General features: G+C 65.1%; 59 protein-coding genes (2 of these 59 running past the window's edge). 50 read left to right on the top strand and 9 right to left on the bottom strand.

Annotation, left to right across the window (positions count from 1 at the left end):
• The 18 genes from AAHB16_RS32725 to AAHB16_RS01520 form a co-directional block, all read left to right on the top strand.
• Window positions 1-7: the 3' portion of a phage tail assembly chaperone gene (locus tag AAHB16_RS32725; protein ID WP_446718056.1), read on the top strand. It extends 335 nt beyond the left edge of the window; the window shows 7 of its 342 coding nt (coding positions 336-342); the start codon falls outside the window, past its left edge; it ends in the stop codon at window positions 5-7.
• A 3-nt stretch (window positions 8-10) separates the two neighbouring features.
• Window positions 11-2,875 carry a phage tail tape measure protein gene (locus tag AAHB16_RS01600; RefSeq protein WP_342049873.1) on the top strand — a complete coding sequence of 955 codons (2,865 nt, stop codon included), beginning with the start codon at window positions 11-13 and terminating at the stop codon, window positions 2,873-2,875.
• 3 nt (window positions 2,876-2,878) lie between these two features.
• Window positions 2,879-3,472, top strand: a complete 594-nt coding sequence (locus AAHB16_RS01595) for a hypothetical protein (protein WP_342049872.1) — start codon at window positions 2,879-2,881, stop codon at window positions 3,470-3,472.
• Window positions 3,469-4,020, top strand: a complete 552-nt coding sequence (locus AAHB16_RS01590) for a hypothetical protein (RefSeq protein ID WP_342049871.1) — start codon at window positions 3,469-3,471, stop codon at window positions 4,018-4,020. The genes AAHB16_RS01595 and AAHB16_RS01590 overlap by 4 nt, the downstream gene beginning before the upstream one ends.
• Window positions 4,008-4,421 (top strand): DUF6950 family protein, encoded by a 414-nt coding sequence (locus AAHB16_RS01585; RefSeq protein WP_342049870.1) that lies wholly within the window; start codon window positions 4,008-4,010, stop codon window positions 4,419-4,421. The genes AAHB16_RS01590 and AAHB16_RS01585 overlap by 13 nt, the downstream gene beginning before the upstream one ends.
• A 10-nt stretch (window positions 4,422-4,431) precedes the next feature.
• Window positions 4,432-7,611 carry a phage tail protein gene (locus AAHB16_RS01580; RefSeq protein WP_342049869.1) on the top strand — a complete coding sequence of 1,060 codons (3,180 nt, stop codon included), beginning with the start codon at window positions 4,432-4,434 and terminating at the stop codon, window positions 7,609-7,611.
• A gap of 15 nt (window positions 7,612-7,626) precedes the next feature.
• Window positions 7,627-8,319 (top strand): phage tail protein, encoded by a 693-nt coding sequence (locus tag AAHB16_RS01575; RefSeq protein WP_342049868.1) that lies wholly within the window; start codon window positions 7,627-7,629, stop codon window positions 8,317-8,319.
• A 10-nt stretch (window positions 8,320-8,329) separates the two neighbouring features.
• Window positions 8,330-8,932, top strand: a complete 603-nt coding sequence (locus tag AAHB16_RS01570; protein WP_342049867.1) for a tail fiber assembly protein — start codon at window positions 8,330-8,332, stop codon at window positions 8,930-8,932.
• Between the two features lie 57 nt (window positions 8,933-8,989).
• Complete coding sequence (locus tag AAHB16_RS01565) at window positions 8,990-9,310, top strand: hypothetical protein (RefSeq protein WP_342049866.1); 321 nt, start codon at window positions 8,990-8,992, stop codon at window positions 9,308-9,310.
• 526 nt (window positions 9,311-9,836) lie between these two features.
• Window positions 9,837-11,204, top strand: coding sequence for an SGNH/GDSL hydrolase family protein (locus tag AAHB16_RS01560; RefSeq protein ID WP_342049865.1), 1,368 nt, complete (start codon window positions 9,837-9,839; stop codon window positions 11,202-11,204).
• A gap of 60 nt (window positions 11,205-11,264) precedes the next feature.
• Entirely contained in the window at window positions 11,265-11,798 is a 534-nt protein-coding gene (locus AAHB16_RS01555) for a glycoside hydrolase family 19 protein (RefSeq protein ID WP_446718051.1), read from the top strand.
• Window positions 11,798-12,031: a DUF7940 domain-containing protein gene (locus AAHB16_RS01550; protein WP_342049864.1), complete on the top strand. Its 234-nt coding sequence runs from the start codon at window positions 11,798-11,800 to the stop codon at window positions 12,029-12,031. Before AAHB16_RS01555 ends, AAHB16_RS01550 begins: the two co-directional genes overlap by 1 nt.
• Window positions 12,028-12,405: a hypothetical protein gene (locus AAHB16_RS01545; protein ID WP_342049863.1), complete on the top strand. Its 378-nt coding sequence runs from the start codon at window positions 12,028-12,030 to the stop codon at window positions 12,403-12,405. The genes AAHB16_RS01550 and AAHB16_RS01545 overlap by 4 nt, the downstream gene beginning before the upstream one ends.
• Window positions 12,389-12,826: a hypothetical protein gene (locus tag AAHB16_RS01540; protein WP_342049862.1), complete on the top strand. Its 438-nt coding sequence runs from the start codon at window positions 12,389-12,391 to the stop codon at window positions 12,824-12,826. The genes AAHB16_RS01545 and AAHB16_RS01540 overlap by 17 nt, the downstream gene beginning before the upstream one ends.
• Window positions 12,823-13,008 (top strand): hypothetical protein, encoded by a 186-nt coding sequence (locus tag AAHB16_RS01535; protein WP_342049861.1) that lies wholly within the window; start codon window positions 12,823-12,825, stop codon window positions 13,006-13,008. Before AAHB16_RS01540 ends, AAHB16_RS01535 begins: the two co-directional genes overlap by 4 nt.
• Window positions 13,005-13,535 carry a DUF2514 family protein gene (locus AAHB16_RS01530; RefSeq protein ID WP_342049860.1) on the top strand — a complete coding sequence of 177 codons (531 nt, stop codon included), beginning with the start codon at window positions 13,005-13,007 and terminating at the stop codon, window positions 13,533-13,535. Before AAHB16_RS01535 ends, AAHB16_RS01530 begins: the two co-directional genes overlap by 4 nt.
• Before the next feature lie 379 nt (window positions 13,536-13,914).
• Entirely contained in the window at window positions 13,915-14,100 is a 186-nt protein-coding gene (locus AAHB16_RS01525) for a hypothetical protein (RefSeq protein ID WP_342049859.1), read from the top strand.
• A 60-nt stretch (window positions 14,101-14,160) separates the two neighbouring features.
• The gene (locus AAHB16_RS01520; RefSeq protein WP_342049858.1) at window positions 14,161-14,346 is read left to right on the top strand and encodes a hypothetical protein; all 186 of its coding nucleotides are present in this window, start codon (window positions 14,161-14,163) and stop codon (window positions 14,344-14,346) included.
• Window positions 14,347-14,569: 223 nt separating this feature from the next.
• Here AAHB16_RS01520 and AAHB16_RS01515 read toward each other — a convergent pair whose 3' ends face one another.
• The gene (locus AAHB16_RS01515) at window positions 14,570-15,025 is read right to left on the bottom strand and encodes a hypothetical protein (RefSeq protein ID WP_342049857.1); all 456 of its coding nucleotides are present in this window, start codon (window positions 15,023-15,025) and stop codon (window positions 14,570-14,572) included.
• A gap of 481 nt (window positions 15,026-15,506) precedes the next feature.
• Here AAHB16_RS01515 and AAHB16_RS01510 point away from each other — a divergent pair, with 481 nt between their 5' ends.
• On the top strand, window positions 15,507-15,665 hold the full coding sequence (locus AAHB16_RS01510; protein WP_342049856.1) for a hypothetical protein: 159 nt from the start codon (window positions 15,507-15,509) through the stop codon (window positions 15,663-15,665).
• Window positions 15,666-15,836: 171 nt separating this feature from the next.
• Here the strand turns inward: AAHB16_RS01510 and AAHB16_RS01505 are convergent, their stop codons facing one another.
• On the bottom strand, window positions 15,837-16,061 hold the full coding sequence (locus AAHB16_RS01505; protein ID WP_342049855.1) for a DUF2188 domain-containing protein: 225 nt from the start codon (window positions 16,059-16,061) through the stop codon (window positions 15,837-15,839).
• A gap of 218 nt (window positions 16,062-16,279) precedes the next feature.
• On the opposite strand from AAHB16_RS01505, the gene AAHB16_RS01500 reads away from it, so the two are divergent.
• Complete coding sequence (locus tag AAHB16_RS01500; protein ID WP_342049854.1) at window positions 16,280-17,011, top strand: hypothetical protein; 732 nt, start codon at window positions 16,280-16,282, stop codon at window positions 17,009-17,011.
• Window positions 17,012-17,267: 256 nt separating this feature from the next.
• Here the strand turns inward: AAHB16_RS01500 and AAHB16_RS01495 are convergent, their stop codons facing one another.
• Both AAHB16_RS01495 and lexA read right to left on the bottom strand, forming a co-directional pair.
• The gene (locus tag AAHB16_RS01495) at window positions 17,268-17,441 is read right to left on the bottom strand and encodes a hypothetical protein (RefSeq protein ID WP_191002218.1); all 174 of its coding nucleotides are present in this window, start codon (window positions 17,439-17,441) and stop codon (window positions 17,268-17,270) included.
• A 117-nt stretch (window positions 17,442-17,558) separates the two neighbouring features.
• Window positions 17,559-18,215 carry a transcriptional repressor LexA gene (gene lexA, locus AAHB16_RS01490; protein ID WP_150372061.1) on the bottom strand — a complete coding sequence of 219 codons (657 nt, stop codon included), beginning with the start codon at window positions 18,213-18,215 and terminating at the stop codon, window positions 17,559-17,561.
• 196 nt (window positions 18,216-18,411) lie between these two features.
• On the opposite strand from lexA, the gene AAHB16_RS01485 reads away from it, so the two are divergent.
• From AAHB16_RS01485 to AAHB16_RS01450, 8 genes are all read left to right on the top strand, one after another.
• On the top strand, window positions 18,412-19,410 hold the full coding sequence (locus tag AAHB16_RS01485; protein ID WP_342049853.1) for an asparaginase: 999 nt from the start codon (window positions 18,412-18,414) through the stop codon (window positions 19,408-19,410).
• Between the two features lie 103 nt (window positions 19,411-19,513).
• Window positions 19,514-19,888 (top strand): 30S ribosomal protein S6, encoded by a 375-nt coding sequence (rpsF, locus tag AAHB16_RS01480; RefSeq protein WP_150372059.1) that lies wholly within the window; start codon window positions 19,514-19,516, stop codon window positions 19,886-19,888.
• Window positions 19,889-19,923: 35 nt separating this feature from the next.
• Complete coding sequence (gene priB, locus AAHB16_RS01475; protein ID WP_150372058.1) at window positions 19,924-20,238, top strand: primosomal replication protein N; 315 nt, start codon at window positions 19,924-19,926, stop codon at window positions 20,236-20,238.
• Between the two features lie 3 nt (window positions 20,239-20,241).
• Window positions 20,242-20,520: a 30S ribosomal protein S18 gene (gene rpsR, locus AAHB16_RS01470; protein WP_006163606.1), complete on the top strand. Its 279-nt coding sequence runs from the start codon at window positions 20,242-20,244 to the stop codon at window positions 20,518-20,520.
• 31 nt (window positions 20,521-20,551) lie between these two features.
• A complete protein-coding gene (gene rplI, locus AAHB16_RS01465) occupies window positions 20,552-21,004 on the top strand; it encodes a 50S ribosomal protein L9 (RefSeq protein ID WP_150372057.1) in 453 nt (150 codons plus the stop codon).
• Between the two features lie 126 nt (window positions 21,005-21,130).
• Complete coding sequence (locus tag AAHB16_RS01460) at window positions 21,131-22,522, top strand: replicative DNA helicase (RefSeq protein ID WP_150372056.1); 1,392 nt, start codon at window positions 21,131-21,133, stop codon at window positions 22,520-22,522.
• Between the two features lie 95 nt (window positions 22,523-22,617).
• Window positions 22,618-23,244 (top strand): DUF47 domain-containing protein, encoded by a 627-nt coding sequence (locus tag AAHB16_RS01455; RefSeq protein ID WP_150372055.1) that lies wholly within the window; start codon window positions 22,618-22,620, stop codon window positions 23,242-23,244.
• A gap of 13 nt (window positions 23,245-23,257) precedes the next feature.
• Complete coding sequence (locus tag AAHB16_RS01450; RefSeq protein ID WP_342049852.1) at window positions 23,258-24,268, top strand: inorganic phosphate transporter; 1,011 nt, start codon at window positions 23,258-23,260, stop codon at window positions 24,266-24,268.
• Window positions 24,269-24,334: 66 nt separating this feature from the next.
• Here the strand turns inward: AAHB16_RS01450 and AAHB16_RS01445 are convergent, their stop codons facing one another.
• From AAHB16_RS01445 to AAHB16_RS01425, 5 genes are all read right to left on the bottom strand, one after another.
• Entirely contained in the window at window positions 24,335-25,027 is a 693-nt protein-coding gene (locus AAHB16_RS01445) for a C40 family peptidase (RefSeq protein ID WP_446718050.1), read from the bottom strand.
• Between the two features lie 52 nt (window positions 25,028-25,079).
• Window positions 25,080-25,562 (bottom strand): hypothetical protein, encoded by a 483-nt coding sequence (locus AAHB16_RS01440; protein WP_342049851.1) that lies wholly within the window; start codon window positions 25,560-25,562, stop codon window positions 25,080-25,082.
• Between the two features lie 105 nt (window positions 25,563-25,667).
• Window positions 25,668-27,398, bottom strand: a complete 1,731-nt coding sequence (locus tag AAHB16_RS01435; RefSeq protein WP_150372051.1) for a PhoH family protein — start codon at window positions 27,396-27,398, stop codon at window positions 25,668-25,670.
• A gap of 310 nt (window positions 27,399-27,708) precedes the next feature.
• Entirely contained in the window at window positions 27,709-28,170 is a 462-nt protein-coding gene (locus AAHB16_RS01430; protein ID WP_342049850.1) for a peroxiredoxin, read from the bottom strand.
• A 136-nt stretch (window positions 28,171-28,306) separates the two neighbouring features.
• Entirely contained in the window at window positions 28,307-28,690 is a 384-nt protein-coding gene (locus AAHB16_RS01425) for an Mth938-like domain-containing protein (RefSeq protein ID WP_150372049.1), read from the bottom strand.
• Window positions 28,691-28,861: 171 nt separating this feature from the next.
• Between AAHB16_RS01425 and AAHB16_RS01420 the strand changes: the two genes are divergently transcribed.
• The 22 genes from AAHB16_RS01420 to cysW all read left to right on the top strand — a co-directional run.
• Window positions 28,862-30,091, top strand: coding sequence for a pyridoxal phosphate-dependent aminotransferase (locus AAHB16_RS01420; RefSeq protein ID WP_150372048.1), 1,230 nt, complete (start codon window positions 28,862-28,864; stop codon window positions 30,089-30,091).
• 67 nt (window positions 30,092-30,158) lie between these two features.
• Complete coding sequence (locus AAHB16_RS01415; protein WP_150372047.1) at window positions 30,159-31,469, top strand: homoserine dehydrogenase; 1,311 nt, start codon at window positions 30,159-30,161, stop codon at window positions 31,467-31,469.
• Window positions 31,470-31,489: 20 nt separating this feature from the next.
• The gene (gene thrC, locus AAHB16_RS01410; protein ID WP_150372046.1) at window positions 31,490-32,935 is read left to right on the top strand and encodes a threonine synthase; all 1,446 of its coding nucleotides are present in this window, start codon (window positions 31,490-31,492) and stop codon (window positions 32,933-32,935) included.
• Between the two features lie 83 nt (window positions 32,936-33,018).
• The gene (locus AAHB16_RS01405; protein ID WP_342050016.1) at window positions 33,019-34,212 is read left to right on the top strand and encodes a molybdopterin molybdotransferase MoeA; all 1,194 of its coding nucleotides are present in this window, start codon (window positions 33,019-33,021) and stop codon (window positions 34,210-34,212) included.
• A 5-nt stretch (window positions 34,213-34,217) separates the two neighbouring features.
• Complete coding sequence (moaD, locus tag AAHB16_RS01400) at window positions 34,218-34,475, top strand: molybdopterin converting factor subunit 1 (RefSeq protein ID WP_150372044.1); 258 nt, start codon at window positions 34,218-34,220, stop codon at window positions 34,473-34,475.
• 2 nt (window positions 34,476-34,477) lie between these two features.
• Window positions 34,478-34,954, top strand: coding sequence for a molybdopterin synthase catalytic subunit MoaE (gene moaE, locus AAHB16_RS01395; protein ID WP_150372043.1), 477 nt, complete (start codon window positions 34,478-34,480; stop codon window positions 34,952-34,954).
• Window positions 34,955-34,963: 9 nt separating this feature from the next.
• Window positions 34,964-35,344, top strand: coding sequence for a fluoride efflux transporter CrcB (crcB, locus tag AAHB16_RS01390; RefSeq protein WP_342049849.1), 381 nt, complete (start codon window positions 34,964-34,966; stop codon window positions 35,342-35,344).
• 107 nt (window positions 35,345-35,451) lie between these two features.
• Window positions 35,452-37,590 carry a 3-hydroxybutyrate oligomer hydrolase family protein gene (locus AAHB16_RS01385; RefSeq protein ID WP_342049848.1) on the top strand — a complete coding sequence of 713 codons (2,139 nt, stop codon included), beginning with the start codon at window positions 35,452-35,454 and terminating at the stop codon, window positions 37,588-37,590.
• 201 nt (window positions 37,591-37,791) lie between these two features.
• Window positions 37,792-40,380, top strand: coding sequence for an ATP-dependent chaperone ClpB (clpB, locus tag AAHB16_RS01380; protein WP_150372040.1), 2,589 nt, complete (start codon window positions 37,792-37,794; stop codon window positions 40,378-40,380).
• Between the two features lie 228 nt (window positions 40,381-40,608).
• A complete protein-coding gene (locus tag AAHB16_RS01375; RefSeq protein WP_150372039.1) occupies window positions 40,609-42,846 on the top strand; it encodes an NADP-dependent isocitrate dehydrogenase in 2,238 nt (745 codons plus the stop codon).
• Between the two features lie 508 nt (window positions 42,847-43,354).
• Complete coding sequence (locus AAHB16_RS01370) at window positions 43,355-45,298, top strand: gamma-glutamyltransferase family protein (RefSeq protein WP_411859829.1); 1,944 nt, start codon at window positions 43,355-43,357, stop codon at window positions 45,296-45,298.
• Window positions 45,299-45,562: 264 nt separating this feature from the next.
• Entirely contained in the window at window positions 45,563-46,921 is a 1,359-nt protein-coding gene (locus tag AAHB16_RS01365) for a hypothetical protein (protein WP_342049847.1), read from the top strand.
• A 10-nt stretch (window positions 46,922-46,931) separates the two neighbouring features.
• Window positions 46,932-48,320 carry a hypothetical protein gene (locus tag AAHB16_RS01360; protein WP_342049846.1) on the top strand — a complete coding sequence of 463 codons (1,389 nt, stop codon included), beginning with the start codon at window positions 46,932-46,934 and terminating at the stop codon, window positions 48,318-48,320.
• 365 nt (window positions 48,321-48,685) lie between these two features.
• Window positions 48,686-49,693: a sulfate ABC transporter substrate-binding protein gene (locus tag AAHB16_RS01355; RefSeq protein WP_150372036.1), complete on the top strand. Its 1,008-nt coding sequence runs from the start codon at window positions 48,686-48,688 to the stop codon at window positions 49,691-49,693.
• A gap of 229 nt (window positions 49,694-49,922) precedes the next feature.
• A complete protein-coding gene (gene ssuD / locus AAHB16_RS01350) occupies window positions 49,923-51,089 on the top strand; it encodes an FMNH2-dependent alkanesulfonate monooxygenase (RefSeq protein WP_150372035.1) in 1,167 nt (388 codons plus the stop codon).
• A gap of 11 nt (window positions 51,090-51,100) precedes the next feature.
• Window positions 51,101-51,922, top strand: a complete 822-nt coding sequence (gene ssuC, locus AAHB16_RS01345) for an aliphatic sulfonate ABC transporter permease SsuC (RefSeq protein ID WP_223851461.1) — start codon at window positions 51,101-51,103, stop codon at window positions 51,920-51,922.
• A gap of 14 nt (window positions 51,923-51,936) precedes the next feature.
• Window positions 51,937-52,854, top strand: coding sequence for an ATP-binding cassette domain-containing protein (locus AAHB16_RS01340; protein WP_150372034.1), 918 nt, complete (start codon window positions 51,937-51,939; stop codon window positions 52,852-52,854).
• A 48-nt stretch (window positions 52,855-52,902) separates the two neighbouring features.
• Window positions 52,903-53,118 carry a TOBE domain-containing protein gene (locus AAHB16_RS01335; protein WP_109581308.1) on the top strand — a complete coding sequence of 72 codons (216 nt, stop codon included), beginning with the start codon at window positions 52,903-52,905 and terminating at the stop codon, window positions 53,116-53,118.
• 11 nt (window positions 53,119-53,129) lie between these two features.
• Window positions 53,130-53,975 carry an EAL domain-containing protein gene (locus AAHB16_RS01330; protein WP_150372033.1) on the top strand — a complete coding sequence of 282 codons (846 nt, stop codon included), beginning with the start codon at window positions 53,130-53,132 and terminating at the stop codon, window positions 53,973-53,975.
• Window positions 53,972-54,664: an RBBP9/YdeN family alpha/beta hydrolase gene (locus AAHB16_RS01325; RefSeq protein WP_342049845.1), complete on the top strand. Its 693-nt coding sequence runs from the start codon at window positions 53,972-53,974 to the stop codon at window positions 54,662-54,664. Before AAHB16_RS01330 ends, AAHB16_RS01325 begins: the two co-directional genes overlap by 4 nt.
• A gap of 106 nt (window positions 54,665-54,770) precedes the next feature.
• The gene (gene cysT / locus AAHB16_RS01320; protein ID WP_150372031.1) at window positions 54,771-55,703 is read left to right on the top strand and encodes a sulfate ABC transporter permease subunit CysT; all 933 of its coding nucleotides are present in this window, start codon (window positions 54,771-54,773) and stop codon (window positions 55,701-55,703) included.
• A gap of 3 nt (window positions 55,704-55,706) precedes the next feature.
• On the top strand, window positions 55,707-56,110 hold the 5' end (the start) of the coding sequence (cysW, locus tag AAHB16_RS01315; protein WP_342049844.1) for a sulfate ABC transporter permease subunit CysW. The gene runs 622 nt beyond the window's last position; 404 of the gene's 1,026 nt are visible here — the first part of the coding sequence; its start codon is at window positions 55,707-55,709; the stop codon falls past the right edge of the window.

Here is a 56,110-nt window from a genome sequence, read left to right as displayed (position 1 = left end):
GGACTGAGAGATGGACATCGCAGCGCTCGGCATCGCAATGGACACCGCTGGCCTCAAGCGCGGGGAAGATGCGCTTAACCGGGCTCAGCAGTCTGCCAACCGCACGGCAGACGCGATGGACAAGGTGGGCGCCAGCGGCGACAAGGCGTCTGCGTCGATCGGCGGTACCGGCGCGGCGGCCACGAGCGCCAGCACGTCCCTGGACAAGTTCGACCAGTCCGCGCGGCAGGCGCAGCGCTCGGTCAGCGACCTCGACCGGCAGAGTCGGTCGTTCGGCGACGCGTTCAAGGACTTCGCAATCGGCGCAACCGCCGTGAGCGCGGTGACGGCGTCGGTGCACGGCCTGGTCTCGGCGCTGCTGGAGATCCCGCGCGCCACGCTCGACGGCATTCGCGGGCTCGCGGAGCTGCAGGCTCAGGTGGACAAGACGAACATTGGCCTGGCCTTCGCGGCCGGCGGCAATGCGGCGGCCGGCTCGCGCGACCTCGACTTTCTGCGGGTGCAGGTCAGCCGGCTGGGCCTCGACCTCGGCACCGCTTCAAACGCGTTCGTGAAGCTGTCGGCCGCAGCGCGCGAGACCACGCTGGAAGGCCGTGGCGCGCGCGACATTTTCCTCGCGATCAGCGAAGCGGCGACGGTGATGCACCTCTCATCGGCGGAAGCCGAGGGCGCGTTCCTGGCGATCAGCCAGATGATCAGCAAGGGCACGGTGCAGGCGGAAGAACTGCGCGGCCAGCTCGGTGAGCGCCTGCCCGGCGCATTCCAGACCGCCGCACGCGCGCTGGGCGTCACGACCGCCGAACTCGGCAAGATGCTCGAGCAGGGCCAGGTGCTCAGCTCCGACTTCCTGCCGAAGTTCGCGGCGCAGCTCCGCAAAGAGCTTGCCGGGTCGGTCGAGGAAGCGGCGAACAGCACCCAGGCATCTATCGGTCGGATGGATACGGCGTGGACGGACTTCAAGCGCACGGTCACGGATTCCGGGCTCGGCAAGGAGGCCAAGGGACAACTCGACGTGCTCACCGATGGCATCAACGGTGTCACGGAGGCTATCCGCCAAGCGAAGCAGGAAGGCTCGGGCTTCTGGGGCCAGTTTGGCGCGGGCCTGAGTGCGGCGGGCGGCTTCCTGAATCCCTTGAACGCGTTCAGCTATCGCGCGCGCTCGCTGCAGGGTATGCAGCAGCAGCGCGATCAACTGACGCAGCAGTTGAAGGACCCGTCGCTGGACAAGTTCGACCGCGCGCAGCGCGCGTACGACCTGCAGCAGTTGAACGACCGCATCCTCGCGGCCCAGCGCGCGGCACAGTCGCCGGGTGGCCAGTCGCAGATCCGGAATGTGGATGACGACATCTCTCGCAATGCCGAGCGAGTCCGCGCGGAGGCGGAGGCGCGCACGCGCAAGTTCCTGTCCGATGGCAAGAATCTCACGAAGTCGGAGAATCGTGACAAGGACCTCAAGGAGATCGACGACGAGTTCAAGGCCGCGACGTCCGGCATCGAGAAGGGCAGCTCGCTGTACGACAAGGCGCTGGCGGTCGCGACGGCTCGGAAGCAGGAGGTCTGGGACAAGTTCAACAAGGCCGGCATCACCGCGGGCGCCAGCGCGCGCCAGAACGAACTGGGCGGCGAAATCGCTCAGTTGGAAGGCTATGCCAGGCAAGCCAAGGCTATCGAGCGGTCGAGCCAGCTTGATCTGGATCAGCAGCGCACGCAGGGCCTCATCTCCGAGCGCGAGTATCTGCGAAAGTCGGCGGACCTGCGAGAGGACTCCTTGACCGACCAGCTCGCGATCGCCGAACTGGAGGCCCAGGCGGCGTCCGGCAAGAAGTCTCTGGCCGAGCGCGAGCGCTACGCCGCCAAGGTACAGGAGCTGGAAGAGCAGATCGTGAACGTGCGCAAGGAGGGCGCCAACGCCGTCGCCGCGTACGACAAGCGCTCGGCCGACTCGCTGAAGGCGTACACGGACGCGCTCGACAACGCGATGAAGCTGCGCCAGCAGGAGATCTCGCAGAACATCGCGGGCCTCGGCATGGGTGACACCGCGCGCGACCAGCTCGCGCGCATCCAGCAGGCGAACCGCGACTTCGACCAGAAGTTCTACGACCTGAGCCGCTCGCGGCGGGAAGGCCGGATCGGTGAGGACGAGTACCAGGCCCAACTCGAGGCGCTGCGCAAATACCAGACCGATCGGGTGGCGCTGGAGTACTCGGCCACCCAACAGATGTTGGATGCGCAATCGAGCTGGGAGACCGGTGCGATCAGGGCTGTCGCGAACTATGGCGACTCAGCGCGCAACGTGTTCTCGCAGACCGAGAACTTGTTCAATCGCGCCTTCAGCTCGATGGAAGACGCGGTCGTGAATTTCGCGATGACCGGGAAGCTGAACTTCAGCGACTTCGCAAGATCGGTGATCTCGGATCTGATCCGCATCCAGGCGCGGTCGGCAGTATCCGGCATCTTCAGCGTGCTCGGCGGGTCGGGCGGTCTCTTGGGCGCGGCCGGGGATGCCACGGGCACGTCGATCGGTGGGGTGTATGGACCGCAGACGCAGGCCGGGCTCGACAACCTGATCAACACGCTCGGCACCCGCGCGGCGGGGGGTGACGTGCAGGCGGGCAAGGCATATTTGGTGGGCGAATCGGGGCGGCCCGAGAAGTTCGTCCCCGAGGTCGATGGGCGCATCCTGCCGGATACGGCTCTGAAGCCGGCTGCTCAGGCAGCGTCTGCGCCGACCATCGAGTTTCACAACACGTGGAACATCGACAGCCGTACCGATCGCCAGGACATCATCGCGATGGTTCAGGCGAGCCAGCAGCAGACGAAGTCGCAGATCCTCGACAGCATCAACCGGGGCGGCCAGTTCTCGCAAAGACGGTGAAGCATGCCAACACTGACGTTTCCTGAAGACATCCTGCCGGCGACGGCGATGTTCGGCCTGCAATCCAACACCGAGAGCTTTGTCTCGCCGCTGAATCGGTCAACGCAGACGGTTGAGCGGCCGGGCGCGCGGTGGAAGGCGCGCCTGACCTTCTCCACTATGAGCCTGCAGCAGCAGCGTCGGCTCAAGGCGTTCCTCGCCTACCTGAACGGGATGGCGGGGCGCGTCTATCTCTGGCCCCACGACAACCCGGGCAGCAGTCTCTACAGTCCGCTCGTGAACGGGACGATGGTGGACCGCCGCGTGCTGCCAACGAAGAACTGGCCGGCGAGCACGCTGGTGATGCGCGCGGGCGACTACCTGAGCGCGGGCGGCGAGTTGAAGATGGTCTTTGCGGACGTGACCAGCGATGCATCGGGGACCGCGCTGGTTACGGTGTCGCCGCCGTTTCGCGCCGCGCCGGCGAACAACGCGGCGATCACGCTCGACAAGCCGAAGGCACTGATGATGCTCGCGAGCGATGTCTGGGAGTTCGTCAGCACGCCGGCCTATCGGCACGAGGCGTTCTCGGTTGACTTCATCGAGGCTTTCTCATGACCCGCCAGATCGATGGGAACGTCGCCACCGCGGTCAAGGCGGGCCATGTCCCGTACATGTTCTTCGTGAAGATGGACTTCGACGCGCCGCTGTACGTGTGCAGCGCTGGATACGACATCGTGTGGGAGGGCAACACCTGGCTGGGTCTGGGCGCCCTTGGCAGCATCGACGCAATCGAAGAGCAGGCGGGGCTGGAAGCGATCGGACTGAGGTTCACCCTGACGGGCGTGCCCACGGAAATGATCGCGATCACGCTCGGACAGCAGTATCAGGGGCGCCCGTGTCAGGTCTGGTTTGCGCCGCTGACCGAAGACCTGCAACTCGCCTATCAACCCATCAGGCTGTCCTATGCGCGGATGGACACCATGGACACCGAGGTCGGGGATACAGCAACCATCACGGTGTCCGCCGAGTCGCGCATGGTGGCGTGGGAGCGCGCCAAGACACGCCGCTACAACAACGAAGACCAGCAGGCCAAGTATCCCGGCGATCGCGGCTTCGAGTTCGTGGCGCAGATGGTGGAGAAGAACCTGCAATGGGGACGCTGATGCAACGTATGCCCGACTGGCCGACGCGGCTAGCCGATTTCATTGAAGCCCGCCGAGAGCGGGCTTTTTGTTGGGCGGAAAGCGACTGCTGCCTGTTCGTCTGCGACGCGGTGGAGAGCTTCACCGGCGTCGATCCGGCAGCCCGCTGGCGCGGCCTATACGCGAGCGAGAAGGGCGCGAGGCGATTGATCCGTGACAACGATGGCGTGGCTGGTTTAGCCACTCTCGCTTTCGGCCCGGCTGTTCCGGCCGCGCTCGCGGGCCGCGGGGATGTCGTGCTGATCGACACGCCCACGGGGGAAGCGCTGGCCATCTGCATCGGTGGCGTGATCGCCGCGCAGGCGGCGGCAGGAATCGAGTTCCACCCGATCACAGCGGCCAAGGCCGCATGGAAAATCTAGGAGACATTCGATGCCAGCAGCAGTCGCAGCAGCAATCGCCGCCGCGGCGACCGCCGCCGGTGCGTCAGCCGCTGTTGCAGCCGTCGCGTATGCCATCACCTATGCAGTGGTCAGCCTGGCAATCTCGTACGCCGTAGGCTCGATCATGGGCGCGATCTTCAAGCCGAAGGCCGCGAATGGCTTCTCTGCCGAGGCCCAAGGGCGGACGCAGGTGGTGCGCTCGAACGTCCAGCCGCGCAACTCGATCTACGGGCGCGCGATGACGTCCGGGCCGCTGATTTTCGCTGCGAGCACCGACGGCCCGGCGAAGAAGAACCAGTTCATGCATCTTGTGATCGCGCTCGCCGACCACGAGTGCGACGAGATCGAGGAAGTCTATCTAGGCGAGGACGCGGCGAACGTGCCTGTTGGCCAGATTCATCCGGTCGGCGGCCGCTTCAAAAAGGAGTGGGGCGAGTCTGTCCAGGACAAGTTCTACGTGACCGGCAGCACGACCTACTCGTTCACGCTCTCGGATACGGTGGTGAAGATCACGTCGATCGTCGCCACGCGGCCACCCACTGTGGAAAGCGATGGGCAGTGGATCGACGATGCCGTCACCGACTACTCGCTCAGTGGCAGGGTCATCACGGTACGCGGCGTGTCGCCCGACGCGGTCAGCATCGCCGTCCAGTTCGAGGCGTACCGCTCTCAGGTGTTCGTCCGCGTCAAGCGGCATCTGGGTAGCCCCGATCAGACAGCGGACCCGGATCTTGTGGCCGAGGTGCCAGGCTGGACGTGGGACCATCGACTGAGGGGTGTCTGCTACCTCTACGTGCGCCTCGACTACGACTCCGACATCTTCCCCAATGGACTGCCCAACATCAAGGCGTTGGTCCGCGGCAAGAGGCTCTACGACCCGCGCTACAACGCTACGTACTGGTCGGATAACTGGGGCCTCTGCATCTACGACTACCTGCGCGATCCGGGTGGTTTCGGGTGCACGGACGCAGACATCGACGTCGCGTCGGTGATGACGGCCATCAATGTCAGCGAGGAAACGGTCGATCTCGGTAATGGCACGGCGCAGTATCGATATCGCTGCAACGGCATCGTCATGTCGGACAAGTCGCCGCGCGATAGCCTCGCGGAGATGGTGACGGCCGGCGGCGGCGTGGTGACGATCACCGGCGGGCTCTTTCGCGTGTTTGCAGGCGCCTATGACATCCCGACGGTGACGCTCACCGAGGCTGACTTGCGCGGCCCCGTGAAGGTTCGCGCGCGCACCTCGCGCAAGGACCTGTTCAACCGGGTGAAGGGGACGTTCGTCAGTCCGGCGAACTCGTGGCAGCCGAGCGATTTGCCGGTGGTCGGCAACCCGACCTATGCCGCGCAGGACGGCGAGGTAATCGACCGCGACATCGAGCTGCCTTTCACCACAGACGTGGTGATGGCTCAGCGACTGGGCAAGATCATCCTCGAGCGATCGCGGCAGGGCATCGTGGTGGAGTGGCCCGGAAAGATCTCGTGCTTCCAACTCACGGCCTACAGCACGGTCAAGATCACGCTGGCCAAGTTCGGGTGGACCGACAAGGTCTTCCGGGTGATGAACTGGAAGATGTCCGACAGCGGTGGCGTTGATCTCATCCTGAATGAAGAAGCTGCGGCAGTCTACGACTGGAATGCGGGCAACGCCACGGTCATCGATCCGGCGCCGGATACGAACCTGCCGAACCCGTATCTGGTCGAGAACATGGGGCAAATCAATCTCGACTCCGGCGAAGATCAGCTCGTGCTGTCGCAGACGGGGGTGGTGACGTCGCGCATCCTTGTCATGTGGCCACAGGCGCAGGAATCAGCGCTGCTGCAGTCCGGGCAGGTCGAGATCCAGTACAAGCCGGCGTCCGCGGCAGACTGGATTCCCTTGGGCGCGCTGTCGGGCGACTCGACGCGCGCCTATATATCACCGGTCGTGGACGGTGGGCTGTATCAGGTGCGTGGCAGGTTCGTGTCGGCCCTGCGCGTTCGGAGCCCGCAGTGGTCGTACTCGCCCGTGCATACGGTCGTCGGCAAACTGGCGCCGCCGAGCAACCTGACGGGCCTGTCGCTGACGGTATTCAACGGCTTCGCCAATCTGACGTGGGACAAGGCGGTCGATCTCGACGTGCGCAACGGCGGTCAGGCGCGCATTCGGCATACGACCGACACCGTGCAGCCGAGTTGGGGCAGCGCCATCGACATCGGCGGCTATGTCGCTGGCTCCGCCAACTCGGTGCAACTGCCGCTGCTCGAGGGCGTCTATCTCGCGAAGTGGATCGACTCCACGGGCCATGAATCGCCGCAGGCGACGATGGTGATCACGACAGCCCCGTCGCTGAACTCGATGAATGCGGTGGCGATCATTACCGAGCATCCGTTGTTCGCCGGCGCGAAGACGAACGTGGTGCGCGATCCGGCGCTGAATGGCATCAAGCTGATAGGCGCTGGTCTGATCGACAGTCAAGGGCTGAGCGATGCCACCGGCCTTTGGGATGACCAGGGGCTGGTGAACGGACTCGGCCTGATCGACACGGTGGTGGGCTCGGGCGGGTGGGGGTTGATCGATTCGCTCGGCGGCATCGTGGCGGCCGGCAGCTACCAGTTCGCGAACACATTCGACCTTGGCGTGGTCGAGACGTCGCGGCTCACGGCGACCATCGACGCGGTCTCGTTCGATACGGGAGATCAGATCGATTTCCGCTTCGACCTGATCGACAGTTGGCTGTCCATCGATGGCGATCGCATCAACGATACGGTGGTCGCGCTGTTTGTGCGTACGACGAACGACAACCCGGCGGGCTCGCCGATCTGGTCCCCGTGGCAGCGGTTCTCGATGGGCGACTACGAGGCGCGCGCCTTCCAGTGGAAGGTCGATCTGGAGAGCGAGTCGAGCACACACAACGTGCTCGTCACGGGCCTGACTGTAGGCATTGACATGCCCGATCGACGCGAATCAGGTCGCGACGTTGTCTCCAGCGCGGGCCCCACGGCGATCACGTTCAGCAAGGCGTTCCGCGTGTTGCCGAATCTCGGCATCACCGCGCAAAACATGGCGCAGGGCGACTACTTCGTCATCACGTCGAAGACAGAGACCGGATTCACCATCACTTTCTACAACGCAGCCAGCATTCCCGTGTCGCGGAGGTTCGACTGGGATGCACAGGCGTACTAACGCGAGAGGATAAGCATGTCTCAACATGACATGGACATCGCCAATCAGGCTGGTGCGCCATTTCGCGCAGATCTGAATCTGGCGCTGCAGGCGCTGGCAAGTCTGAGTAGCGGGTCGGCCGCGCCCGCAACGACCTTCCCGTTCCAGTTGTGGGCGGATACGGCAAACAGCTGGCTATGGCAACGCAATGCCGCGAACACGGCGTGGATCTCGATCGGGCAGCTCGGTGTCCCGAACCTCGGTCTCATCATGCCAGGAACGGTGATCTACTACGCCAGCAGCACCGTACCGGTCGGGTACCTGAAGTGCAACGGCGGAGCGGTGTCGCGCACTACGTATCAGGGTCTCTACTCAGCAATCGGCAACACGTTCGGCGCAGGTGACGGCTCTACGACGTTCAACCTTCCTGAGCTTCGGGGCGAATTCATCCGTGGTTGGGATGATTCGCGCGGCGTCAATGCCGGGCGCTCGTTCGGTAGCTTCGAGGCGGAAGCGTTAAAGACTCACCGACACAACATCGGTACGGACCCCACCAGCGGTGGCTACCAGGGCGGTAGCGGAAATGGCGGGGGCTTGTTCAACAACACCAGCATCTTGCAATACCTTGGCAGCGACTCTGCGTCGTTCTTCCAGTTGTATGCCAAGGATGCTGGTGGCACTGAAACGCGCCCGCGCAACGTCGCGATGTTGCCGTGTATCAAGTTCTGAGGGAAATCACATGGAAATCTTCAACTACCACCCCGCGACAGGGGAGTTCCTCGGGGTCGGCCTGGCTGACGATAGCCCGCTCGATCCAGAAAACCCCATCGTGCCCGGCTATGCGACGCCCACGGCGGTACCGGAATCGGTCGCAGGTCGTGTGGCGGTGTATCGGAACGAAAACGGGGGCGTGCCTCAGAACTGGCAGGACGGTGCATGGACGTTCGTTCCCGATTATCGTGCGGTCCCTTTGTTCCGCACTGCCGATGGCTCTTCCTTTGAACTTGGTGCCGAGTATGGTGGTCTGGGCGATCTGCCGCCATTCCTGACGGACGAGCCGCGCCCATCGCCTGCGTACGACTGGATCGCCGACGAGTGGGTGCTGAACCCGGCCAAGGAAACGCAACTGCTGACGGACGCGGCGCTGGTCACGCGCGCGAATCTTCTGGCAGAGGCCGACGCGCTCGTCGCGCCGCTCATGGACGGCTTCGTGCTCGGCGAGCTCACCGAAGAGGACGAGGCGCGCCTGAAGGCGCTGAGCCAGTACCGCAAGGCGCTCCGCGCGGTGACGGCGCAGGCCGGATTCCCTCGCACCATCGATTGGCCGGTGAAGCCGGCGTAGTGCGCCAGCCGCTCCAACACCGGCCGCCATAGCGCGGCCTTTTTTATTGGTGCCACGATGACGACAGATTTCAAGCGCGGGCAGACGTTCGCATATGCCGGGCAGGTTCGGAATAACGGCCAGACCATGGACTTCACCGGCTGGTCGATCTCGTCGCAGCTTCGGACCGCGAAGAGTTCATATCTCGTGGAGGACCTTAGTGCCGCGTTTGTCGATGCTGCGACTGGCGCTGTCTCGCTATCAGCCACTGCGGCGCAGACCTCGCTGTGGCCGCTGCAGCCGCTGGTGCTGGACATCCGGCTCCAAGATCCCGCAGGGCAGGTGGTTATCTCCGAGACCGTGACGATCAACGTGGTGGAGCGCGTTACCTATGCCTGATCTGACGCCATACAAGCTGTCGCTGGTGCTGGCCGACGCAGCGAACACCTCGCTTTCAATTTCGTTCTCGGCGTTCTTCAAAGGCGATCCGGGGGGCGCGGGCTCGGGCGGCGGCGAAGGAGGACAGGGCCAGGTAGGACCCACTGGCCCCACGGGCGCTACCGGCGCGACGGGTGCTACCGGTTCGGCCGGCCCGACGGGGTCCCCTGGCGCAAACGGGGCGACCGGCGCGACGGGACCGACCGGTGCAACGGGTAGCGATGGGCAGCCCGGCGCGCGAGGCGCCACGGGACCTGATGGCAACCCCGGCGCCACCGGGGCCACTGGCCCCGCGGGACCAACCGGCCCAACCGGGAGTACTGGCCCGACTGGTCCAACCGGTCCTACGGGGAACCCCGGCGCGGCTGGAGCGACGGGGCCTACGGGTGCCACCGGGAATGCCGGGCCCACAGGCTCGACTGGACCGACAGGTGCCACCGGCGCTGACGGCAACAAGGGCGCCAGCGGCGACGCGGCGCTAGGCTTCGTGCTGCCGAGCCAGATCAACCTGCGCAAGGCGCAGGCGGTGACTGCCAGCACGCTGTCCACCACCAACAATGCCGCGCTGACGCGGTTCTGGCCGGCCATCGAAACGGACCGCTCCGTTGCGCAGGGCGCATCCATCGTCACCGGCCCGTACTTCACGTACACCCGCGCGGGCGCGCCGTCCGTGAAAGGCACGGCGGACTGGGACCATCTGTTCGTCACGTGGAAGAACGTCAGCTACGGTGCTACGAAGACGAGCAACGGGTACTGCGTGGCCTTCCTATTCGATGGAGACATGCTGTCGTTCGACGTGCAAGGCATCGGTGGTGGCTCGGTCATGTGGCGCGTTGACGACCAGTTCGTGAGCCTGACGCCGACCGCCGTGCCAGGCAACGGAGCCGAGAACTACGCGTTTCTCAACTTCGGCTCGCGCGCGCTGCGTCGCGTGGAACTATGGGGATCGTCGGCGCCGTTCTCCGGTGTCTACACGAGGCCCACCGACTCGATCGTGCCGGCGCCGATTCGTGGCCCGCGCACGCTCTTCCTCGGAGATTCCTTCACGGAAGGCGCAGGCGCTAATGGCGGCCTCAACGACTATGTCGCCAACTTCGCGTCCGCCCTGAATTGGGACGATGTGTGGGGCTCGGGGGTGGGTGGCACCGGCTATCTGGCAGTCAACGGCACGTCGCAGAAGTACCGCGACCGGATCGCGACAGACGTTATCCCGTTCGCGCCGCAACTGATCTTCATCACGGGCGGGTACAACGACAGTGCTTCGACTGCGGCCGCGATCGCGACTGAGGCTCAGGCGCTGGTGACGGCGCTGAAAAGCGCGCTGCCGGCGGCCAAGATCGTCATGGTCGCCCCGTACTGGACCGGCGGCCCGGGCACGATGAGCAAGCTGATCCTCGATCAGACGGCCGCGCTGAAAGGCGTTGCCGATGCCAACGGCCTCTACTGGATCAGCCTTACCGAGCTGCCGCTGCGGAACGGCGTCGCACCGATGGCCACCACGCTCGGCGCGGCCTCCGCGGCAAATGCGACCTCGCTCACCGTGAGCGGTCGGGTAGGTGTGAACCAGACGTTCAAGTTCCCCGACGGCACCAAGTTCCAGGTGAAGGCCGTCACGGGCGCCGGTCCCTTCACGGTGACGACCGACGCCCCGATCCAGACCGCGCAGGCAAACGATGCGGCTATCGCCGAGGTCGGCCCGAGCCTGTGGCAGGGGACTGGTGCGATCGGCGCAACGTCGGGGTGGGGCAACTGCGATCTGATCGTCAGCAGTGACCACGTTCACCCGTCGGCCGCTGGACACACGCTGATGGGCCAGACGCTCGCCACCCGCGCGATCGACGTGCTTCGCGCGTAAGACCGTCGGTCAACCACGCCATAGCCACCTTCGGGTGGCTTTCTCGTTTCTGGAGAGGACATGGACAAGCTGCTTTTCACTGACGCTGCTGGCCTGACGCCTTCGATGGCGGCCCGCTGGTACCCACACGTCTCTGCGGCGCTGCTGGAGTACTCGATCACGACGCCCGCGCGCCAGGCGGCGTGGATCGCGCAGGTCGGTCACGAATCGGGCGGCTTCATCTATACGCGTGAGCTGTGGGGGCCGACGTCCGCGCAGCAGCGCTACGAGGGCCGCGCGGATCTCGGCAACACGCAACCCGGCGACGGCAAACGCTACATGGGCCGCGGCCTGATCCAGATCACCGGGCGAGCGAACTACCGCGCGTGCGGCGCCGCGCTCGGCATCGACCTCGAGGCCAATCCGACCCTGCTGCAAGGCGACGCACTCGCGGCGCGCTCGGCGGGCTGGTTCTGGCAGATGAAGAACCTGAACGCGCTGGCGGATGCTGGCGACTTTGTAACGCTCACCCGCCGGATCAATGGCGGCACCAACGGCCTGGCCGACCGGCAGCAGCGTTGGGAACGCGCCAAGCGCGCACTGGGAGTCCTGTGATGCAAATCGTCGAGAACTGGAACAAGTTGTGGAAAAGCACCACCGTGCTGCTCTCCGCGCCACTGGCCATGCTGTCCGCGGCGCAGCTCGTGCTGCCATCGCTGCAGGCGGTGGTGGAACCGCAGATGTTCGCCAAGATCACGCTAGCGCTGGCGGTGCTGATCGGCGCGCTGCGCTACGTCGCCCAGCAGTCGATCAAACCGGACGAGCAGCAACCGACTGACCAACCGTGAACTGCCCGCAGAGCAGCACGCACAACGGAGCCGCGATGGACCTATCTGTGATGAACGTGCCGGGGGGCACTGGTGGCGCGCTGGGCTTCATCGTGGCCGCCATTGGTGGCGCGATCTGGTTCATCCGCAGCGCATGGCGCAAGGACCGCGTCGAGGGCGCTCAGAGCCAGGCCGAGATCGACATCATCGCGCGCCTGTCCGAGCAGCTCGACAAGGCGAACGCACGCGCCGATCTCGCCGACAAGCGCGCCGACGTCGCGTACAAGGAACGCAACGACGCCTTCCAGATGATCGGCGAGCTGAAGGCGAAAATCAGCGGGCTCGAGACTCAGGTCCAGATGCTTCGGGAGAAACTCGATGGCAAGGCTACGTGAATGGCTGTCGCGGTACCGCGCGACGTTCGTGCTGGTCGGGCACCGCATGGAAGCGGTGACGGTGCTGATCCTGCTACTCGGCGGCGGGATGGGCACCGGCTACCTGTTCTGTGTGTGGCAGTACCGCGAGCTGATGGCGCAGCAGCGGGACGACCACCAGGCAGAGATCGCGCGCCTGCAGGAGGCGTACACGCAGACGCTGAAAGCCCTGACGCCGAAGGTCGAAGCCGCGGCGAGCGCGTCCGCGCAGGCGGCTGAGGCGTCCGTGGAAGCTGTCAAGTCAGTGAAGCGCGCGGCGCGGCCCGCCGCTGCACCGACACCCTCGCCGCCGGGACAGCGGCCGCTCACCGAGGCGGAGCGGCAGGACGTGAACCGCGACATCGAGGCGGCAAACCGGAAGGTGAGGGAGGCCCGAAAGTGAGATCCATCCTGTTCTGTCTTCTGCTCGCTGGCTGCGCGGTACCGGAGCCACCGCCCGCGCCGCCGCCGCCGCGCGACTGCGCCACGCTGCCCACCCTGAAGCCCGGCGCCACGCGCGCCGACATGCTCGACCACATCCGCGTGACGGCGGACCTCTACGCGCGCTGCGCGGCCACGCCATGATCGCGCTCCCCTTCGCAATACCGTGGCGCGTGTTCGCGGCGGCCGCGCTGGCCGCCGGCATTTTCGCCGCGGGCTGGGCGACCAACGGCTGGCGCAAAGATGCTGAGATTGAGCGCATCAACTCGAGCGTCGCGCAGGAGCGGCAGCGTCAGGCACTCGCCCAGGTCAAGGCCGTGAACGACGCACGAATCGAGGAACAACGCCGCACCGCGGCCCAGACGGAGATTGCCAATGCTGCGAAGAAGGAAGCCGACGGCGCACGGGCTGACGCCGATGCTGCTGGTGATGCTGCTGACCGGTTGCGGCAGCGTGTCGAACAGCTACTCACCGCCGCCCGCGCCGCCGGCAATACCGCCTCTGCCAGCGCAGGCGCGCCAGCCGGCGCCCCCCTCGGAATGCTTGCCGACGTGCTCGAAAGGGCTGACCGACGTGCGGGAATCTTGGCTGCTTACGCCGACCAGGCCCATGTTGCCGGGCTCGCCTGTGAGCGGGCCTACGACTCGCTGATCAACGTTGGGGGGCCGTAAAAACGGCGCCGCGCCGACACCCGAGCGCGACGCCAAACACTACAGGGTGCGCGCAGTATCGCGCCGCGCCGCGCGCGGTTCAATTCGATTCTGGCAATGCAGAATCTCTCCACCGACTGCTGCAAAAAAAAAGCCCGTGCATAAGCACGGGCCGACGATCGCACGTCGCAGCGCCAGGCGCGACGACACGTGATCGTTGCCTACCCGCCGTCTCGAGTATCCCCCTCATTGGGGGTACCTGACTGCAAAGTCTCGTCGTGGCAGTCTGACGAAAAAGTGTTTCAAATCGCAACGCTTTTGAGGATGGCTTTGACGCCTGCTATATTCCCCAAAAAAGGGCGACCAACTACGAGGTGCCCCCCATTTCGCGGAGCTTTGTATGGTGGTCAGCCAGGAATGTCAGGAGCGAAGCGCCCTTGACCGGCTAATTGCCGAACTCGAGGAAGAGCTTCTGGAGATCGAGGAAAAGCGGAACGCCTTAGGAGCGCCGGATGACGCGGAAGCGGTTAAACTGCGCCAGACGATCTATGTGTTGAGGTCTCGTCGCTTCAGGCAGACTCAGTAGATCTGTCGGTGAAGGTGGGGCGGAGATCTCTATGGCCAAGAGTGACAGCATCGTTCGGCGGTGTTCACGAATGACACGTTGCGTGTGCAGGTAGGCACGGAGCAGGGCTGCGGCGAGTTCGGCATCTCGACCGCGCTCGCGACGGTTTCGCACGGCCGCGATCTGGCGCCGAATCCTTTTCCGACAAGTTACGAGATGGTCCTCCGCGAGCGTTACGCTGTCGAGTGGAAAATCCTGCTTCATTGAGACGACCCTGACCTAGACCACATACTCATGATAGCGCTTCGCCTCTGCGTCTCCCAGTCTGCGGAGAACGTCGGACCTGCCGGCTGAGCGCGACTATGACATCCGGCAGCAATGGGTGATGGGGGGCGTGCTGATGGCGCTGGGGGAATGCGTGGCCAGGCACCGAAGACGGTCGAATCGTGGCCGCGCTAAAGAATCTGTGTGCTCAGCCGTTATCTCGGTTTCACTCAGATGATGCCCCCGCCCGCACGGGGGATTCTGGGCTGGCCTCCCGATGGCCGGCCCGTTCTTTTTCGCGCTCGGCCACCTTGCGCGCCGCCTTGGCCAGCATCCGCGCGTGCATAGCCTTCGCTTCTTCCCACGTCGGCGTCTCGAAGTACTTACTGCTACCGAATCCAACGACCACTGTCCGGAACATCGGCGGCTGGGCGTCGCACAGGCTCGCCCAACCGGAAAAATAGGTCCGGACCCGCACCTCTGAGTTCGGGATGTCGTCCCGGATGTCCCACCCGCGCCCCTCATGGCACACCCACGCCGTGTGTTCCCTGTAGTCGAATACCCGGACCGGCCGGCCGTCGGCGTCCAGCACGTAGTACCGGTCATAGTCGGGATCGATCGGGGAGGGCTCATAGCCACCCGGTGGAGCGGGCGGGCGGGGAACGGGGGAGAGGCGGGGCATGGTGGCTGAACTTCACTGTATGGATATCCAGTCTACAGCAGCCTTGATTGTGGGCGGGGCGAGCGGGCTGGGACATCTATTTCGTTGGAAGATCTGCAAACGGGTCGCGCATCTACGCGGCATGCAGGCAGCTTCATGTTCCAACGAACTGAGCTAAGGTGCTGATTCTTAGAGATATTGGTGGCGGATTGTGATTCCTGTCGTCGTGGGTTCGAGTCCCATCAGCCACCCCAAAAGAATTCTCTAAAAAACAGCCACTTACTCAAGTGGCTGTTTTGCTTTGTGCATATCCATCCAGGGTTAAATTCCCGTGGTATTCCCACGGTGCGAATGCCCCGGTCAGACAACTGTCGCGTAGTACGCGCGCGGATTGGTAACGCCCTCCAACAATGTGGATCACGTTCGCACGGATTTTGTGCAAAAATCCGGTAAGCACGTAAAAATTACATGTTGGGGATGTAGAATGGGGTGGATAAGGCGCTTGGTGGACTGGCTGTTCATGTCGAAAACATCTGAGAACCTGTGGGAAAGCGAGAATCGCGAGATGGCTGACAGCCTCGCCGAACACGCTGAGGAGGCTCCCGCGCAATCAGCAAACGACGACCCTACCGCCCCCGGCAGCGACGCCCAACTCAGATGACGCGACGGCAGCACCGCGCCGCGTCGTCGCTAGTGTCGTCGTGGGTTCGCGTCCCATCAGCCACCCCAAAAGAATTCCGCAAAAAAACAGCCGCTTATTTAAGCGGCTGTTTTTGTTTCTGCATCGCGTCGGATCGAAGAGCAGATCGTCGCCGTGACCCGAGGCGTTCCGTCAGCCCTTGACGTCTCGCGGATCATGGCCGAACGAATTTCGCTCGCGGATCTTGCCATTCCTGTCGTGAATAAATAGCTCGACCTTGTCGAGCTTTGCTTTCTCGGTGCCGGCGGCAATCGCCTCTTCCTGCGACGGGTAGTGCGAGGTCGCACCGTCCGTGCCTTCTACCTCTACCGCCCAGCCATTGCGTTCCGTGGGTACCACATGGACGTTTGCGGCCATGGTGCGTCTCCCGTTCGTTATCGACAGCCACAGTCTCGCGCTTGCCCGGGTCCGGGCGGTATCGGCTTTGGTCCTACAGCGCATAAGGGCAGTCGTTTCCGAACAATGTGCGGCAGCACACCAAACGTTACGACGGAGGGATTCCCATTTACCTACGATTCCGTAGATTTCAGATTTGTAATAAACGCGTTTTCCCCCTCTAACAAACGAGACATATCGTGAACACACCAATGGGGTATGAGGAGTACGCATCGCTGAAAACGTTTCGGGAAGTGATTCCGGCCAGCGTGTTGGGTGAGATCAATGCCGCGATCGATGCGTCGTTTGGGCCCGAACCGACGCGCGTGGAGCCGCGCTCGGTGGCGGAGATACTGCGCAAGGTCGATGCGTTCCGGCAGATGGAGGAGATGGTCTGCGCGACCACGCTTCGGTTCGCGCGCAAGATGAGCCAGAAGCCGATCGAAGAACGCCCGCATCACGTACTGCGCTGCGTGAGCCGCGACAACAGCCGGGACGGGCACTGCCGCCATTTCGACTCGCATCTGCTCACATTGCTTGTTCCCCTGCAACTGGCCGCGCCGGACTCGTTCTTCAACGGGGACCTGGTTACGTACGGCAAGACCCGGCAGCGCGTGTCCACGCTCGACAACGTGTTCTGCAAGATCCGGCATGGCGTCCATCGGAACATGCCGTTCGAGTTTCGCAAGCAGTTGACGCTGCACGACCTGCGCCGCGGCAACTGCGAGCGAATCAGCGTGGAGCCGGGCAGCGTCTATGTGTTCAACGGCTTCGCGCTCAAGCACGCGAACCTGCATGTGGAAGACGGGCAGCGGCGGTCGCTGCTGATTCATTACTACGACCCCGGCTTCTCGATGGGCCTGAGCAAGGCGCTGCGCTTCTCGCGCAAGCTGCGGGACCGCCTCCAGGGCAATATGACGGGCATGACCTGACATCGCGCGGTACGGAGGCGAAAAAAAACCGGCACTCGGCGGGGTCGTCAAGGTCCGGTTCTGCGCAGCCGCGCGAGAATGTGCGCGCCTGGTTTCGTCTTGGGTTTGATGCCCTAAACATCACATTAGCAACACACTTACAGAGAATTAAATCACACCCACCACCGTGTTAAGTGTTTTCTTAAGTTACACGTTGTGAGACTGCAACTGCATTTTTTACAATAAAATTGTGCAGTGCAGCGCACGAAATCGCGTTTCAGGCCGCCAGCTTGGCTGGCAGGTCGTCCAGCTCGAGCATTCGGCAGATGGCCGCCATGCTACCCACCATCGTGCGACGCTGCGCGCCCTGATAGACGCGAACGCCCTTGGTTTGCCGAAACGGCACCGGCTTGACCGGGCGACGAGCGGCGATGGTATTGATTTGCGGCATGGCTACACCTCGTGATTTTGAGACAGCAAGGGTCCGCGCCCATCGTTCGGCAGAACGGGGCGACAGGGCAAAACAACGATGCAAATACAGCTGTGACTGAGGGCGCTGAAGCTGCGGTCAGAATCCGGAAGATCGGATCAGGCCCACGGCAATGCCCTCGAGGGAAAACTCTTCGCGGCCGGACTCGACCACGATATTCGGGTAATCGGGATTCTCGGCGATCAGTTCGATGGTGCCGCCACGCCGCTGCAGGCGCTTCACGGTGACGTCTTCCCCTAATCGCGCCACGACAATCTTGCCGTTGGCCGCTTCGCTCGCACGCTTCACGGCGAGCAGATCCCCATCGAGAATGCCGGCATCGCGCATGCTGAGGCCGCGCACACGCAGCAGATAATCGGGGCGTTCGTCGAACACCGACGCGTCCACCTGATATTGCCGATCGATATGCTCGGCCGCGAGAATCGGGCTGCCTGCAGCCACGCGTCCTACGAGCGGCAGGGTCAGTTGCAGCACGCCGGACATTGGCAGCGAAAACTGATCGGACATCTCCGAGTCGCTACGTGCCACCTTGAGGCGAATGCCGCGCGACGCGCCGGGCGTCAGCTCGATGACCCCTTTGCGTGCCAGCGCGCGCAGATGTTCTTCCGCGGCATTGGGCGACGAAAAGCCAAACTCGGCTGCGATCTCGGCGCGCGTCGGCGGAAAGCCGGTGCCGCGAATCGTATTGCGGATCAGGTCGAAGATCTGCTGCTGCCGCGGAGTCAGAGTTGCCATCGGATTGCCTTGTCCTTTCTTCTTCGCTGTGTTCTTCGTTGGACACTGTATGTTTAAACAGTATGCTGTGATTTTATACAGTATCGGGTGAAGTGCAAGCACAATCTTCGCGCGCCTCCGGGATGACGCCAGCAGTGTTGGGTTCACGCACCCGCTACAATCGGCGGCCTCGATTCCCCTACGCGATTCCGCCCTCATGTCCGATACGCTTCCCCGCATCGTCGTCCTCGCTACCGGCGGCACCATCGCCGGCGCCTCGGGCAATCCCGGCAGCAGCGCGCATTACCAGGCCGCCACCGTGCCCGTGGGCACGCTGCTGCAGGCCGTCCCCACGCTTGCGCGCGTCGCGCGCGTGGAGGCGGAGCAGGTGGCGCAGATCGACAGCAAGGACATGACGTTCGCGCTGTGGTCGGCGCTCGCGGCGCGCATCGCGCACTGGTCGGCGCAGCCCGACGTGGCCGGCATCGTCATCACGCACGGCACGGACACGCTGGAAGAGACGGCGATGTTCCTGCATCTGACGCAGCCCTGCCCGGTGCCGGTGGTATTGACCGCGGCGATGCGCCCCTCGACGTCGCTGTCGGCCGATGGGCCGCTCAACCTGCTCGATGCCGTGCGCGTGGCCGCGCATGCGGACGCGCGCGGGAAGGGCGTGCTCGTGGTGATCAATCAGCAGATCCATGCGGCGCGCGATGCGGCCAAGGCGCACACTTCGGCCGTGAACGCGTTCGTCTCCGCGTCCTGCGGCCCGCTCGGCTTCGTGCAGGACGACTATGTCCGCTTCGCGCGCGCGCCGCTGCCGGCGGTCGCGCACCTGCCCGTGCCGTCGGACTGGCCGCTCGTGGAAATCGTCGCGAGCTATGCGGCGCCGAGCCGCTTCATGGTGGATGCGCTCGTCGCGGCCGGCGTGCGTGGCATCGTGGTGGCCGCGGCCGGCAATGGCTCCGTGCACGAGGTGCTCGGCGGCGCACTGGCCGACGCCGCCATGGAAGAGGTGGCCGTGGTGCGCGCGTCGCGTACGGGTGCCGGGCACGTGGCTTTGCCGGCTTCGGCGCGGGCGGTCGTCGGCGGGTTCCCCTCGGCGCTGGACCACAATCCGTACAAGGCGCGCGTATTGTTGATGTTGCTGCTGGCCGTCGATCCGTCGCTTGGGGCCGATCCCGCGCGGCTCCAGGCGAGGCTGGCCGCTTATTAAGTGGCCCTTGCAGGAATGTCAAGGGTCGGGCTATACTCGCGGGCTACCCACCCTTGCCGCACCGGACGTGACGCCCGGGTGGCTACATCCAAAAGGAGCGTCAATGCGTCATTACGAAATCGTCTTTATCGTCCACCCGGACCAGAGCGAACAAGTCCCGGCGATGATCGAGCGCTACAAGCAGCTCGTGACTTCGCAAAACGGCCAGATCCATCGCGTGGAAGACTGGGGCCGCCGTCAGATGGCCTACATGATCCAGAAGCTGGCCAAGGCTCACTACGTTTGCCTGAACATCGAATGCGGCAAGGAAACCCTGGCCGAGCTCGAGCACGCCTTCAAGTTCAACGACGCCGTGCTGCGTCACCTGATCGTGCAGACCAAGAAGGCTGAAACCGCTCCTTCGCCGATGATGAAGGAAGTGCAGCGCGAAGAAGCCCGCAAGGCCGCGCAAACGACCACGGAAGGCCAGGCCGCCTGAGTGCGGACTGCGGTGCCAGCGGAAGGGCGGGCGCGGTGAACCAGATCCGGTTATCCGCGACGCTCGTCGAACGCGACGTCCTGCGCTACACGCCAGCCGGCGTCCCCGTCGTCAACTGCATCCTGCAGCATGCCGGCGAGGTCGTGGAAGCGGCAACGCCGCGGCAGGTGGAGTTCGCGATCGCCGCGATGGGAATCGGCCCGGTGGGCAGGCAACTGGAGCGCATGGCGCTCGGTACGCTGCTCGACTGCGAAGGGTTCCTGGCGCGCAAGCACCGCAACAGCAAGACGCTGGTCTTTCACATCATTGGATGTACGGCATTCGAAGAGAGTGCATTCGAAAAGGATTGAATCATGGCATTCGTCAAACGTGACAACAAGAACAAGAAGCGCTTCCAGCAACAGAACCCGCTGTTCAAGCGCAAGCGCTTCTGCCGCTTCACCGTGGCAGGTGTGGAGCAGATCGACTACAAGGATCTGGACACGCTGAAGGACTTCATCGGCGACAACGGCAAGATCACGCCGGCTCGTCTGACCGGTACCAAGGCGCACTATCAGCGTCAGCTCGACACGGCCATCAAGCGCGCGCGTTTCCTCGCGCTGATGCCGTACACCGATCTGCACAAGAACTGATCGTCCCCAGGACCGCAAGGAGAAATACACGATGCAAGTCATTCTGCTGGAAAAAGTCATCAACCTGGGCAACCTCGGTGACATCGTTCGCGTCAAGGACGGTTACGCTCGTAACTTCCTGATCCCGTCGAAGAAGGCGCGCCGCGCCACCGAGACCGCGATCGGTGAATTCGAAGCCAAGCGCGCCGAGCTGGAAAAGGCCGCTGCCGAGAAGCTGGCCGCCGCGCAAGCCGAAGGCGAAAAGCTGAACGGCCTGACCGTTCAACTGACCCAGAAGTCGGGTGTGGACGGCCGTCTGTTCGGTTCGGTCACCAACGCCGACATCGCCGAAGCACTGGGCACCCAGGGCTTCAAGGTCGAGAAGGCGCAAGTGCGTCTGCCGAACGGCCCGCTGAAGGTCGTGGGCGACCACCCCGTTACCGTCGCGCTGCACACCGATGTGGTGGTGGACGTGACCGTGTCGGTGCTCGGCGAGCACGTCTGATCGCAGTCGCTTTCGGCCGCGCCCCGCGCGTGGCCGATCGATGAAAAAGGCAGGGGCCACGCCCCTGCCTTTTTTGTTTTGCGCGTCCCGGTCCCGCCCGGGGCTCGCCCGCTATAATCCCACCCCATGAACGCGCCCGCCGCAGACCCCCAACTCGACAGTCTCAAGGTTCCTCCGCATTCGATCGAGGCCGAACAATCGGTGCTCGGTGGCCTGCTGCTGGACAACGCCGCATGGGACCGCATCGCGGACTTCCTGTCGGAATCCGACTTCTACCGTTTCGACCATCGCGTCATCTTCCAGAGCATCGCGCGCCTGATCTCCGCGACCAAGCCCGCGGACGTGATTACGGTCTACGAGATGCTCCAGGTGGCCGGCAAGGCCGAGGAAGTCGGCGGCCTGGCCTATCTGAATTCGCTGGCGCAGAACACGCCCAGCGCCGCGAATATCCGGCGCTATGCGGAGATCGTGCGCGAGCGGTCGGTGCTGCGCAAGCTCGTGACCGTGGCCGACGATATCGCGTCCGCCGCGTTCGCGCCGAAGGGGCGCGAGGTCCGCGAGCTGCTCGACGAAGCCGAGTCGAAGGTCTTTGCGATCGCGGAAGAGGGCTCGCGCGGGCAGCAGGGCTTTCAGGAAATCCAGCCGCTGCTGACGCAGGTGGTCGAGCGGATCGACGAGCTCTATCACCGCGACTCCACGTCCGATGTGACGGGGGTGCCGACGGGCTTCATCGACCTGGACCGCATGACCAGCGGCATGCAGGCGGGCGACCTGATCATCGTGGCCGGCCGCCCCTCGATGGGCAAGACCGCGTTCTCGCTGAATATCGGCGAGCACGTGGCGGTGGAGCAGGGCCTGCCGGTGGCGGTGTTCTCGATGGAAATGGCCGGCACGCAGCTGGCCATGCGTATGCTCGGTTCCGTGGGCCGCCTGGACCAGCACCGGCTGCGTACGGGCCGTCTGCTGGACGAGGACTGGCCGCGCCTGACCCATGCGATCCAGCGCATGAACGACGCGCAGCTGTTTATCGACGAGACGCCCGCGCTGAACCCGATGGAGTTGCGCGCGCGCTCGCGCCGGCTGGCGCGCCAGTGCGGCCAGCTGGGACTGATCATCATCGACTACCTCCAGCTGATGTCGGGCTCGGGCGGCGGCGAGAACCGCGCGACCGAAATCTCGGAAATCTCGCGTTCGCTCAAGGGGCTCGCGAAGGAGCTGAATTGTCCGGTGATCGCGCTGTCCCAGCTGAACCGAAGCCTGGAACAGCGTCCGAACAAGCGTCCCGTGATGTCCGACCTGCGCGAATCCGGCGCTATCGAACAGGATGCGGACGTGATTCTGTTTATTTACCGGGACGAGGTCTACAACCCCGATTCGCAGGACAAGGGTACGGCCGAGATCATTATCGGCAAGCAGCGTAACGGTCCCATCGGAACGGTGCGCCTCACGTTCCTGGGGCAATTCACGAAGTTCGACAACTTCTCGGGCGGTCCGGCGTTCTTCGATAACGATCAATGAGCGACACCTGATCCGCTCAAACCTGTAAAATATTGCGTTTTTATGACAGCCGCCCGCGCGCGGCTGTCATGCCATCGCACGCACAAGGACATTTCATGTTCGGTCGATTCATGCCCACCGAGGGCAAGTTCTTCGAATACTTCAACCAGCACGCGGACTGCGCCGTCACGGCAGCCCATGAGCTCGAGGCGCTGGTCAACGACCTGCCCAACGCCGAAGCCCATGCGCGCCGCGTGCAGGCCACCGAGAAGAAGGCGGACCGCATCACCCACGACACCGTGGACCTGCTGCACAAGACGTTCATCACGCCGCTGGACCGGGACGAGATCCACAAGCTCATCACGACGATGGACGACATCCTCGACCTGATGGAAGACGTGGCCGAGACGATCTCGCTGTACGACGTGACCAATATCACCGACGAGGCGCGCCGCCTCGCGGCGATCTGCGTACAGTGCTGCGACCAGGTCAAGATCGCCGTGGCGCTGCTCGAGGACATGGGCAATGCCAGCACGATCCTCAAGACAGCGCAGCAGATCGATCAGCTCGAGTCCGAGGCCGATCGCGTGATGCGTTCCGCGATGTCGAAGCTGTTCCGCGAGGAAACCGACGTCAAGCGCCTGATCAAGCTGAAGGCGATCTACGAGCAGCTGGAGTCGATCACCGACAAGTGCGAGGACGTGGCCAACATCATCGAAGGCATCGTCCTGGAAAACGCGTAAGGCGCGGCACCGCATGCAAACCATTCAAATGAGCTTGTGGGTGATCGGCCTGCTGGTCGCGCTCGCGTTGCTGTTCGACTTCATGAACGGCTTCCACGACGCGGCCAACTCGATTGCGACGGTCGTCTCCACGGGCGTGCTCAAGCCGCACCATGCGGTGGCCATGGCGGCCATGTGCAATGTGGTGGCGATCTTCATCTTCCATCTGAAGGTGGCGGCCACCGTCGGCACGGGCACGATCGACATCCACGTCGTGGACCATTACGTGGTGTTCGGCGCGCTGGTCGGGGCCATCGTCTGGAATCTGATTACCTGGTACTACGGCATTCCTTCGTCGTCCTCGCACGCGCTGATCGGCGGCCTGGTGGGCGCGGCGGTGGCCAAGTCGGGCACGGGCGCGCTGGTCGGTGGCGGTCTGCTGAAGACCGTGGCATTCATCCTGATCTCGCCGCTGCTGGGTTTCCTGCTCGGCTCGATCATGATGGTGATCGTGGGCTGGACGTTCTTCCGTACGCCGCCGTCGCGCGTGGACCGCTGGTTCCGCCGGCTGCAGCTGGTGTCGGCATCGCTGTACAGCCTTGGCCATGGCGGCAACGACGCGCAGAAGACCATCGGCATCATCTGGATGCTGCTGATCGCGAGCGGCCATGTGGCCGCGGGCGGTGGCGAGCCGCCGGCATGGGTGATCGTGAGCTGCTACGTGGCCATCGGCATGGGCACGCTGTTCGGCGGCTGGCGGATCGTGCGGACCATGGGTCAGAAGATCACCAAGCTGAAGCCCGTCGGCGGTTTCTGCGCGGAGACCGGTGGCGCGATGACGCTGTTTATCGCTTCGGCGCTGGGCGTGCCGGTGTCCACCACCCACACCATTACGGGCGCCATCGTCGGCGTCGGTTCGGCGCAGAAGATGTCGGCCGTGCGCTGGGGCGTGGCGGGCAATATCGTCTGGGCGTGGGTGCTGACCATTCCCGCGTCGGCGTTCATGGCCGCCATCGCCTGGTGGGTCGGCAAGCATATCCTCTGAACGCTCTGCGCACTCTGGCCGGATACGCCCGCCGCTGAACCTGCGCGATTCGCTCGCGGATGCCGCTCAGCGTTTGTTGGCGAATGCGGCGATCGGATCGTCGCCGTCGTCATTGGCGGGCGCCGGTTCGATCGGCACCGAAGGCGCGGCCGGTACGGGCGGGGCTGGCTGGAACGACGGCGCCGGCTCCGGCGCCCCGAGGCTGTTCGCGGCCACCACACGGCGCGCGCCGTTGTAGCGCGTTGCCCAGTACGACTTCCCCATATCCTCCAGCCGTACCGTGCCCCCCGTTGCCGGGGCGTGCACGAAGCGGTTCTGTCCCACATAGATACCCACGTGAGAATTGGCGCGGCCGGTCGTGTTGAAGAACACGAGGTCGCCGGACGCGACTTCGCTCCGGTTCAGTGAAGTGCCGCGCGTGCCCATCTGCTCGGTCGTGCGCGGCAGCGTCACGCTGGCCGCGCGCTGCACCACGTAGCGCACGAGGCCGCTGCAGTCGAATCCGGAGTCGGGGGTGTTGCCGCCGTAGCGGTAGGGCGTGCCGACCAGCGACATGGCCTGGATCGAGATTTCCTCGAGGCCGACGCTGGGGTCGTTCATGGGCTTGCCCGGCGCGCGTGGCGGCGTCGAGCCGTGCCGGCTGGGCGGCGAGCCCGCGCAGGCGGCAAGCAGCAGCGCCATGCCAAGCACGGTCAGGCGGCTGCCGAGAGGGAAGCCGAGACGGAAACTGAAAGAAAAGGGCGTCGGGCGCTGCGGCATCGTCATTCCGGGTGCCGGCCGCGCATCGACGCCTCGGATGCCGTCGAATGCGCTACCAGCGCAGTTGGGCGTTGCGGGTGCCGGTACTGATCTTCAGGGTCTTGGGCTGACCCTTGTAACTGGCCTCGATATTGTAACTGCCTTCGGGCGCACGTATGAGGCAGCGTGGACCGCCTGCCTTGAACGTGGCGACCTGCTGGCCGTCGTCCATCGTGAGCTTGACGTCGACGTCCGACAGATACTCGCCGCTGGGCCCCTGCGTGAACAGGATGCCCATATTGAAGTTCTTCTCCTGAGCGGCCAGTTTCGCGCGTTCGTCCTCGGCGACGCCGCCGCAGACGTAGCTGACCGGACCCATCGTGCGGATCACCATTTCGTCGGCCGCGCGGGCCGGACGCCAGGTCAGGGCGCATATCACAACGGTGCCGAACACCGCCGCGACGGCGATACGGCGCCGCCGCGCCGAACGCGCGTTGCGCGAGAACAGCGTGCGGCTGCCAGGCAAATACTGGTTGAACGGCTCTTGCTTGTGCATCGACGCCTCCCGGGAATCTTTCTGATTACACTTGGGCATCCTATCCGGATTGAACCGGTCTGGCTGTCGGCAAACGGCCTACGCCGTTTGCCGGACAGCCTGGCGTTACAGCACGTCGGCCGCGTGGTCGGCCAGCCGCGAGCGTTCGCCGCGCGCGAGCGTGACGTGGCCGCTGTGGCTCCATCCCTTGAAGCGATCCACCACGTAGGTCAGGCCGGACGACCCTTCCGTCAGGTACGGGGTATCGATCTGCGCGATATTGCCGAGGCAGACGATCTTGGTACCGGGACCCGCGCGCGTGACCAGCGTCTTCATCTGCTTCGGCGTCAGGTTCTGCGCCTCGTCGATAATCACGAACTTGTTCACGAACGTGCGGCCGCGCATGAAGTTCATGCTCTTGACCTTGATGCGCGAGCGGATGAGTTCCTGCGTGGCGGCGCGGCCCCATTCCCCGGCGCTGTCGTCGCTCTTCTGCAGGACCTCGAGGTTATCGTCGAACGCGCCCATCCACGGCTGCATCTTTTCTTCCTCCGTGCCGGGCAGGAAGCCGATGTCCTCGCCCACGGGCACGGTCGCGCGCGTGACGATGATCTCGTTGTACAGCTTCTGGTCGAGCACCTGCTCGAGGCCCGAGGCCAGCGCGAGCAGCGTCTTGCCGGTACCGGCCTGGCCGAGCAGCGTGACGAAGTCGATGTCCGGGCTCATCAGCAGGTTCAGCGCGAAGTTCTGCTCGCGGTTGCGCGCGGTCACGCTCCACACATTGTTCTTGTTGTGCGTGTAGTCCTTGAGGGTCTGCAGCAGCGCGGTCTTGCCGTTGATCTCCTTGACCTGCGCGTACAGCGGCAGGCTGCCGTCCATCGGCTCGAGGTAGACGAACTGGTTGACGAGGAACGACGGCACCAGCGGGCCGGTCAGGCGGTAGAACATCGCGCCCGACTTCGGATCCTGCCAGCTCTCCACGCCCTTGCCGTGCCGCGCCCAGAAGTCGTTGGGCAGCTGCATGACGCCCGCGTAGAGCAGGTCCTTGTCTTCGAGGACCTGGTCGTTGAAGTAGTCTTCCGCGGGCAGGCCGAGCGCACGCGCCTTGATGCGCATGTTGATGTCCTTGGACACCAGCACGACCTGACGTTCGGGATGCTGCTGCTGCAGCGCGCTGACCACGCCGAGAATCTGGTTGTCGGCCTTGCCCTGCGGCAGGCCTTCGGGCAGCTTGATGTCGTTCAGCGTGGTCTGGAAGAACAGCTTGCCCTGCGCGTCGCGGTTGCCAAGCTTGGCAAGCGGCAGCCCTTCGTCGAGCACGCCGTCCGTGCCGCCGACCAGCGCGTCGAGCGTGCGGCTGACGGTCCGCGCGTTACGCGCGACTTCGCTCATCCCCTTCTTGTGGTTGTCCAGCTCCTCGAGCGTCATCATCGGCAGATAGATGTCGTGCTCTTCGAAGCGGAACAGCGAGCTGGGGTCGTGCATCAGCACGTTGGTATCGAGCACGAACAGCTTGCTCGGGCCTTCCAGCTTGCGTGCGCGGCGCGTCGGGCCGGCGGCCGGCTTGACGAGGCTGACCGGTGCGGCACCCATGGTGGCGGGCGGCGCGACCGGTGCGTCCGGCGTGCGGGCGCGCGTGGCCGTGCCGGCGCGCCCACGGGTCGCGGGGGCCCCGGTGTCGGCTGCCGGGTCAGTGCCGTTCGACGTTGTGCCGGTCTCGAGCAGTGCCACACGCTCGAGCACCGGCACCGGTTTTTTACCCTGCGTCGCGGCTTTGGCCTTGGGCAATGTGACCGGAGCGAACTCGCTCGGGTCCAGCAGTTGGGCAGGCTTGGCGGGCATGGTAGGCAGCGGCATGCTTGGCTTTCCTTTCAGGGGACGACGGCGGGGGATGATGAGGGCATCAAAAAAGCCGCCATGCCTGCATAACAGGTAGGGCGGCTTTCGAGGTGTCCCGGATGGCGACGCGTGATGATGCTTTCGATGGTGCTCTGGATAGTTACGGCAGGTCCGCCTCCGGCCCTTGGCGCTAGGCGCCTTGGCCAGTCAGGTGAAGCGGCGTGGCAACTGTGATCGGAACGCATTACGGCCCAATGTATCCGAACGATTTCCGTTTGGCAATCGTCCCGCGCGATGACATCGTCGAGATGTCGCGCGCGTGCCGCGCTTACATCCCCTTGACGATGTCGAGCACCTCGTCGACGTGGTTCGGCACCTTGATGCCGCGCATCTCGTGGCGGAGGACGCCCTTGCCGTCGACGATGAAAGTGCTGCGCTCGATTCCGCGCACGTCCTTGCCATACATCTTTTTCATCTTGATGACGTCGAACGTGTTGCAGATGGCTTCGTCGCTGTCCGAGATCAGCTCGAACGGCAGGTCCAGCTTGGCCTTGAAGTTCTCGTGGGACTTCAGGCTGTCCCGGGAGATGCCGAACACGGATACGCCGGCGGCCTGGAAGGCGTCGTACTGGTCGCGGAAGTTCATCGCTTCCGTGGTGCATCCCGGCGTATTGTCCTTCGGGTAGAAGTACAGCACCACGGTCTTGCCGCGATGGTCGGCCAGCCGGAAGTCGCCGCCGGTGGCGGGGGCCTGGAAGTCGGGAACGGCCTTGTTGAGGCTCACTGTCATGCTGATGGCTCCTGTTGGGCTCTTTGTCTGGCGTTCACCAGGTCGGTGATGGCTCTCGCCATGGCGAGTGCAGATTGGGGCGGCTCCCCGGACTTCAAGCGTGCCGCCGGCTCAACTTGGCAAAAAAATGTGGCGGTCAGGCGCCAGCGGGATCCAGCAGCAGCACTGCCGCGACCTTGCGGCCCTCGGCCATGAGGATATTGTAGGTGCGGCATGCGGCCTGCATGTCCATGGCTTCCACCCCGATCCGGCGCCGCGCAAGGGCGGCGGTCAGGCGCGGGTGCGGAAACCGCAGGCGGTTGCCGGTGCCCAGCAGCACCACTTCGGCGCCCTTGTCGAGCAGGGCCTCGAAGTGCTCGGGCGCAAGGTCCTCGAAGCGATCGACGGGCCAGGGCTCGACCGCGCCTTCGGGCATGACCAGCAGCGACCGCTCGTGGCGGACCGCATTGATCTCGATATAACCGGGGCCATAGGCGGTCACGGTATTGAGGCTTTGGGGGGAGTCGGCGTGGAGTTTCAAGGGCGCGTGGCAGGATCGTGCGCGCAACCGCGCGATATGGCGGTTGCAGTGCAGGAATCCATACAGAAGTCTGTCATAATCCGATAAATTATAGCTTTTGCCTACCTGTCTGCCACGTTCGCGTCGCACTGTCCGCCCGGCGGTGCCTCTGCCGACATTCCCATCGCCGCCGTGAAACCCATCCAGAAATCGAACAAGCTCCAGAACGTCTGCTACGACATCCGTGGTCCGGTGCTCGAGAAGGCCAAGCAGATGGAAGAAGAAGGGCACAAGATCATCAAGCTGAACATCGGCAACCTGGCCGTGTTCGGGTTCGATGCGCCGGAAGAAATCCAGCAGGACATGATGCGCAACCTGCCGAACTCGGCGGGCTACTCGGATTCGAAGGGGATCTTCGCCGCGCGCAAGGCGATCATGCACTACACGCAGGAAAAGAAGATCCAGGGCGTGGGGCTGGACGACATTTACGTGGGCAACGGCGCGTCCGAACTCATCGTGATGTCGATGAACGCGCTGCTGAACAGCGGCGACGAGGTGCTGGTGCCCGCGCCCGACTATCCATTGTGGACGGCCGCGGTCAGTCTGTCGGGCGGAACGCCGGTCCACTATGTGTGCGACGAGGCCAACGAGTGGATGCCTGACCTCGACGACATCCGTCGCAAGATCACGCCGAACACCAAGGCGATCGTGATCATCAACCCGAACAACCCGACCGGCGCGCTGTATTCGGACGAATTGCTCGAGGAAGTGGTCGTGATCGCGCGCGAGCACGGGCTGATCATCTTCGCCGACGAGATCTACGACAAGGTGCTGTACGACGGCCAGACGCATACGTCGATCGGCTCGCTGTCCACCGACGTGCTGACGGTGACCTTCAACGGCCTGTCGAAGAACTACCGCTCGTGCGGCTATCGGGCCGGCTGGATGGTGGTGTCTGGCGACAAGCGTCCGGCGCTCGACTATATCGAGGGCCTCAACATGCTGTCGTCCATGCGCCTGTGCGCGAACGTGCCGGGGCAGTGGGCGATCCAGACCGCGCTCGGCGGCTACCAGAGCATCAACGACCTGGTGGCCGAAGGCGGCCGCCTGCGCCGGCAGCGCGATCTCGCGCATTCGCTGATCACGGCCATTCCGGGCGTGACCTGCGTCAAGCCGAAGGCCGCGCTGTATCTGTTCCCGAAGCTGGATCCGGAGATGTACCCGATCCAGGACGATCAGGAGTTCATCTACGAACTGCTGCAGGAATCCAAGGTGCTGCTCGTGCAGGGCACGGGCTTCAACTGGGAGCGTCCGGACCATTTCCGGATCGTGTTCCTGCCCCACGAGGAAGACCTGCGCGAGGCGATCAACCGCGTCGGCCGCTTCCTCGAGAACTATCGCAAACGCCACGGCACGGCCTGAGTCCGAATTTTCCGGCATTCGGTCGCGCCATCGATTTCCCGCATCAAGCAACGAAAGTCAGACGTCCATGAATCCCATCAAAGTAGGCCTGCTCGGCATCGGTACCGTCGGTAGCGGCACGTTCAACGTGCTCAAGCGCAATCAGGAAGAAATTCGTCGCCGCGCAGGCCGCGGCATCGAGATTGCGATGGTGGCGGACCTCAACACCGAGCGCGCGAAGGAGCTGACCGGTGGGGAAGTGGAGGTCGTGAACGACGCGAACCTCGTGGTCGCGCATCCGGACATCGATATCGTCGTCGAGCTGATCGGCGGTTACGGCATCGCGCGCGAGCTCGTGCTCAAGGCGATCGAGAACGGCAAGCACGTGGTCACCGCCAACAAGGCGCTGCTGGCCGTGCATGGCAACGAGATCTTCGAAGCCGCGCGCCGCAAGGGTGTGATCGTTGCGTTCGAGGCTGCGGTGGCGGGCGGTATCCCCATCATCAAGGCGCTGCGCGAAGGCCTGACGGCCAACCGCATCCAGTGGATCGCCGGCATCATCAACGGCACCACGAACTTCATCCTCTCGGAAATGCGCGAGAAGGGCCTGGACTTCGACGTCGTGCTCAAGGAAGCGCAGCAGCTCGGCTATGCCGAAGCCGATCCGACGTTCGACATCGAGGGCGTGGACGCCGCGCACAAGGTCACGCTGATGAGCGCGATCGCGTTCGGCATGCCCGTGCAGTTCGACAAGGCGCACGTGGAAGGCATCACGAAGCTGTCGGCCGTCGATATCCGCTATGCCGAGGAACTCGGCTACCGCATCAAGCTGCTCGGTATCACGCGCCGCCGCGAAGAGGGCGTGGAGCTGCGCGTGCATCCGACGCTGGTGCCGGCCTCGCGCCTGATCGCCAACGTGGAGGGCGCGATGAACGCCGTGCTCGTGCAGGCCGATGCCGTGGGCACGACGCTGTACTACGGCAAGGGTGCCGGCGCCGAGCCGACCGCCTCGGCCGTGATTGCCGACCTCGTGGACGTGACGCGCCTGCACACGGCCGATCCGAATCATCGCGTGCCGCACCTCGCATTCCAGCCCGACGAGCTGTCGACGGTGCCCGTGCTGCCGATCGAGGAAGTCACGAGCTCGTACTATCTGCGCATGCGCGTGTCCGACGAGACCGGCGTGCTGGCCGAGATCACGCGTATCCTGGCGGAAGCGGGGATCTCGATCGACGCCATGCTGCAGAAGGAATCGCGCGTGGGCGAGCCGCAGACCGACATCATCATCCTTACGCACCTGACGCGCGAGAAGCAGATCAATGCGGCCATCGCGCGCATCGAGTCGCTGGCCACCGTGCTGTCCCCGGTGACGCGCCTGCGCATGGAAGAACTGAACTGACGCCCCAGCCGTATCGAAACATGAACTATCAGTCGACGCGCGGCCACGATGTGCCGCAAACGTTCTCAGAGATCCTGCTGGGTGGCCTTGCGCCGGACGGCGGGCTCTATCTGCCGAAGCAATATCCGCAGGTCACCGCCGACGAACTCGAAGCGTGGCGCAAGCTGCCGTACGCCGATCTGGCCTACGAGGTGCTGCGCAAGTTCTGCGACGACATTCCGGAAGACGACCTGCGCGCGCTGACGCGCAAGACCTACACCGCCAGCGTGTACAGCAATGCGCGCGCGGGCGACAACACCGCCGATATCACGCCGCTGCGCACGCTCGGCGAGGAAGGCGGCACGAAGCTGCAGCTGCTGGGGCTGTCCAACGGGCCGACGCTCGCGTTCAAGGACATGGCGATGCAGCTGCTGGGCAACCTGTTCGAGTACGCGCTCGGCCGGGCCGGCAAGGAACTGAATATCCTCGGCGCGACGTCGGGCGATACCGGCAGCGCGGCCGAGTATGCGATGCGCGGCAAGCGCGGCATTCGCGTGTTCATGCTGAGCCCGCATCGCAAGATGAGCGCGTTCCAGACCGCGCAGATGTTCAGCCTGCAGGACCCGAACATCTTCAACCTCGCGGTGGAAGGCGTGTTCGACGATTGCCAGGACATCGTGAAGGCAGTGTCGAACGACCTCGACTACAAGGCGCGCCAGCGTATCGGCACGGTCAACTCGATCAACTGGGCGCGGGTCGTGGCGCAGGTGGTCTATTACTTCAAGGGCTGGCTGCTCGCGACCACGGGTCCGGGGCAGAAGGTCTCGTTCTCCGTGCCGTCGGGCAACTTCGGCAATGTATGCGCGGGGCATATCGCGCGCATGATGGGGTTGCCGATCGACAAGCTCGTGGTGGCGACCAACGAGAACGACGTGCTGGACGAATTCTTCCGTACGGGCACGTATCGCGTGCGCAAGTCGGCGGAGACGTATCACACGTCGAGCCCGAGCATGGATATCTCGAAGGCTTCGAACTTCGAGCGCTTCGTGTTCGATCTGCTCGGCCAGGACGCGGGCAAGCTCGCGGCGCTGTTCCGCGACGTGGATACCAAGGGTGGGTTCGATCTGTCGGGCACGCCCGAGTTCGCGCGGATTCGCGAGTTCGGGTTCGTGTCGGGGCGCAGCACGCACGACGACCGTCTGGCGACGATTCGCGGGGTCAGCGAGCGCTATGGCATCACGATCGATACGCATACGGCGGATGGCGTGAAGGTGGCGCGCGAGCATCTGGCGCCGGGGGTGCCGATGGTGGTGCTGGAGACGGCGCTGCCCGCCAAGTTCGCGGAAACGATCCGCGAGGCACTGGGCCACGAGCCGGAACGCCCGCCCGCGTTCGAGGGAATCGAGGCGCTGCCGCAGCGGTTCGAGGTGATGCCGAACGATGCGTCGAAGGTGAAGGCTTATATCGCTGGACATACGGGGCTGTAAGCAAGTCGCTACAATCAGGTCTGCTACGCATGTCGCGCGTTCTCGCAGACCTAACCATGACTCAAGCTTCCCCCCGTCCCCCGATGCTCACGCTGGTGCAGGCGCTCGACGCGCTGATGGCCGGCGCGAGGCAGATTGCCGATACCGAGACCATCGACACGCTGACGGCCAATGGCCGTGTGCTGGCGGCGCCCGTGACGAGCGCGCTGCGTGTGCCGCCGGCCGACAATACCGCGATGGATGGCTACGCCGTGCGCGCCACCGACGTGACCGCCGCCGGTGTCCGGTTGCCCGTGTCGCAGCGCATTCCGGCGGGCCACGTAGGTACGGAACTCGCGCCCGGTACCGCCGCGCGTATCTTCACCGGCGGACTGATTCCGCCCGGCGCCGATGCCGTCATCATGCAGGAGCAATGCGAAGCCGACGGCGATGGCGTCGTGATTCGCCATGTGCCGCGCGCGGGAGAATGGGTGCGCCGCGCGGGCGAGGATATCGAGGCCGGTAGCGTGATCCTGCCGGCGGGCACGCGGCTGACGCCGCAGGCCGTCGGTCTGGCGGCCTCTGTCGGGCAGGCGACGCTCGACGTCACGCGCCGCGTGCGCGTGGCGGTGTTCTTTACCGGCGACGAACTCGCGATGCCGGGCGAGCCGCTGAAGCCCGGCGCGATCTACAACTCCAACCGCTACACGCTGCGCGGCCTGCTCCAAAACCTCGGGTGCGAGGTGACCGACTTCGGCATCGTGCCCGATACGCTCGCGGCCACGCGCGACACGCTGCGCCGCGCGGCCGACGGCCACGACGTGATCATCACGTCCGGCGGCGTGTCGGTCGGCGACGAAGACCACGTGCGTCCGGCCGTGCAGGCGGAAGGGCGCCTCGACCTCTGGCAGATCGCGATCAAGCCGGGCAAGCCGCTGGCATTCGGTGCCGTGGGCGAGACGTTCTTCCTCGGGCTGCCGGGCAACCCCGTGTCGAGCTTCGTGACGTTCCTGCTGTTCGTGCGGCCGTTCCTGCTGCGCATGCAGGGCGTGCAGGACGTGGCCATGCGCCGCCTGCCGCTGCGCGCGGACTTCGACCTGCCGAAGGGCGACCGCCGCAACGAATTCCTGCGCGCGCGCCTCAATGCCGAGGGCGGACTCGAGCTGTTCCCGAACCAGAGCTCGGGCGTGCTGACGTCCACGGTATGGGGCGAAGGGCTGATCGACAATCCGCCCGACCATCCGATCCGGCGCGGCGACGTCGTGCCGTTCATTCCCTTCCAGGGCCTGCTGGACTGAACATCATGGATATCGAGCTTCGATTCTTCGCGAGCGTGAGAGAGCAGGTCGGGACCGGCGCGGAGCGCGTGGGTGTCCCCGCCGAGGTCACGACGGTCGGCGCGCTGCGCGCATGGCTGCGCACGCGCGGCGGTCAATGGGAAGAGGCGCTGGCCGAGGGCCGCGCGTTGCGCATGGCCGTCGATCATGCGGTGGCACGCGCCGATACGCCGCTGGCGGCCGGCTGCGAGGTCGCGTTCTTCCCCCCCGTGACCGGAGGCTGACCATGAGCGTGCGTGTCCAGCATGAGGACTTCGACCTCGGCGCGGAGGTCGCGGCGCTGCGTGCGGGCAATCCCGGCGTGGGCGCGGTCGCGAGCTTTATCGGCACCGTGCGCGACGTGAGCGAAGGCAGCAGCGTCAGCACGATGGAGCTCGAGCACTATCCGGGCATGACCGAGAAGGCGCTGGCCCGCATCGAGGCGGCGGCGCGCGAGCGGTGGGCCTTGCTCGGCGTGACGATCGTCCACCGCGTGGGGCTGCTGCAGCCGCTCGACCAGATCGTGCTGGTGGCGGTGGCCTCGGCCCATCGCGGCGAATCCTTTGCCGCGTGCGAATTCATCATGGACTATCTGAAGTCCGAGGCGCCGTTCTGGAAGAAGGAGGCAACGCCCGAGGGTGCGCGCTGGGTCGATGCGCGCGTGAGCGACGACGCGGCGCTGCGGCGCTGGGGGATCGAATCCTTCAATGCGGATCCGGACTGACAGGTGCCTATGACACCGTTGGGTTTCCTTGCCGTGGGTCTCGGCGCGGCGCTCGGCGCATGGCTGCGCTGGGGGTTCTCCGTCATGTGGAACGCGCTGAATCCCGCGCTGCCGTACGGCACGCTCGCCTCGAATCTCGTCGGCGGCTACCTCATCGGTGTGGCCGTGGCGTTTTTCCACGCGAACGCGGCGTTGCCGGCCGAATGGCGCCTGTTTGCGATTACGGGCTTTCTCGGCGGCCTGACCACGTTTTCGACGTTCTCGGCCGAGGTCGTCTCCAATCTGAACACCGGGGAATATGGCTGGGCGCTCGCCCATCTGCTGCTGCATCTCGGTGGCTCGCTGGCGCTGACCGCGCTCGGCATCTGGACTTACCGGGCGCTCGGGTAAGTCACTATCCTGCTCCGGCGCTCCCAGCGCCTACTATCTGGTGTTGTGCGTGTTTTTGTGTCGTCTGATTTGCCCCACAAAGCAGTTCAAGACAACGGAGACAGTTCATGCATGCGAGCCAGAAGCTGATCGCGCTAGCGGCCGGCACCATCGCCATTGCCGCCTGTGGCGGCTCCGACAACAACAATAATGGCGGAGGCGGTGGCGGGGGGACCAGCCAGAATCCGAACAACCGGCCCACGTTCGTGGTCGGGACCATCAACACGCTGTCCTACGACGGCAACACCGACGACCTGCTGACGGGCGGCCTGGGCAAGGACGGCATCGGCAGCGCCACGGCGCCGGTGCCGGCGGACCCCAACGCGCCGACCGCCGCCGAACTGCGGCGCTACGCCATCTGGAACAACTACCGTGCGATCGTCGACACCACGGCCAGCGGTGGCTACGGTTCGCTGTACGGTCCCAATGTCGATGCGCAGGGCAATATCACGAGCGGGCAGGGCAAGATCGCGGGCGTCGAGTATCTGGCGTTTGCCGACGACGGCACGGGCCTGCAGAACGTGACGCTGATGGCTCAGATTCCGGCGACGTTCGATCCGAATAATCCCTGCCTGATCTCGGCCACATCGTCGGGCTCGCGCGGCATCTACGGCGGCATTGCGGTAGCCGAGTGGGGGCTCAAGCGCGGCTGCGCGGTGGCATTCACGGACAAGGGCACGGGCGCCGCGCCGCACGACCTCGACACCGATACCGTGCCGCTGATCAATGGCACGCGCGCGGCCCGCGTGGGCGCGGGCAAGACTGCGCAGTTCGTCGCGCAGCCGGGCGCGCAGTCCCTCTCCGACTTTACCGCGGCCTTCCCGCACCGGCTTGCCTTCAAGCACGCGCACTCGAAGCAGAATCCCGAGAAAGACTGGGGCAATAACACGCTGCAGGCGATCGAGTTCGCGATCTGGGCCATCAACGACCGGTTCGGCGCGTTGGCCACCGATGGCACGCGGCAGGCCAGCATCGGCAAGGACAAGATCATCGTCATTGCCTCGGCGGTGTCCAACGGCGGCGGCGCGGCGATCGCCGCGGCCGAGCAGGACAGCTCGGGGCTGATCGATGGCGTGGCCGTCGGCGAGCCGAACCTGAACCTGCCGCCTACCGCGGGCGTGTCCGTCCGCCGCGGCGGTGTGTCGGTGCCCGCGTCGGGCAAGCATCTCTATGACTACACGACCACGGCGAACCTGATGCAGCTGTGCGCGAGCCAGGACGTGAATCTCGTCAATGCGCCGTTCCTCGCGGGGGTGCCGGCCGTGACCGCAGGCAATCGTTGCGCGGCGCTCGCGACCGCGGGCCTCGTGACCGGTGCCGATATCAGCGCGCGGTCCGCAAGCGCGCGCGCCGCGCTGCGGGCGGCCGGATGGGAAGCCGAGTCCGACGACCTCTATGCCTCGCTGTCGGGACTCGAGGTCGGCAGTTCGATCTCGGTCACCTATGCCAACGCCTATGCGCGCGCGAGCGTGACGGACCGGCTCTGCAACTACAGCTTTGCGGCGATCGGCGGCGGTGCGTCCACGCCCGTGCAGATTTCGCCGGCCGTGCTCAACGTGTTCTTCGCCACGGGCAATGGCGTGCCGCCGGGCGGCGGCGTGACGCTGATCAACGATGTCGCATCGGGTGGCCCGACGCGCGACTTCGTGTCGGTGTCGACGGGGAGCGGCGTGGCCGACGCGAACTTCCCGGGCGCCAAATGCCTGCGCGATCTGCTGACGGGTACGACCGCGCAGGCACTGGCGGTGCAGACGGGCATTTCGCAGACGTACCGCACGGGTAACCTGCGCGGCAAGCCCGCCATGATCGTGCACGGCCGCAGCGACGGCCTGCTGCCGGTCAACCATACGTCGCGCCCGTATCTGGGCTTCAATCGCGCGCAGGAGGGGGCCGCCAGCAAGCTCTCGTATATCGAGGTGGAGAACGGCCAGCACTTCGACGCGTTTATCGGCGCCATCGCCGGGTACGGCAACCGGTACATTCCGCTGCACCTGTACCTGAACCGCGCACTCGATGCCGTGTACGCGAACCTGCGCAGCAACCAGCCGCTGCCGCCGTCCCAGGTGGTGCGCACGACGCCGCGGGGCGGGCTCAACGGCACGCCGGCGCCGGCCATCACCGCGACGAACGTGCCGCCGATCTCGGCATCGCCGGGCCCGTCGAATACGATCTCGGTATCGGCGAACGTTGTCGATGTGCCGAATTGAGCATATTTGACGCGTGAACGTTTGTGATGTTTGAAGCATGACGCGCCGATCGCCTCTTTGGCATCGGCGCGTCTTGAAAAGACTACACGAAGCCCTATCTTTCGTTGAGTCAGTGTCCGGCACGGCATACGGAGCGTACGCGGCAAGACGTGCGCGTCCCGTCCCGCATCAGGACACACTCATCGAGAGAGAGGGTTCCACATGCGTCTAGATAAATTCACCACCCGGTTCCAGGAAGCGCTTTCCGACGCGCAAAGCCTGGCGCTGGGCAATGACAACCAGTACATCGAACCGCAGCATCTGCTGCGCGCGCTGCTCGCCCAGAACGACGGCGCGGCCCGCGCGCTGCTGTCGCGCGCCGGTGTCAACGTCAACGGCCTGCAGACCGCGCTGGATGCGGCCATCAAGCGGCTGCCGCAGGTCTCGGGCACCAACGAGGTCCAGATCGGGCGCGACCTCGTCAATCTGCTCAACGCCACCGAGAAAGAGGCGATCAAGCGCAATGACCAGTTCATCGCCAGCGAACTGTTCCTGCTCGCCGTCTCCGACGACAAGGGCGAGGCCGGGCGCATCGCGCGCGAGAACGGGCTCGTCCGCAAGTCGCTCGAGGCCGCGATCGTGGCCGTGCGCGGCGGCGACGGCGTCAACAGCGCCGATGCGGAATCGCAGCGCGAGGCGCTCAAGAAGTACACGGTCGATCTGACCGAGCGCGCGCGTTCGGGCAAGCTCGATCCCGTGATCGGCCGCGACGACGAGATTCGCCGCGCGATCCAGATCCTGCAGCGCCGCACCAAGAACAATCCGGTGCTGATCGGCGAGCCGGGCGTGGGCAAGACCGCGATCGTCGAAGGTCTCGCGCAGCGCATCGTCAACGGCGAAGTGCCGGAATCGCTGAAGAACAAGCGCGTGCTCGTGCTCGACATGGCGGGCCTGCTGGCCGGCGCCAAGTACCGCGGCGAGTTCGAGGAGCGGCTCAAGGCCGTGCTCGGCGACGTGGCCAAGGACGAAGGCCAGACGATCGTCTTCATCGACGAGATCCACACGATGGTCGGCGCGGGCAAGGCCGAGGGCGCGATCGATGCGGGCAACATGCTCAAGCCGGCGCTCGCGCGCGGCGAGCTGCATTGCATCGGCGCGACCACGCTCGACGAGTACCGCAAGTACATCGAGAAGGATGCCGCGCTCGAGCGCCGCTTCCAGAAGGTGCTCGTCGATGAGCCGAGCGTGGAAGCGACCATCGCGATCCTGCGCGGACTGCAGGAGAAGTACGAACTGCACCATGGCGTGGAGATCACCGACCCGGCCATCGTGGCCGCGGCCGAACTTTCGCACCGGTACATCACGGACCGCTTCCTGCCGGACAAGGCGATCGATCTGATCGACGAGGCGGGCGCGCGCATCAAGATGGAAATCGATTCCAAGCCGGAGGCGATGGACAAGCTCGAGCGCCGCACGATCCAGCTGAAGATCGAGCGCGAGGCCGTGAAGAAGGAAACCGACGAGGCGTCGCTGAAGCGGCTCGAGCTGATCGAGCAGGAGATCGCGCGCCTGGAGAAGGAATACGCGGACCTCGACGAGATCTGGCGCGCCGAGAAGGGTGCCGCCCAGGGCGCGGCCGCGCTCAAGGAAGAGATCGAACAGATTCGTCTGGAGATCACGCGGCTGCAGCGCGCGGGCAAGCTCGACAAGGTGGCGGAGCTGCAGTACGGCAAGCTGCCCGAACTCGAGGGCAAGCTGCAGGCGGCGAACAAGGCCGAGGCCAACGAGCAGAAGCAGCCGAACAAGCTGCTGCGCACGCAGGTCGGCGCCGAGGAAATCGCCGAGGTGGTGAGCCGCGCGACGGGCATTCCCGTGTCGAAGATGATGCAGGGCGAGCGCGAGAAGCTGCTGAAGATGGAAGACCGCCTGCATGCGCGCGTGGTCGGCCAGGACGAGGCCGTGCGCCTGGTGTCCGATGCGATTCGCCGTTCGCGCGCGGGTCTGGCGGACGAGAACAAGCCGTATGGCTCGTTCCTGTTCCTCGGGCCCACCGGCGTGGGCAAGACCGAGCTGTGCAAGGCGCTGGCCGAGTTCATGTTCGACTCGGAGGATCACCTGATTCGCATCGACATGAGCGAATTCATGGAGAAGCACAGCGTGAGCCGGCTGATCGGCGCGCCGCCGGGATACGTGGGCTACGAGGAAGGCGGTTATCTGACCGAGGCCGTACGCCGCAAGCCGTATTCGGTGGTGCTGCTCGATGAAGTCGAGAAGGCGCACCCGGACGTGTTCAACGTGCTGCTGCAGGTCCTCGACGATGGCCGTCTGACCGACGGGCAGGGCCGTACCGTGGATTTCAAGAACACGGTGATCGTCATGACCTCGAACCTGGGTTCGCAACTGATCCAGTCGATGTCGGGCGAGCCGCAGGACGTGGTGAAGGGCGCGGTCTGGCAGGAAGTGCGCACGCATTTCCGCCCCGAGTTCCTGAACCGGATCGACGAGGTGGTGGTGTTCCACGCGCTGGATCAGAAGAACATCGAGTCCATCGCGCGGATCCAGCTGCAACGCCTGCAGTCGCGTCTGGCTCGCATGGACATGACGCTCGATGTCAGCGAGGCGGCGCTGGCGCGTATCGCGAGCGCGGGGTACGACCCGGTGTTCGGGGCGCGTCCGCTCAAGCGCGCGATCCAGCAGCAGATCGAGAACCCGGTGGCGCGGGCGATTCTCGAGGGCAAGTTCGCCGCGAAGGACGTGGTTCCGGTGGACTTTACGGACGGCGAGTTCACGTTCGGCCGGTCGCTGCACTGATGCACTAAGGCTGGGCACCCCTTCCCCGACGGGGGAGGGGTGCAATTCACTTGCGTCGCAATGGCGTAAGAACGGGTCCAAATCCGTATTTTTCGGCGCATTTCGCAGAAAGCCGTCCCAATGCAATCCCCCCGAAAGCAAAATCAGGCAAAATTGCGGTCTGCCGCCCTGCATGCAAATGTGCGCGACGGCGATTTCTCAACCTGATTATTTATCGCGAGACATGCAATGAGTACCCAGCAGCCCACCATCATCTATACCCTGACCGACGAGGCCCCGCTGCTGGCGACCAGCGCCTTCCTGCCGATCATCCGTACATTCGCGGCGCCGGCCGGCGTGAACGTCGAGACGAGCGACATCTCGGTGGCGGGCCGCATCCTGGGCTTGTTTCCCGAATACCTGACCGAAGAGCAGCGCGTGCCGGACAACCTGGCCGAGCTGGGCCGCCTGACGCTGCTGCCGGACACGAACATCATCAAGCTGCCGAACATCAGCGCATCGGTGTTCCAGCTGACCAGCGCGATCAAGGAACTCCAGGCCAAGGGCTACAAGATTCCCGATTTCCCGGAAGATCCGAAGACCGACGAAGAAAAGGCGATTCGCCAGCGCTACCAGAAGGTGATCGGCAGCGCCGTGAACCCCGTGCTGCGCGAGGGCAACTCGGACCGCCGCGCACCGGCCGCCGTGAAGAACTTCGCGCGCAAGCACCCGCATTCGATGGGCAAGTGGAGCATGGCGTCGCGCACGCACGTGGCCCACATGAAGCATGGCGACTTCTACCATGGCGAGAAGTCGATGACGCTGGATCGCGCCCGCGACGTGAAGATGGAACTGGTCACGAAGAGTGGCAAGACCATCGTGCTGAAGCCGAAGGTTTCGCTGCTGGACGGCGAGATCATCGACAGCATGTTCATGAGCAAGAAGGCGCTGTGCGAATTCTATGAAGAGCAGATGGAAGACGCGCGCGAGACGGGCGTCATGTTCTCGCTGCACGTGAAGGCGACCATGATGAAGGTGTCGCACCCGATCGTGTTCGGCCACGCCGTCCGCATCTTCTACAAGGAAGCGTTCGAGAAGCACGGCAAGCTGTTCGACGAGCTGGGCATCAACGTGAACAACGGCCTGGTGGACCTGTACTCGAAGATCGAGTCGCTGCCGGAGTCGAAGAAAGAAGAAATCGTGCGCGACCTGCACGCCTGCCACGAGCATCGCCCGGAACTGGCGATGGTGGACTCGGCCAAGGGTATCTCGAACCTGCACGCGCCGAACGACGTGATCGTCGATGCGTCGATGCCCGCCATGATCCGTATCGGCGGCAAGATGTGGGGCGCCGACGGCCGTCCGAAGGACACCAAGGCCGTAATCCCGGAAAGCACGTTCGCACGGATTTATCAGGAAGTGATCAACTTCTGCAAGACCAACGGCGCGTTCGATCCGACGACCATGGGCACGGTGCCGAACGTGGGCCTGATGGCCCAGCAGGCCGAGGAATACGGCTCGCACGACAAGACCTTCGAAGTGGCGGAAGCCGGCGAAGCGCGCATTGTCGATCTGGCGACCGGTGAAGTGCTGCTGACGCAAAACGTGGAAGCCGGCGACATCTGGCGTATGTGCCAGGTCAAGGACGCACCGATCCGCGACTGGGTGAAGCTGGCCGTGACGCGCGCGCGCAACTCGAACACCCCCGTGGTGTTCTGGCTCGACCCGTACCGTCCGCACGAAGCTGAACTGATCAAGAAGGTGGAAACCTACCTGAAGGATCACGACACCAAGGGTCTGGACATCCAGATCATGTCGCAGGTTCGCGCCATGCGTTACACGCTCGAGCGCGTGATCCGCGGTCTGGACACGATCTCGGCCACGGGCAACATCCTGCGCGACTACCTGACCGACCTGTTCCCGATCATGGAACTGGGCACCAGCGCCAAGATGCTGTCGATCGTGCCGCTGATGGCCGGTGGCGGCATGTACGAAACGGGCGCCGGCGGTTCGGCACCGAAGCACGTGCAGCAGCTGGTCGAAGAGAACCACCTGCGCTGGGACTCGCTGGGCGAATTCCTGGCCCTGGCGGTTTCGCTCGAGGAGCTGGGCATCAAGACCGGCAACGAGCGCGCCAAGATCCTGGCCAAGACGCTCGACGCCGCGACCGGCAAGCTGCTGGACAACAACAAGAGCCCGTCGCCGAAGACCGGTCAGCTCGACAACCGTGGCAGCCAGTTCTACCTGGCCATGTACTGGGCCCAGGAACTCGCCGCGCAGACGCAGGATGCCGCGCTGGCCGAGACCTTCAAGCCGCTGGCCAAGACGCTGACGGAGAACGAGAAGACCATCGTGGGCGAACTCGCCGACGTGCAGGGCAAGCCCGTGGATATCGGCGGCTACTACCAGCCCGACGTCGCCAAGCTGGAAGCCGTGATGCGTCCGAGCAAGACGCTGAACGGCGCGCTGTCCGCAGTCAAAGGCTAAGCAGGGGCCGAACCTGAAAGCCTGAAGAAAGAAACTGTGGTATCCGGGCGACCCCAAGTGGGTGCCCGGTCGGCCCGTGTTCGATGCATGCACCGCCGCATGCGCCGCACACGGGCTTTTTTATTTCCGCTGCAGTGCACACGGCCCTGCGCATGGGCGCACCGGGACGGCATGCTGCAACGCGGTGCGGGCCGTTAAACACGCTGTAATAATCGGCCGCGCGATGGGCTTGTATATCGATATGCGTGTAGTACGCTGGACACAAATCCGATAAGAAACGAGCCCCTCACATCATGGCCGATACACGTTCGCTGAGCCTCTTCTCGCCCTAGCGCGAGTCCCTGCATTTCCCCTTTATTCGTCGAGCATCGAGCGATGCCGCCTGGTCGAGCCACCAGCGCGGCAGGGGGGCGTTTTTCCTTTTATTTTTGGTCGTAGTCCCGGAGGACAAATCGTGTTGCATCTCAAAAGAAAGCAGCTGGCACTGGCCACGGCCGTCGCCAGTACCCTGCTCGTCATCTCGTGCGGCGGCGATGACAATCCCCCCACGTCATCCACCCCGACCACGCCGGTCACGCCCGCGGACACCAGCTGTCAGGTGCTGGCGGACAATGGCACCACCGTTGTCGTGGGATCGAACCAGCCGGGCGATCCGTCGCTGCCGGAGCCCGCATCGGGCTATCGCAAGGGGCTGAAGCCGGTCAGCGCGAAGACCTATATGGTCTCGTCGTCGAACGCCTATGCCAGCGCCGCCGGTTGCGCGGTGCTGAAGAAGGGCGGCAGCGCGGCCGATGCGGCGGTGGCCGTGCAGTCGGTACTCGGCCTGACCGTGCCCGAAGCCACGGGCATGGGCTCGGGCGGTTTCATGCTCTACTACGACGCGCGCAACAAGTCCGTGCAGGCGTACGACGGCCGCGAGTCGGCCCCGGCCGCGGCGACCGAGAACTACCTGCGCTGGATCGATGACGTGACCACGCAGACGACGCCCGTGCCGAGCGCGCGCGCGAGCGGACGCTCGATCGGCACGGTCGGTATTCCGCGCCTGATCGAACGCGTGCAGAAGGAACACGGCAAGCTCGCGTGGAAGGATCTGTTCGGCGATGCGATCTCGCTGGCTTCGAACGGCTTTCCGATCGGCGGCCGCCTGGCCGCGGCAATCTCGAGCAATGCCACCTCGCTGAAGCGTGATGCCGAAGCGCTCGCGTACTTCTTCAATGCGGACGGCACGCCGAAGGCGCTGGGCACGGTGCTCAAGAATCCGGCCTACGCCAACACGCTGACCCAGATGGCCGCGAACGGGGCGAACGCGATCTACACGGGCCAGATCGCGCAGGACATCATCAACAAGATCGGCACGACCGCGGCGGTGGACGGCAGCCCGATCACCCCGGGCAAGACCACGCTGGCGGATCTGGCCGCATATCAGGCCAAGATGCGCGAGCCAATCTGCACGACGTACCGCGCGTACTGGATCTGCGGTGCGCCGCCTCCGACGTCGGGCGGTATCACGGTGCTGTCGGCGATGGGCATTCTCGAGAATTTCGACATGGCCTCGATGAAGCCGACCGCGATCGACGGCGAGGGCGGCAAGCCCGCCGTGCTCGGCGTGCATTACGTGAGCGAGGCCGAGCGCCTGGCCTACTCCGATCGCGACAAGTACGTGGCCGACACGGACTTCGTGCCGCTGCCCGGCGGTTCCGCCAACACGATGCTGAACAAGTCGTACATGGCATCGCGCGCGGCACTGATCTCGCCGACGGCGAGCATGGGCACGGCGACCGCGGGCAACCTCGGCAACGTGCCGCTCGGCGTGGCATCGCTGATCGAGCACGGCACGAACCAGTTCACGATCGTCGATGCCGACGGCAGCGTGGTCAGCGCGACCACGTCGGTGGAATCGAGCATGGGGTCGTTCCATATGACCAACGGCTTCCTGCTCAACAACCAGCTGACGGACTTCAACGCGACGCCGACCGATTCGCTCGGCGTGCCGATTGCCAACCGCGTACAGCCGGGCAAGCGTCCGCGTAGCTCGATGTCGCCGACGATGGTGTTCCGCAAGGCCGCCGACGGTTCCATCGGCGACTTCTTCATGGCCACCGGTTCGCCGGGCGGCGGCACCATCCCGCAATACGTCGTGAAGACGCTCGTGGGCGTGCTCGACTGGGGCCTGGACGCGCAGCAATCGTCGGGTCTCGTCGACTTCGGTGCGAGCAACTCCGCGACGACGACCGTGGGTGGCGAGCATCCGAACGTGGACATCACGAACAGCGGCAACAACGATCCGCTGATCACGGGTCTGCGCGCGCTGGGCCATACGGTCTCGACTTCCGCGCAATCGAGCGGCGTGAACACGGTCATGCGCTCGCAGAACGGGGGCACGCCGATCTGGACCGGCGGCACCGATCCGCGCCGCGAAGGCGTGGTGCTGGGCGACACGTTCCGTCCGTAATCGCACTTCGCTGAGAACGCGCCTCGCCCGACAGGGCGGGGCGTTTTTTTTTCAGAGTCGTTGTTTCATCGTCCTATTCCGAATTGTGTGTCGTCGGGCGTCTTGGCGCCGTGACACTTGATGGAAGTCAATTCCATACGGGCCTCGGCCCTCTAGCCTCGTTTCTGTTTCCACCGAGTGCGCGAGGGCATGATGGCAAGTGAGCGAGAAAAAACGGCGAAGCGGTTGACGGTACGCGCGGCGCCACAGGTCTGCCGATGGGCGATGCTTCCGGCCTGTCTGGTCCTGTGGGGATGCCCGGAGCAGATCGGACCGAATGCGACCGGCGGCACGGGATCCAAGACGTCCGTCACGTCATCGACACCGGCCACTGCGCCGACACCGAAGCCCGAGGACGTGAACGCGCCGCTTGCCTTTCGCGGCACGCTGTCCTTCGGTGGCACATTCGTCATGGTCATCAACCAGCCGGAGGCCGGCAAGGCCACGATCCGCTTCGAGGATTCGCCGTTCGGGCTCAAGGGTGCCATCGTCGGCGATGTGCGCAAGGTATCGGGGCGCGGCGGGCTGGCCGTGACCGCGCTTGTGTCCGACGGCAGCGACCCGCCGCCCGAAGCCGTGATCGAGGCGTTGCCACGTATTGGCGTGCGGTTCGGCATTGGCAACGGTGCGTTGCGCGGCGAGATCGAAGGGCTGCCCAATGTCGCGCTGGCGCAGGGGGGCGAACCACCCGGCACGGTGAAGACCCGGCATCCGGGATCGGCGATACTGGCCGGAACGATTCACGCGGTGGCCACCGAGAGCGCGCCGCCGCTGGCCAGCATCGCGGGGACGTACACGTACATGAGCGAGACCGCGCGGTACCCGGCGCGCTACTTCGCACCGCTGCCGGGTAGCCAGAGCGCGCAGGTGGGCCAGTTGCGCATCGAGAGCGATGGCAAATTCAGGGCATGCCCGAATCAGGTCTACGCCGAGGCATGCGAGCCGGTGCGCAGCGGCGATGCGGTCATGACCGCGGAGGTACGGCTTGCGGATCAGACGCGGCATCCCGGCCAGTTCGAGGTGTGGAGCGCGGATGTCCTCATCGGCCGCCTCTTCGCGCAGGAGGACATGGGCAAGTGGAATCTGCGCATGGCACAGCAGGGGGGAGTGGGAAACGATACCGTGCAGATCGGTAGCTGGATCATGCAGGCGACGACGCAGCCCCTTGCAGCCGATGCGCTCGACGGCAAGTGGCGGTGCATCCAGCCAGCGCTCGACCTTGCGGCCACAGCGCTGAATCCGCCGGTATCCAGCGGCATGATCGACGAGAGAGACTGGATCCTGAAGGGCGGGGGCATCGCGAGCGACGATCACGGTTCGCTGGACTCGGCGCGTCTGACATTCAATGCAGGGTTCGCCGCCGATGCCAACGGGAAGCCAGCGCCTTTGCCCGGCGTCGTGTACGCGTTCAGGCAGGACACGCAGACGCGGCCCGGCACCGGCGAGGAGCGCGAGGAAGTGATATTGCCCCTCGACGACCAGTCCTTTGCCTATCTGCGCGAAGTCGACGGCAAGGCGGAGAGCACGGTTGCGGGGCTGTGCTACCGAAGATCGGACAAGCGGCCCGGGCGACCCAGCCACTGAGGACGTATCCATGGAAGCCATGGCAGGCGTCACGCATGCGCGGGGCAGGTGGCCGTTTTATGGTCCGCTGTATGGTCCGCTGTACGGTCCGCTGTACGGTCCGCTGTACGGTCCGCTCTACGGTCTGCTCTGCAGTCTGGTCTGCGGTCTGCTCGCGGGATGCCCGTCGGAGGAGGGGGCGCAACCCGCGAGTCGCCCGGCGAGCGCGGGCACCGGCACCGCGACCCCGGGGCCCGCGAAGCCCCCGAAACATTATCTCGGCATGATGTCGCTCGGCGGCACGATCGCGCTGACGCTCGACGCGCCGGCCCCGGGCAGGGTCACGCTGCGATTCGCCGATTCACCGTTCGGCCTGCACGGCAGTGTCGTCGGCCACTACATGCCCGACGGCGACGGCTATGTGGTCACGAGCCTCGAGGCGGATGCCGCCGATCCGCCGCCCGGCCATGTCGTGTCGCAGCTCGGCGAGCTCGAGGTGGCCTTTCGCGTGGGAGACGACCGGTTGGGGGACGACCCGTTGGGGGGCGACCGGTTGGGCGGCGATATCGCCAATCTGCCGGCATCGGCGTTACCGGGCGCGGCACGGCTCGCGGGATTGATCCACGCGACGTCCCTGGCGGCATTGCCGGCCATGGCCGACATTGCGGGCGATTATGCCTTTGTGATGACGCACGTCGATCGCGCGGAAGGGGATCTTTCCCCCGTGCATGGCAGCAACCAGGCGGCGGCCGGGCAGGCGCGGATTACCGCGGACGGACGGCTCGCCATCTGCCGGGGGCAGGATTACCGGGACCATTGCACGGCCCCGGACACGGGCGAGCCGGCGCCGGGCGCCACGCTCCACCCGGCGGATCAGACGCGCTATCCAGGCGCGTTCGAGTTACGCGCGGACGGCGAGGTGGCGGGGCGCGTGTTCCTGTCGCGCGATGGCGATGCCTGGACGCTGTTTATCGATCAGCAGCAATCGCTGGGCGGCAAGCTCGATCTGGGCGCGTGGGTCCTGCGCAGCGCCCGGCCTTTGCGGGACGGCGCCCTGTCGGGCAACTGGTCCTGCCGGCAGCCGGACGTCAGCTTTTCGGTGCTGGCAGGCGCCCAGCTCAGCGGCGCGATGGCCGGCCATTCCTTGTGGATCGATGGGGGCACCGTTGCCACGGGGCGGGTGCCGGGCATCGTCAGCGATCTCTCGCTCAACGCCGCGTTCGGCAACTTCAGCGAGACCCGGCCGGCTTCCGTCGGCGGGCTGGCCCACGTGAAATGGTTCGATCCGCCCATACAGCCCCACACGGAGCTGATTCGCGAGCAGGTGCTGATGCCGCTGGGCGACACCCATCTGATCTACCTCAACGAAATGCGCAGGGATGTCGACAGCGTCGTCTGGGGCGCCTGCCACAAGATGTAGCGGGTGCCGGCGAATGCGCTCGCAACTGACACAGATCAAGGCAAGCGCACATCGCGATCGGTAGCATCGATCCTGTCATGGAGATGCGGGGGCGCTCTCCATGGCTTGTCTACCCGTTTCCAAATGGAAACTTGGCCCGCGGCACGCAAGTCCCGCGGGCTATTTTTTTGGCCGCTCGTCGCTTTTCATGGCTTCTCATGGCGGTATGTGCATATTGCCGCCTGTTCTTATGCGGAAAACGTGCAAGGTTCGATGAAACCATTCGTTCCGTTCAGATAGCCCCGTCGGTAGTCTCCATCCCTGACACATTGAACAACCAGGCGCCACGCGCCGATTCACGACCTTTTCAGACGGGAGCACTTCAGATGATTCGCAAGCTGGCCATCGGCCTCGCCGCTTTCGCCGCGATCGGCGCCGCCCAGACCGCCTCGGCCAACACCAACCTGCTCAACGTTTCGTACGATCCGACCCGTGAGCTCTACGTGGACGTCAATGCCGCCTTCGCCAAGGCCTGGAAGGCCCAGGGCGGCGACAACGTGACGATTCGTCAGTCGCACGGCGGCTCGGGCAAGCAGGCCCGTTCCGTGATCGATGGCCTGGACGCGGACGTGGTCACGCTGGCGCTCGGCTACGACATCGACGCGATTGCCGAGAAGGGTCTGCTCAAGGCCGACTGGCAGAAGCGCCTGCCGCACAACGCCTCGCCGTACACCTCGACCATCGTGTTCCTGGTGCGCAAGGGCAATCCGAAGCAGATCAAGGACTGGAACGATCTGGTCAAGCCGGGCGTGCAGGTGATTACGCCGAACCCGAAGACCTCGGGCGGCGCGCGCTGGAACTACCTGGCCGCATGGGGCTACGCGCTGCGTCAACCGGGCGGCAATGAAGCGAAGGCCAAGGAATTCGTCGGCGCGCTGCTGAAGAACGTGCCGGTGCTGGACTCGGGCGCGCGCGGCGCGACGACGACGTTCGTCGAGCGCGGCCTGGGCGACGTGCTGATCGCATGGGAAAACGAAGCGATCCTCGCGATCAAGGAACTCGGTCCCGAGAAGTTCGATATCGTGGTTCCGTCGGTCTCCATCCTGGCCGAGCCGCCGGTGGCCGTGGTCGACAAGGTCGTGGACAAGAAGGGCACGCGCAAGGTGGCCGAGGCCTACCTGCAGTTCCTGTACACGGACGAAGGCCAGGAAATCGCGGCAAAGAACTACTACCGTCCGATTTCCGAGAAGATCGCGGCCAAGTACGCATCCAACTTCCCGAAGATCAAGCTGTTCACGATCGACGAGGCGTTCGGCGGCTGGCAGAAGGCCCAGAAGGCGCACTTCGCCGATGGCGGTTCGTTCGACCAGATCTATCAGCCGGGCAAGCGCTGATTGCCGAACAAGGCCGGGGCGCGCCGCCCCGGCATGCCTGAAGGAGACGCAAGCAATGATGATCCTTCCACCCAGGCAATCCGCGCCGCGTTCGTGGCGCGCCAGATGGCGATGTTCCGCCTGATCTGATTCCGGCTTGTTATTTTCCGCTCCATGCATGTCGCCGTGTTCGGGCCGACAGGGGAGCGTTCGTTCGCTTATCCAACGAGATCGCTACGAGGCAACGTTCATGCAAGTCTTCTGGTTTATCCCCACGCACGGCGACAGCCGCTACCTCGGTACCTCCGAGGGCGCGCGCGAAGTCAATTTCGACTACCTGCGGCAGATCGCGACGGCCGCGGACACGCTCGGCTATGAAGGCGTGCTGATCCCGACCGGCCGCTCGTGCGAGGACCCGTGGGTCGCCGCGTCCGCGCTGGCCGCGGTCACGCGCAAGCTGAAGTTCCTGGTCGCGGTGCGCCCCGGGCTGATGACGCCGACGCTGGCCGCGCGCATGGCCGCCACGTTCGACCGCATCTCCGGTGGCCGCCTGCTGGTCAACCTGGTGACGGGCGGCGATGTGGCCGAACTGGAAGGCGATGGCCTGTTTCTCGATCATGCCGAGCGCTACGAGGCGTCCTCCGAATTTATCCGCGTCTGGCGCGACGTGCTGGCCGCCAGTCACGACAGCGGCGAGATCAGCTTTGCCGGCAAGCATATCAACGTCAAGGGCGCGCGGGTCCTGTATCCGCCGCTGCAGCGCCCGCATCCGCCCGTGTATTTCGGCGGATCGTCGGCGGCCGCGCATGACCTCGCCGCGGAACAGGTGGAGGCGTACCTGACCTGGGGCGAGCCGCCCGCGGAGGTCGCGAAGAAAATTGCCGACGTGCGCGCGCGGGCCGAGAAGCTTGGCCGCACCGTGCGTTTCGGCATTCGTCTGCATGTGATCGTGCGCGAAACCGACGAGGCCGCATGGGCCGCCGCCGAAGACCTGATCAGCCGGCTCGACGACGAGACCGTGGCGCGCGCGCAGGCGGTGTTCGCGAAGATGGACTCCGAAGGCCAGCGCCGCATGGCCGCGTTGCATGCGGGCGGCAAGAACGCGCGTACGCGCGAGGCGCTCGAGATCAGTCCGAACCTGTGGGCGGGCGTGGGCCTCGTACGCGGAGGCGCGGGCACGGCGCTCGTGGGCGATCCGAAGACCGTGGCCGCGCGCATGGAGGAATACGCGGCGCTCGGTATCGACACGTTCATCCTCTCCGGTTATCCGCACCTCGAAGAGGCCTATCGTTTTGCCGAACTGGTGTTCCCGCTGCTGCCGCGCAACGTGCGCGAGAAGCTGCCGGGCCAGGTCCTGTCGGGACCGTTCGGCGAAGTCATGGCAACCGGCCTCGTGCCGCGCGCCGCGCAAAGCTGAAGGAGCCCGCAATGTCCGCACCGTCGATTCCCGTCAACCGCGGCACCGGCCGGCAGGCGACCAACGCCGCGGGCGCGCTGCGTGCCGTGGCGCCCTGGATCGTGCCCGTGCTGCTGATCTTCACGTGGCAGGCCGCGTCGCAACTGGGCTGGCTGTCCAACCGCGTGCTGCCGGCCCCGCTGGCCGTGGTGGAAGCCGCCTGGGGGCTCGCCGTGTCGGGCGAACTGTGGCGGCACGTGTGGGTGAGCACGTGGCGCGCGCTGATCGGGCTGGCCGTCGGCGGCGGGCTCGGGCTTGCGCTCGGCCTGCTGACGGGCACGTTCCGTACGGCCGCCACGCTGCTCGACAGCACGTTGCAGATGATCCGGAACATTCCGACGCTAGCGCTGATTCCGCTCGTGATCTTGTGGTTCGGCATCGACGAGACCGCGAAGCTGTTCCTGGTCGCGCTCGGCGTGTTCTTTCCGGTGTACCTCAACACGTATCACGGCATCCGCGCCGTCGATCCCGCGCTTGTCGAGATGGCCCGCAGCTATGGGCTCTCCGGCTGGCGCCTGTATCGCGAGGTGATCCTGCCTGGCGCGCTGCCGAACATCCTCGTCGGCGTACGGTTTTCGCTCGGCCTGATGTGGGTGATCCTGATCGTGGCCGAGACGATCTCCGCGCAGTCGGGCATCGGCTACATGACCATGAATGCGCGCGAGTTCCTGCAGACCGATGTGGTGCTGGTGGGCATTCTGCTCTATGCGCTGCTCGGCAAGCTGGCCGACGTGCTGTCGCGCGCGCTCGAACGTTACTGGCTTCGCTGGCATCCCGGTTACCAGACATCCTGAGCAGGAGTTATCGCATGCAAAGTCATCCCCTCGAAGCGGCCGCGGTCGCCTATGTGGACGCCACCCTGCGGCGCCAGACGGCCGACGATCTCACGCATCCGCAGGGCCATGCCCGCGCCGTCGCGCGCAACGGCGCGCAGGGCGGCGTTGCGCTGCACGTGCAGCAGGTGGTCAAGCGCTATAACGGACGCGAGGTGCTGCACGGCATCGAGCTGCAGACGACGCCCGGCGAGTTCGTGGCGATCGTGGGCCGCAGCGGCTGCGGCAAGAGCACGCTGCTGCGTCTGGTCGCGGGCCTCGAAGGCCGCGACGAAGGCGCGATCACGTTCGATGGCCGCGATGGCCGCACGCAGCGCGAGGACATCCGCGTGATGTTCCAGGACGCGCGCCTGCTGCCGTGGAAGCGCGTGCTGGACAACGTGGCGCTGGGCCTGCCGAAGGAACGCGCGGCCGATGCCGCGCAGGTGCTCGCGCAGGTCGGCCTGGCCGAACGGGCGCAGGAATGGCCCGCGCGTCTTTCGGGCGGCCAGCGGCAGCGTGTGGCGCTGGCGCGCGCGCTCGTCCATCACCCGCGGCTGCTGCTGCTCGACGAGCCGCTCGGCGCGCTCGACGCGCTGACGCGCATCGAGATGCAGGGCCTCATCGAATCGCTGTGGCGCCGGCTCGGTTTTACGGCGCTGCTCGTGACGCACGACGTGTCGGAGGCGATCGCGCTGGCCGATCGCGTGGTGCTGATCGAGGACGGCCGCATCGCGCTGGACGAGCGCGTGGATCTGCCGCGGCCGCGGCAGCGTGGCTCGGTAGCGTTCGCGCAGCTGGAGGACAGGGTCCTGCGCCGTGTCATGCAGCACGAGGGACATGAGGGCAGCGAAGAGGTGGTCGTCGAGGTGCCGCGCGTCCGGCATTTCGACTCGGTGGGCTGGGCGGTTTGATACGACCCCCGGCGAATGTGAATCATTTTTTCCGAAGGAGCTTCTATCATGAGCATTCAGGCGATCAACGTACGTAATCAGTTCCGTGGCAAGGTGGCCAACATCATCGAGGGACCTGTGGTGTCGGAAGTCGATGTGGAAACCCCGGCGGGTATCGTGACGTCGGTCATCACCACGCGGTCGATCCGCGACCTGGGCCTGGTCAAGGGCAGCGAGGTCGTGGCGCTGGTCAAGGCGACCGAGGTGTCGCTGGCCAAGCTCTGAGGGTCCATACCATGCCCGACGCGCTCGACCGCTATCTGGAAACGTTGCCCCGGGGTCCCGTCGCGGGGCGGGAGCTGTGGCGCGATGCGAGTGGCCAGGTTCAGGGCCAGTACTTCAACTGTTCGCTGACGAGCGTCTTCGAGCCGCTCGTCACGCTGGCGGATCGCAGCGTCGTCGCGCACGAGGGCGCCATTCACACCTACGCCGAGGACGGCGTGGGGCTTGCCGCATGGAAGCTGTTCGCCATGGCGGCCGACGATGCCTCGCTGGTGTCGCTGGACCGCCTGTCGCGGCTCGTGCATGCGATCAATTATTTCGCCGGCCCGCCCGAGCAGGACGGCGGGCACAAGCTGGTGCTCAACGTGCATAACCGCCTGCTGGCGGCCGTGGCCGACGATCACGGGGCCGCATTCCGGCGCGCGCTGCAATCGCTGGGCCTGCCGCTCGAGCGGTTCGTGATCCAGGTGCCCGCGAGCGCCAACGACGATCTGCCGCTGCTGCTGCACGTGGTGGGCAATTACCGGCGCAACGGGTTTGCGGTGAGCCTGCAGGCGTCCGATCCGGCCGAGGCGGGCGCGCTGATGGCGCATGCATTGCCGGACTGGCTCAAGCTCGACATGCGCCGCACATGGACGGACCGCCAGTTGTCCGGTCTGCGCGCGAGCGCCGCGAACGCGGGCGTGACGCTGATCGGCCGCCGGCTGCAGGACACGCTGTCGGTGGAGCGGTTACAGGCCGCGGGCATCGCGCTGGGGCAGGGTATCGCCGCGGGCGAGGCCGTGTCGGCACGGCAATTGCACGCGGGAACCGACAAGTCAGGGACAGCCGCGAGCGCGTCGCGCAAGGAGCCAGCATGAGTGCATTGCCCCCCACCGGAGAAACCGCCGCATCGTTGCCGTCGGCCGCCAGCGCGCCGTCCGGCCAGCTGGCCGTCCCGCGCGGACTGCAGATCCTGACCGTGCCGGGCCTGCACGGCAGCGGCCCCGCGCACTGGCAGTCGCGCTGGGAGGCGCGGCATCCGGACTGGCAGCGCATCGAACAGCACGACTGGTCGCGGCCAAGCCTGCCGCTGTGGTCGGAGCGCGTGTCCGAGGGCGTCATGCGCGCACGGCGCGTGGCCCAGGGTGGTGCGGTGCTCGTCGCGCACAGTTTTGGGTGTCTGGCCACGCTCCGGCAGGCGGCCCTCGATCCGGTCGGTATCGCGGGCGCGCTGCTCGTGGCGCCGGCCGATCCGGACAAGTTCGGCGTCGGCGCGCTGCTGCCGACGTGGAAGCTGCCGTTTCCGACCGTGCTGATCGCGAGCCGCGACGACCCGTGGATGGTGCAGCGCACGGCGTTCAGCTGGGGCGCGCTGTGGGGCAGCGAACTCGTCGATGCGGGCCAGCTCGGCCATATCAATGCGGACTCCGGGCTTGGCGAATGGCCAGTCGGGCAGGCCTATCTCGCCACATTGCTCCAGCGCATCGAGTCGCAAGGCACGGAAAGTGATGTTTCAGGCTGCTGGGAGTCGAGCGTGGAGCTCGGCTGCACCACTCCTTATATCTAAACCGTCTAAAGACATGCAGAAAGATTCGTTCTGTTTATAAGGGCCTATCTGCAAAATTTGTCTCGGTAGCCCGCGCGTTATGCGCCGGCTTCATAAGCGAGACGATATGCCGCCATCCATTACCGCCACGGACCTGCCACCGTCCGGGCCCAAGCCAGCCAGCCGTACGCTCCGTCCGAGGACGAACCAGCGCTTTACCGTACTGCCCGGATTCGGGTTGTCGCTGGGCTTCACGATCTTCTACCTGACGCTGATCGTCCTGATTCCGCTGTCGGCGACGTTCCTGAAGACGTTCACGATGACGTGGGAAGCGTTCTGGCGCACCGTGACGGAACCCCGCGTGGTGCATTCGCTGGAACTGAGCTTCGGCGCATCGTTCGTCGCGGCCATCATCAATACCGTGTTCGGCCTGATTGTCGCGTGGGTGCTCGTGCGCTACCGCTTCTTCGGCAAGCGATTCATCGACGCGCTCGTCGATCTGCCGTTCGCGCTGCCCACGGCGGTGGCCGGTATCGCGCTGACCGCGCTGTTCGCGGGCAATGGCTGGATCGGCAAGTATCTGGAACCGCATGGCATCAAGGTCGCGTTCACGCCGCTGGGTATCGTCGTGGCCCTGACGTTCATTGGCCTGCCGTTTGTCGTGCGCACCGTGCAACCGGTGCTCGAGGACGTGGAGCGCGAGCTCGAGGAAGCCGCGGCGAGCCTCGGCGCCTCGCGCCTGCAGACGTTCTATCGCGTGATCCTGCCGGCCATCCTGCCCGCGCTGCTCACGGGTTTTGCGCTTTCGTTCGCGCGCGCCACGGGCGAGTACGGTTCGGTGGTCTTTATCTCCGGCAACATGCCGATGGTGTCGGAGATCGCGCCGCTGATGATCTATTCGAAGCTCGAGCAGTACGACTACGCGGGCGCGACCGCGGTGGCCGTGGTGATGCTCGTGATCTCGTTCGTGCTGCTGCTGCTGATCAACCTGTTGCAGGCCTGGACGCGACGCCACCAGACTGGCGCGCGCGCGGCTGCAGAAATCGTGGCGAAGGATTAAGAGATGGCCGGCGCAGTTTCCCGACTCGGATCGAAGGGCACGGCCCATCATCCCTACGACGCCACCGGCGAGTCCCGATGGGTCCGCTACACGCTGATCACGGTGGCGGTGCTGTTTCTCGCACTGTTCCTGTTCGTACCGCTGGCATCGGTGTTCTTTGAAGCGTTCAAGAAGGGCGTCGATACGTACCTGAGCGCGCTGACCGAGCCCGACGCGGTCTCGGCGATCCAGCTCACGCTGACGGTGGCCGCCATCGCGGTACCGCTGAATGTGGTGTTCGGCGTGGCCGCGGCCTGGGCCATCGCGAAGTTCGACTTTCGCGGCAAGAACCTGCTGATCACGCTGATCGACCTGCCGTTCTCGGTGTCGCCCGTGATCTCGGGCCTGATCTATGTGCTGATGTTCGG

It is taken from the genome of Cupriavidus sp. OTU4054, assembly GCF_038440175.1.
Classification (GTDB): Bacteria; Pseudomonadota; Gammaproteobacteria; order Burkholderiales; family Burkholderiaceae; genus Cupriavidus; species Cupriavidus pauculus_D.
This window is presented reverse-complemented; position numbering and strand designations above follow the sequence as displayed.

What these genes read in the sequence shown, in the direction of transcription:
- AAHB16_RS01600 (WP_342049873.1), top strand. Translation starts at nt 11, where the DNA reads ATGGACATCGCAGCGCTCGGCATCGCAATGGACACCGCTGGCCTCAAG.
- AAHB16_RS01595 (WP_342049872.1), top strand. Translation starts at nt 2,879, where the DNA reads ATGCCAACACTGACGTTTCCTGAAGACATCCTGCCGGCGACGGCGATG.
- AAHB16_RS01590 (WP_342049871.1), top strand. Translation starts at nt 3,469, where the DNA reads ATGACCCGCCAGATCGATGGGAACGTCGCCACCGCGGTCAAGGCGGGC.
- AAHB16_RS01585 (WP_342049870.1), top strand. Translation starts at nt 4,008, where the DNA reads ATGGGGACGCTGATGCAACGTATGCCCGACTGGCCGACGCGGCTAGCC.
- AAHB16_RS01580 (WP_342049869.1), top strand. Translation starts at nt 4,432, where the DNA reads ATGCCAGCAGCAGTCGCAGCAGCAATCGCCGCCGCGGCGACCGCCGCC.
- AAHB16_RS01575 (WP_342049868.1), top strand. Translation starts at nt 7,627, where the DNA reads ATGTCTCAACATGACATGGACATCGCCAATCAGGCTGGTGCGCCATTT.
- AAHB16_RS01570 (WP_342049867.1), top strand. Translation starts at nt 8,330, where the DNA reads ATGGAAATCTTCAACTACCACCCCGCGACAGGGGAGTTCCTCGGGGTC.
- AAHB16_RS01565 (WP_342049866.1), top strand. Translation starts at nt 8,990, where the DNA reads ATGACGACAGATTTCAAGCGCGGGCAGACGTTCGCATATGCCGGGCAG.
- AAHB16_RS01555 (WP_446718051.1), top strand. Translation starts at nt 11,265, where the DNA reads ATGGACAAGCTGCTTTTCACTGACGCTGCTGGCCTGACGCCTTCGATG.
- AAHB16_RS01550 (WP_342049864.1), top strand. Translation starts at nt 11,798, where the DNA reads ATGCAAATCGTCGAGAACTGGAACAAGTTGTGGAAAAGCACCACCGTG.
- AAHB16_RS01540 (WP_342049862.1), top strand. Translation starts at nt 12,389, where the DNA reads ATGGCAAGGCTACGTGAATGGCTGTCGCGGTACCGCGCGACGTTCGTG.
- AAHB16_RS01530 (WP_342049860.1), top strand. Translation starts at nt 13,005, where the DNA reads ATGATCGCGCTCCCCTTCGCAATACCGTGGCGCGTGTTCGCGGCGGCC.
- AAHB16_RS01525 (WP_342049859.1), top strand. Translation starts at nt 13,915, where the DNA reads ATGGTGGTCAGCCAGGAATGTCAGGAGCGAAGCGCCCTTGACCGGCTA.
- AAHB16_RS01515 (WP_342049857.1), bottom strand. Translation starts at nt 15,025, where the DNA reads ATGCCCCGCCTCTCCCCCGTTCCCCGCCCGCCCGCTCCACCGGGTGGC.
- AAHB16_RS01505 (WP_342049855.1), bottom strand. Translation starts at nt 16,061, where the DNA reads ATGGCCGCAAACGTCCATGTGGTACCCACGGAACGCAATGGCTGGGCG.
- AAHB16_RS01495 (WP_191002218.1), bottom strand. Translation starts at nt 17,441, where the DNA reads ATGCCGCAAATCAATACCATCGCCGCTCGTCGCCCGGTCAAGCCGGTG.
- lexA (WP_150372061.1), bottom strand. Translation starts at nt 18,215, where the DNA reads ATGGCAACTCTGACTCCGCGGCAGCAGCAGATCTTCGACCTGATCCGC.
- AAHB16_RS01485 (WP_342049853.1), top strand. Translation starts at nt 18,412, where the DNA reads ATGTCCGATACGCTTCCCCGCATCGTCGTCCTCGCTACCGGCGGCACC.
- rpsF (WP_150372059.1), top strand. Translation starts at nt 19,514, where the DNA reads ATGCGTCATTACGAAATCGTCTTTATCGTCCACCCGGACCAGAGCGAA.
- rpsR (WP_006163606.1), top strand. Translation starts at nt 20,242, where the DNA reads ATGGCATTCGTCAAACGTGACAACAAGAACAAGAAGCGCTTCCAGCAA.
- rplI (WP_150372057.1), top strand. Translation starts at nt 20,552, where the DNA reads ATGCAAGTCATTCTGCTGGAAAAAGTCATCAACCTGGGCAACCTCGGT.
- AAHB16_RS01460 (WP_150372056.1), top strand. Translation starts at nt 21,131, where the DNA reads ATGAACGCGCCCGCCGCAGACCCCCAACTCGACAGTCTCAAGGTTCCT.
- AAHB16_RS01455 (WP_150372055.1), top strand. Translation starts at nt 22,618, where the DNA reads ATGTTCGGTCGATTCATGCCCACCGAGGGCAAGTTCTTCGAATACTTC.
- AAHB16_RS01450 (WP_342049852.1), top strand. Translation starts at nt 23,258, where the DNA reads ATGCAAACCATTCAAATGAGCTTGTGGGTGATCGGCCTGCTGGTCGCG.
- AAHB16_RS01445 (WP_446718050.1), bottom strand. Translation starts at nt 25,027, where the DNA reads ATGCCGCAGCGCCCGACGCCCTTTTCTTTCAGTTTCCGTCTCGGCTTC.
- AAHB16_RS01440 (WP_342049851.1), bottom strand. Translation starts at nt 25,562, where the DNA reads ATGCACAAGCAAGAGCCGTTCAACCAGTATTTGCCTGGCAGCCGCACG.
- AAHB16_RS01435 (WP_150372051.1), bottom strand. Translation starts at nt 27,398, where the DNA reads ATGCCGCTGCCTACCATGCCCGCCAAGCCTGCCCAACTGCTGGACCCG.
- AAHB16_RS01430 (WP_342049850.1), bottom strand. Translation starts at nt 28,170, where the DNA reads ATGACAGTGAGCCTCAACAAGGCCGTTCCCGACTTCCAGGCCCCCGCC.
- AAHB16_RS01415 (WP_150372047.1), top strand. Translation starts at nt 30,159, where the DNA reads ATGAATCCCATCAAAGTAGGCCTGCTCGGCATCGGTACCGTCGGTAGC.
- thrC (WP_150372046.1), top strand. Translation starts at nt 31,490, where the DNA reads ATGAACTATCAGTCGACGCGCGGCCACGATGTGCCGCAAACGTTCTCA.
- AAHB16_RS01405 (WP_342050016.1), top strand. Translation starts at nt 33,019, where the DNA reads ATGCTCACGCTGGTGCAGGCGCTCGACGCGCTGATGGCCGGCGCGAGG.
- moaD (WP_150372044.1), top strand. Translation starts at nt 34,218, where the DNA reads ATGGATATCGAGCTTCGATTCTTCGCGAGCGTGAGAGAGCAGGTCGGG.
- moaE (WP_150372043.1), top strand. Translation starts at nt 34,478, where the DNA reads ATGAGCGTGCGTGTCCAGCATGAGGACTTCGACCTCGGCGCGGAGGTC.
- crcB (WP_342049849.1), top strand. Translation starts at nt 34,964, where the DNA reads ATGACACCGTTGGGTTTCCTTGCCGTGGGTCTCGGCGCGGCGCTCGGC.
- AAHB16_RS01385 (WP_342049848.1), top strand. Translation starts at nt 35,452, where the DNA reads ATGCATGCGAGCCAGAAGCTGATCGCGCTAGCGGCCGGCACCATCGCC.
- clpB (WP_150372040.1), top strand. Translation starts at nt 37,792, where the DNA reads ATGCGTCTAGATAAATTCACCACCCGGTTCCAGGAAGCGCTTTCCGAC.
- AAHB16_RS01375 (WP_150372039.1), top strand. Translation starts at nt 40,609, where the DNA reads ATGAGTACCCAGCAGCCCACCATCATCTATACCCTGACCGACGAGGCC.
- AAHB16_RS01365 (WP_342049847.1), top strand. Translation starts at nt 45,563, where the DNA reads ATGCTTCCGGCCTGTCTGGTCCTGTGGGGATGCCCGGAGCAGATCGGA.
- AAHB16_RS01360 (WP_342049846.1), top strand. Translation starts at nt 46,932, where the DNA reads ATGGAAGCCATGGCAGGCGTCACGCATGCGCGGGGCAGGTGGCCGTTT.
- AAHB16_RS01355 (WP_150372036.1), top strand. Translation starts at nt 48,686, where the DNA reads ATGATTCGCAAGCTGGCCATCGGCCTCGCCGCTTTCGCCGCGATCGGC.
- ssuD (WP_150372035.1), top strand. Translation starts at nt 49,923, where the DNA reads ATGCAAGTCTTCTGGTTTATCCCCACGCACGGCGACAGCCGCTACCTC.
- ssuC (WP_223851461.1), top strand. Translation starts at nt 51,101, where the DNA reads ATGTCCGCACCGTCGATTCCCGTCAACCGCGGCACCGGCCGGCAGGCG.
- AAHB16_RS01340 (WP_150372034.1), top strand. Translation starts at nt 51,937, where the DNA reads ATGCAAAGTCATCCCCTCGAAGCGGCCGCGGTCGCCTATGTGGACGCC.
- AAHB16_RS01335 (WP_109581308.1), top strand. Translation starts at nt 52,903, where the DNA reads ATGAGCATTCAGGCGATCAACGTACGTAATCAGTTCCGTGGCAAGGTG.
- AAHB16_RS01330 (WP_150372033.1), top strand. Translation starts at nt 53,130, where the DNA reads ATGCCCGACGCGCTCGACCGCTATCTGGAAACGTTGCCCCGGGGTCCC.
- AAHB16_RS01325 (WP_342049845.1), top strand. Translation starts at nt 53,972, where the DNA reads ATGAGTGCATTGCCCCCCACCGGAGAAACCGCCGCATCGTTGCCGTCG.
- cysT (WP_150372031.1), top strand. Translation starts at nt 54,771, where the DNA reads ATGCCGCCATCCATTACCGCCACGGACCTGCCACCGTCCGGGCCCAAG.